This is a genomic window from Bradyrhizobium sp. Tv2a-2 (assembly GCF_000472425.1).
In the GTDB taxonomy this organism is placed as follows: domain Bacteria; phylum Pseudomonadota; class Alphaproteobacteria; order Rhizobiales; family Xanthobacteraceae; genus Bradyrhizobium.
In genome coordinates this window covers 1-56,922 of sequence record NZ_AXAI01000004.1, presented here as the reverse complement: position 1 = coordinate 56,922, position 56,922 = coordinate 1, and the positions used below count along the sequence as shown (strand labels likewise).

Here is a 56,922-nt window from a genome sequence, read left to right as displayed (position 1 = left end):
CGCGCCAGCGTGGCACGCTGCATGAAAAACATGCAGGGAGAGATTGCTTTGCGCTGCCGTGTCACCTTTCTGAGCTCCGTCGCAATCATCGTGCTTGGCTCCACAACCGCCGCGTTCGCAGCTGAGTCGCCGCGATGCCAGGAAGTGGGACGAAAGTTTCGCACCGAGCGAGCTGAGATCACGGCTATCGAGGTGTCGTCGACACTGTTTTCCGCGGCAGACGCGAACTGCACAGACCTCGCGACGGAATTGCTGGACTATGGCGCGTCGGTTGACGCGCGCGACCGGCTCGGCACTCGGCCGCTCGGGCATGCCGCCAAATCCGGCCATTTAGAGATGGTCGATCTCCTGCTTGCCCATGGTGCGCCAATCGATGCCCGCAATCTCGCAGGCGCCACCGCGCTTTACGCTGCCGCCGAATCTGGCCGTGTCGATGTGGCGCTGCGGCTCATGGACCATGGCGCCGATGTCAAGCTGACCGGGCGTAGCGGAATTTCCCCTGTCGCCGCCGCGGCCTATGCCGGGAGCGATGCGATCGTCGAAGCGCTGCTTACCCACGGAGCCGACGAGCGTCTCCCCGACGATACCGGCAAGCCGCCGATTGTTTATGCGGCGGCCCGCGCCCACCTCGATATCGTGAAGCGGCTGTTGGCGCGTAACATCGATATCAACGCCCGCTATCCGAATGATCTCACGCTGTTGATGTGGGCATCGGGGCCGGATGAAAAGGTCGCCGAAGCAGACGCGATCAAGGTCGTTGCCTATCTGCTGGATGCAGGCGCGCACATCGATGACCGGGACGACCGCGGTCGCACGGCACTGATGATTGCCGCGGAAGGCGGTCATGCCGAGATGGCCGCTCTGTTGCTCGCACGCGGCGCTGATCCAGCGCTCAAGGACAAGGCCGGCAAGCGCGCGGCGGATCTCACCGCCTTGACGTCGCTGCGGGAACGGCTTGCGGTGCCCTGAGTGGTCTAGAGGCCGGCCAGATATTGCGCGAGCGCCGTGATGTCGTCGGGCGGTGTGGCGAGCATCAGATCGGTCATGCCGGGATTGTTGCCGCGCGCACGAGTCCGGAAGTCGTTCATCGTCTTGGTCAGGTACTCGTGGCTCTGGCCCGCCAATCGCGGCACTGTGCTGTCGCCCTGAAAGTGATCGAGATGGCAACCGGTGCAGCCGACCGAGTGCTCGGCGCTGAGCGCCCGCTCCGCGACATCCTTCGGGGATCGTGGCTGGCCGAGATCGGGCCACGGCTTCTGTGAGAAATATTGCGCGATCGCGAGCATGTCGTCCTTCTCGAAGCCTGATGCGATCCGCTGCATGATCTCGTTCTTGCGGTCGCCGCGTTTGAAATCGCGAAGCTGGATGTAGATGTATCCGGCCTGCTGCCCCCAGATGACCGGAATCGACTTATCGGTCGGCTTGCCGACCTGGCCGTGGCAGCGTGTGCAGACCTCGACCTTGTCTGCAATGCTATCGGCCAACGCAGCATGTGGGCCGGCGCCCAGCAGCAACACGAAGACAACTCCGCTAGAAATGAACCGCCCCAATTCGCCACCCCTGTATTCATTCCGCATCCGCTCAACGGAAGCGGGGCCGTCACCGGCCCCGCTCTAGTCGTCACGTTACATGCGCCTGCTCAATCGAGCGTGAAGGCGATGATGTTGTTGCCGCGGTGGAAGTTGACCTGGACGTTACCGCCAGCGCCAACCACAATGTATTGCTTGCCTCCCACCGTGTAGCTGGAGGGCGGTGCATTGACGCCGGCGCCGGCGCGGAAGCTCCACAATTCCTTGCCGTTGGAGGAGTTGTAGGCCGCAAACTTGCCATTGCCTTCACCGGTGAAAACAAGACCTCCGGCGGTCGCGAGGATGCCGCCGATCATCGGTTCGGGCGTCTTCACCTGCCATTTGATCTTGCCGGTGTCGTAGTTGACGGCGGTGATGTTGCCCGATTGCTTTTCGCCGGGAATGGCGGTGAATGCGCCGCCAAGCCACAGCTTGCCGTTCGGATAGGGCGAGCTTTCGACCCGGTAAGTCATCGGCTGATGCAGGTTGATGGCGTAGGCCAGCTGCTGCCCGGGGTCGGTGGCGATCGGCGACCATTCGACGCCGCCATTGGCGCCCGGAAGCATGCGCGCGCCTTCCTTGGTCGGCAGTACCCACATGTTCTCCTGCGGGACCATCGCCTCGGAGAAGCGGATCAGGCTGCAGTCCTTGCGGTCATGAACATAGATGTGACCGGTCTTGCCGGCATGGATCACGCCGGGAATGGTCTTGCCGCTCTTGTCCTTGACGTCCACCAGCACCGGCGGGCTGACCGCATCCAGGTCCCAGACGTCATGGGCGATGTACTGGAAGTGGCAAACATATTTGCCGGTATCCAGGTCAAGCGCGACCAGCGAGTCCGTGTAGAGATTGTCGCCGGGGCGCAGCGATCCGTCGAGGTCGGGGGAGGGGTTGCCAACCACGAAATAGATCCGGTTGGTCGCGAGATCGACGGCCGGATTTTGCCAAACGCCGCCGCCCAGCTTCTTGTAGGGATCGCCGTTCTTGGCGAGCTGGTCTTTCTCGGCCTGGATATCGCGGTGCATGTCGCGACCGGTGGCGTCCTTGGCTGCCCAGACGCCTACGGAATTCTCCGGCACGGTGTCGAAATTCCAGACCAGCTTGCCGGTCTTGGCGTCGTAGGCTCTGAGGAAGCCGCGGATGCCGTACTCACCGCCATTGGTGCCGATCAGGACCTTGTCCTTCACCACGGTCGGCGCCATCGTCTCGCTATAGCCGAGCTCGGGATCGGCAATGTCGGTCTTCCAGACGACGTCGCCGGTCTTGGCATTCAGCGCTACGAGCTTCGAATCGAGCGTAGCGAGATAGACCATGTCGCCCAGCACCTGGACGCCGCGATTATTGGGACCGCAGCAATAGGTCGTGATGGGCCCCATCTTGTGATTGTAGTGCCAGAGCTGCTCGCCGGTCTTGGCATCGAGCGCATAGACGTGGCTGTAGGACGTCGTCACATACATGACCCCGTCGACGATGATCGGCGATGTCTCCAGCGATTCCTTGACGTCGGTCTGGAAGATCCAGGCGACATGCAGGTTCTTCACGTTGTCGCGGTTGATCAGCTTGGCCGGGTGAAAGCGCGTCTGGGCATAGTTGCCGTTGGTCAGGAGAAAGTTGGTGGAGTTCTTGTCGGCCGCGTTGAGCTGAGACTGCGTGACCGGAGAAATCTTGGCTTCGCGGGAGGGCGCCCAGGGATCCTGCTTCACCTCCTGCTGCGCATTGGCTGCACCTCCGAGCAAACAGCCCAAGCCGAACAACGTGGCGTATGCAATAGAATATCTGTTCATGATTTCCGCCCCAGATTATTTGAACCGGCCATTGTGGATGCCGGTGTGGGAGAAATCTGGTCTGACCGTGCGCTTTTGACAAGCGAAAAGCCGCAAGTCGATCAGTTCTTCTGAGGTACATGCGGCGCTGTTCGCGGGCGCGAGATCAAAGTGCGCTGCAACGTCGAGGGCTGCATGTGCCGAGTCCATCGGTGACCAGCTCGGCGGTGGCCGCCTCGACATTTGCGCCTGCTGATCGGTCCGCTATGCCACGCTCCTCGCGCGGTAGCTCTTCGCAAATTCCTGGTACCAGTCCAGGCAGCCCGGGTTGGCCATGGCGTCCCTGTTGATGACTTTCTCGACGGCGTGGCCGAGCAGGAGCTTCTTGATCGGTAACTCCTGCTTCTTTCCGGAAAGCGTCCGCGGAATTTCGGCGACGGCAATGATTTCGTTGGGCAGGAAGCGGCGCGACAGGCCGGCTTCGATCGCCTTGTTGATCTTGCTTTCCATCGCCGCGTCAAGCGCTGTCCCCTCGCGGAGCACCACGAACAGGGGCATATAGCTGTCGCGCCCGAGATATTCGAGGTCGACCACCATGGAGTCCAGGACTTCCGGAAGGGCCTCGATCGCGGAATAGAGCTCGCTGGTCCCCATGCGCAAGCCGTGCCGGTTGATGGTCGCGTCGCTCCGGCCATAGATCACGCAGGACCCGTCCGGCTCGACCTTTAACCAGTCGCCATGCCGCCAGACCGCGCCGCGTCCGGTGCCGTCGAAATTGTCGGGGTAGGTCTCGAAATAGCTCGCGCGATAGCGCTGGTCGCCCGCATCGTTCCAGAATCGTAACGGCATCGACGGCAAGGGCTCCGTGCAGACGAGTTCGCCGACTTCGCCCGTGACGGCGCGCCCCTGGTCGTCGAAGGCTTCGACCGCGCAGCCGAGCAGGCGGCACTGCATCGCGCCAGGCGTCTGCGGCAGCTCGCGGTTGCCGCCGATGAAGGCACCGGCAAAGTCAGTGCCGCCCGATATGTTCGCCCACCAGATGTCCGCCTGCGCCTTGCTGCCGATGAGCCTGGCGAGCGCAGCAAAACGGGCGCTGAACCAGGCCTGCGTGTCGGCGCTGAGCGGCGAGCCGGTCGATCCGAGCGCACGCAATCGCGAGAGGTCGCCGATGGATGTCAGGTCGATGTCGGCCTTCGCGCAGCTTGCAAAGAATGCCGCGCCCGCACCGAAGAACGTGGATTCGCTATCGGCAACGAAGCGCCACAGTGTCGTCCAGTCGGGCTTGTCCCTCGATCCCGCAGGGCTACCGTCGAACAGGCAACAGGTCGTTCCGTTGAGCAGGCCGTTGGCCTGGCAGTTCCACATGATCCAACCGGTCGAGCTGTACCAATGGAAGCGCTCGCCAAACGAGTTGGGCTGGTAGCTGCTGCCGATGTCGTTGTGCAGCCCAAGCAGCGCCAAAGCGACGATCACGACGCCGCCATGGCTGTGGACGATCGGCTTTGGCAGGCCGGTCGTTCCGCTGGAATAGACGATCCAGAGCGGGTGGTCGAATGGCAGCCAGGTCGGCTCGAAGGCGTCGACTGCAGCGTCCCTGCGTGCGAGGATCGTCGAGAACAGGGCGTCAGATGTCGCGGCGGGTGCCTCCGCCTCGCTCTGGAGCACAAAATGTTCGACGGTCGGCAGCGATCGCCTGAGCTCGTCGACGACAGGCCGACGATCGTGACGCCGGCCGGCATAGGTGACGGCGTCGCAGGCGATCAGCACCTTTGGCTCGATCTGCTTGAAGCGGTCGATCACCGCAGGCGCCGCCATATCAGGCGCGCAGACGCTCCAGATCGCGCCGATGCTGGCCGCGGCGAGGAGCGCGATGATGGTCTCCGGAATGTTCGGCAGATAAGCCGCGACGCGATCGCCGGGGCCGACGCCCTGGTCCCTCAGATGCAGCGCAAGTGCTGCAGCCTTTCGGCGCAGCTCGGGCCAACTCGTTTCCTTCAGCGCGCCGTCTTCGCCGCTGCTCACGATTGCCGGCAGGTGCGCTGCTTCGGCTGGTTTCACGTGCCGAAACACCTGGTGGGCATAGTTCACCGAGGCACCTGGAAACCAGACCGCGCCGGGCATCTTCCGTTCGGTCAGCACCGCGGCAAACGGCGTCGGCGACTTCAGGTCGAAATAGTCCCAGATGCTGCGCCAGAAGGCGTCGACGTCGCTGACCGACCATCGCCACATGTCTTCGTAAGTGGCGAAGCCCAAGCCGCGATTCTCCTGGAGCCAGCGGCGGTAGAGCGTGATCTGGGGAACGTAAGGTGCTGTCATGGCCGTCAACTTGTGTCGTGGAGCCGGCATTCGGCCGAGGTCGCACTATAGCAGAACTGGCAGCTAGGCGGGCGCGTCAACTTCAGCCTGCTCTTCCAGCTTTGCCCGTAACACTTTGACGACGCGGTCGACCGTTGTGATGTCCCTGACCGACAGCCCATCAGCAAGACGGTTGATCCAGGGCGCCTGCAACTCCATCGCTTCGTCGAAGGCGCGCTTTCCCTTCTCGGTCAGCATGACAAGTTGCGCCCGTCGGTGATGCGGATTGGTCTCGAATGCGACCAGTCCCTCCCGGTGCAGGTCGTTGATGATCCGCTGCACGTTCTGGCGGTTGGCGCCGAGATCGCGCGCGAGCCACGCTACCGGCTGCGGCCGCTCGGCGGCGACGATCGCGCCCAGGACCTGCCAGCGCGCGCTGGTCAGCCCGAGCCGGGCGACGAGCCGGTCGCCGGAGGTCTGAACCAGGCTGTTCAGGCGGAAAAAGTCGAGCATCACGCCGCTGAGGGCGTCGCCTGCCGGCGTTCGCCTGGTCTTTTTCATGCGTCGTCACCATAAACCGTAATTGACATTATGATGTCAAAGCGAGTATGATGCATTGTACCAGGCTGGCAATATCAATCCAAATTGACGGAATATGTCATGCCCCAACTGCGCCCTCTGGATGCCGCCTTTCCGATCGACCGCCAGATCATGATCGACGCCAGTCCCGTCGTTCTGGTGAACGTGTTCACGCTGGACGCGGCCGACGAACAGACCTTTCTTAGGGTCCGGGAAGACGATGCCGCCTTCATGAAGCGCCAGCCGGGCTTCATATCCACGCAGCTTCACCGCGCCATCGGGCAGAGCTGAATTGATATGTTCAACCTGAGTTCTTCCGAGTCTGACCCTGAGGCTGCGTAAAAATATGTGGTGTTGTCCACGCTGGGGGCCGTCCTCGCTCTGCTGGGATTTTTGATCCTCTATTGGGGATCCCGCGCGCGGGGTTGGCGCCGTTCACCTGGGTTGGGCTGGTTGACACAGCTTCAAGAGAGTGGCTGCGTGTCCGGAAATATATCAACGATCTTATTGGTCATGCCGTTCACGATCAGCACCTGGTCCTTCATTTTCACGTACATGTAGTCACGCAGTTCCGGCAATTGCGAGAGAACTGCCGTTGGCAGCGATTGGGCCTTAACTCCCTTCGGAATCGTCGCGCCAACAACAGGGTTAAAATCTTTGGCGGCCTTGGTTGCCTTTAGCCGGAATTCGACCTCGTTGTGTTCGGTTAGCACGGCCTTGCGAATGCTTTCGCGCTGCATGTTTGTGAGGTTGAGTGTCGGTAGCGATGAATTCTGCGGCACTTTGGTGCCGTTGCTCAGTTCAACCGCGCCCTGCGCATTCGATTGAGCCGAAGAGGTTACGCTGCTTGTGAGTATGATCGCGACTGCGGCAACTAAGGTGGAGGCCCTCATGGCCGTTCATCCTTTTCTGGAGACTCCGCCCATAGGAAAACAACGAAAACATTGCTTGCGCGTTCCGCGCCGGAGTACAAAGGGTTCCAAGTCAGGGACCTGAGGACCCCCAGCGCAAGAATCCTGGGAGCTGTGCGGCGGCTCAGACGCCCACGACGCGCTTCGCACTATCAGATTGCTGCAGGAGCTTTGTCGGAGTTCAGCCGAACAAGAGATTTCCCATGAAGCTTTTGATCATTGTTTCCTTCATTGCCGCTGTCGGTTTGCTTGCAGCTGCGACCGGCATCTCGCGACCGCACGCTATCTCGACGGTCGGACGTGCCGGAGCAGGTGGCGCGTTGACGTTGCAAGACATGCAAAGTAGCCGAAGCGCAGCAGAGCTTCCTGCCGACGACTTTGACGATCGGTCACTGGTCTTTCCGCGGGAATCGAAGCGTTAAGAAGCTTGAAGGAGGTCGAAAGAAAAGCCTGGTCGAGCGGCAGAGGCTCAAGGGCTCAAGAAAGCGGCCGGAATCGAGTAGTTGTGTCCCGAAAGGCCAAGTGATTCCAATTCGTCCCGATGAGCGTCGATTTCCAGAGCTGCCAAGAGAAACGCCAGCACGACCACGGCATAGATGAGGGACGGCGAGGCTTCAGCACGCACATCTCCCTGGTGTGGCGGGATCGAATCACGAAAGGAACGCCACAGCGAGATGAAATGCAGATACGCCTTAGGTCGTATTTGCATGACGCCGTCCTCGACGCGCTAAAACAACTATAGGATCTGGCTATATTGGATTCAAGCCGGACCTATTTCGGCATTAAGTGGTGGGTCGTCCGTTCGTGCGGCGCAATATGGAAACTGGATGACGGCTCCGGTCGTTGACCTCGTCAAGCGTGAGCAGATATCCGGCTTGAACCGTGCATGACGACCGGCCTGACCAGAAAACGACCGATGAATTGGGTCCCAAATCTGAGTACCAGCCTCTGCATCGTCGCGGCGTTGCTGACGATTCATTCGACGTCGGCGCACGCGCAATTGACGGGTCACGGTGGACCCGTGCGAGCCATTGCAATTTCCAGCGATGGCAACAGCGTGCTGTCCGGCAGCTTCGACACCGCCGCCATCCGATGGTCGCTCAAGACCGAGTCCGCGGAGCAGGTCCTTCGGTTTCACTCTGATGCAGTGAACGCTGTCGCCTTCCTGAAGGACGGGCGTATGGCGACTGCCGGAGCGGACGCGCGGATAGCGATCTGGACGCAAGGTCGCCAACAGCCGGATCAGGTGTTCGAGGGCCATCGCGGGCCAATCGTTTCGATTGCCGTGTCGCCCGATGGCGCGAGGCTCGCGTCTGCGTCCTGGGACCACACGGTTCGCATAAGGTCGCTCGGCGACGGCCGGCAGCAGGTGCTGGAAGGACATGCGCAGAACGTCAACGGCGTCGCGTTCACGCCCGATGGACGATCGTTGGTCAGCGTCGGCTACGATCGTGAGCTGAGGATCTGGCCATTGGCGGGCGGCACCTCGAATGTCATCACGCTGGCGTCACCCCTTAACGCCGTGGCGGTCGCACCCGATGGCGAGATCGTTACGGGCGGCGCCGATGGCGAGCTACGCTTTCTGATACCGGAGAGCCAGGAAAGCGGCGGGGTGAAAGCCGGAACGACGCCGATCATCGCGCTGGCGATGTCGCCAGATGGCACGTTGATCGCTGCTGCAGGAACGAGCGGTATTGTGACCGTCATCGATCGGAAGGCGCGGAGCATCGTGCGAACGTTCGGCGATCCCGGTTCGCCGGTGTGGTCAGTCGCGTTCCTGCCGGACAACGCGAACCTGTTGACGGGGGGCTCCGACGGCAAAATCCGACGCTGGAGTGCGCTGACTGGTGAATCTATCGGCTCATCGTTGCAAGCGACGCCGCGCGATCCGCTTGGCGCTTATGCGGGAGATCATGGCGCCGAGGTATTCAGGGCATGCGTTGCCTGCCACACCTTGTCGGAAAAAGAGACGCAGCGTGCTGGCCCCACGCTAGCCGGCTTGTACGGCCGCAGGATCGCGTCGCTTCCCGGCTACCGGTTCTCCGACGCGCTCAAAGGCATGGACATCGTGTGGACTCCGGAGACGGTGTCAAGATTGTTCGAGCTTGGCCCGACTATCTATACGCCAGGAACCAAAATGCCAGAGCAACGCATTGGATCAGCGGAAGACCGCAAGGCGCTCACCGATTTTCTCGCGCGGGCAACACCGAAATAAACTGTCATCGGTGACCCGTGGATCAACGAAGGCTTCGGGTGTCCTGCTCGTGTCTTGGTTCGTCCGTCTAGAAGCCGGGCCAGTGCTCGACTGGAAGTTTCCTCAAATCCGGATGGGCTTTGAGCATCGTCGTGACGTCTATATTGGGATGGTCCTTCATGGCCTGCGTGACGCAGTTGTTGACGTATTTGCGGCGCGAGAGCCATTTGATCTTCCTGCCTTTCGCCTCCGCCTTACAGGCCACAATCGCCCGCTTGAGGGCCGCCCTGTCGGCCTGGGATGGCCTCGCTGCCTCGGCGGGCCAAGGCGTCACTGCAGCGACGCCAACGAATAGAACAGCAATGAAAGACATAACTTTTGTGACTTGAGACATAACGTGCTTCCCCCGGTTGGCTTATCGTTGGTCTGCGCGCGGCCGCTCGTTTGCGCCCTAATCCTTGTTTTCGCGGTCGCGCAAATAATCGTCCGTCGTACGCGGGGGCGCCCGCGCCGAAATGTCCTTAAATGGATCGAACTGCTGTTCACTCATGGCGATGACGCGGCAGTCCGCGCACATTCTGACCGCGCCCAGCCGCTTGTCGCCCGCAGGATACATCCAGTGCCGGCCCTCGAGTTTCGCCGCGATCTTCTCGATCGTGCTCTTCACGCCAAAGGGCCGGTTGCAACGGATGCAAAGTGCCGGCTCTTCTTCCTTGATAATCTGGGCTGGCGCCCTTGCCGCACGGAAATCGATCTGCGGCTTCAGCGTAATGACCTTCTCTGGGCACGTGCTCTGGCATAGCCCGCACTGCACACAGGCATCTTCGACGAATTTCAGCACGGGACGTTCGGGATCGTCGCGGAGAGCGCCGGTGGGGCAGGCTGAGACACAGGACAGGCACAAGGTGCATCCACCCACGTTGACGCTGATCGCACCAAGTGGTGCGCCTTCGGGCAGGGTGATCACGTCGACCGGCGTTGGTGCGACGCGGTGCAGTTCATGAAGCGCGAAGCGAAGAAGCTCGCGCCGCCTGCCAACTGTTTTGAAGGTTGCGGGACATTGCACGGCTGGCGCGGGTTCGATTGCCCGCAGCACTTGCCCCAGCACATCAGGGTCGTCTGTTTCGATCGTCGCGATCCGCTTTCCAGAAAAACCGAGCCCGGACACAATGGCATCAGCCATCGCGAGGGTCTGGGAAAGACCGGAAAGGTCGTGTAGCGGTTTCGCCCGTAGAAGAAACCGGAGTCCCGCCGCGCCGTAGGCAAAGGAAGCTGCAACTGCCTCGAGTCCAACCTGCGTCACCTCGTTGACGGCGAACGGCAGCACATTGGCCGGAAGGCCGTCGCCGTGGCGGGCTAGCGCATCGATTAGCGTGCTTCCATGCCGGGTGTCGTGGAACAGAACAATGGCATTGGAGCCGCCGGCTTCACGGTAGGTCAAGAGCATGGCGCGCAACTTGTGCAGCAGCGCATCCGCAGGCGGCAGGGCATAGGCTGCTGCGCCCGTCGGACAGGTTGCGGTGCATTGGCCGCACCCGGCGCAGACCTCCGCGTTGATTTTGACGTGATCGCCATCTGGCGTGATCGCTGTGGTCGGGCAGAGGTCGAGGCAGCGATGGCAGCCGGTAAGCTTTGAGCGCGAATGGACGCAGATTTCTGGGGTGAATTTAACAAATTTGGGCTTGTCGAAATTGCCGACAAGGTCGCGCGCCTTGAGCACCGCACGCAGCATCGCGGACGGGGCGCGCGGATCGGCGCGGAGATAGCCGTCGCGCAAGTCGTGAGCGGGGAAAAGCGGCGTTCTACCGGAAAGATCAAGGATGATGTCGCACCGCGAAGTCAGGCCGCTGCGAGGAGCCTCGAAGACCAGTGCATCGCGCGAGGAAGGGCGCGGCGCAGCGTAGTCGTCAACCGTCAACTCGAAGGCCCCCAAATGGCCCTTGGCATTGCGGATTGTTCCCTTGACGATGGGGAACGTTGTCGTCGCCGGCGGCGTAATCTGCGTCGGCTTTGTGATCATGACCGTCACATCGAGGTGATCGGCAAGCAGCTGGCCTGCTTCGGCCGCAACCTCGTCGCAACCGTAGATCAGGGCCACGCCCCCGCTTTTCAAGGCAACGAACGGATAGGCGGGCGAAGGCTCGGACGCCGCGGCGAGCAGCGCGGCCATTTTCGGCCCCGCCTGCGCGCCCTCCGTGGACCAACCCGCCGTCTCGCGCAGGTTGACGAAGTCCATCTTCCAGGAACGTCCTTCCGCCTCATCGTCAAACAGCGGTGTCTCCTGAGTGCAGCCGACGATGAGCGGGCCTTCCGTCCTCGCTGCGTTGTGAAAATGATCAAGCTCGGCCCGGCAGAGCTGACGGAATTCCGCGATTTCGGTGTTGCGGCATCCTCGCCTAACGGCGGCCGTATCGAGGCGCATCGTGTCTTCACACGAGCAAATCAGGATCTTTTTCGGCGGATCCGGCATGCGCAGCTGTCTACCTTCCAAGGAGGTCCGGAAGCGACAGCGAGTAAACTCGCGTCGACCGTTCTGCTCGATTAAGCTATTCTCACAAGCGAAGAAAAGGAAGCTGGAGGTCCGACTGACACCGACAGCCCCGTCGCGCTCATCGGTCTCGGAGCCGATCACTCTGCCTCCGCCATTTACGCTGGTGAGGCTGCGCGAAAGTCGTGACGCCTTCGCCCACGCCATGGATATAGCCGAAGAGAGCGGGGCAGGTACGCTGACCTATGTTGGCCGGTTTGACCTTGCCGAGTTCGCGGTCGTGCTTGAACCCGGCGAGCCCCTGCGCGCCGCGCGCCGCGCGTTCTACGCGGGAATGGTGGCACTCACGGACGCCTTGCGTGCCTATGCGCCGCCGAACAAGGAGATCGCGATCGACTGGCCGGACGCGATCCGTGTCGACGGGGGGCTGGTTGGCGGCGGGCGGCTTGGCTGGCCCTCGTCCGCGAAGGAAGATGAACCGCCGCGGTGGCTGGTGTTCGGCGCCATGATCCGGACAGTTGCGATGAACGACAGGGAAGCTGCTGTTTATCCGCTCGCCTCCGCGCTGGATCAGGAGGGCTTCGGTGAGACAGGCGCGGTTCAGGTGACCGAGAGCTTTACACGGCATCTGATGCGCGCTCTGGATACCTGGCAAGCCGACGAATTCGACAGGATCGCAAGCCAATTCCTGAACCGGCTGGTGCGCGAACGGAATACCTCGCATGTGATCGCGAACAACGGCGATCTCCTGGTGCACCGCATCGGGACAGACAGAACCGATCGGCGTGATTTGAGCAAAGGCCTGCTGTTGCCCTCCTGGCTCGATCCGAAGCTCGGAGGGCCGCGCCTGTGAAGCTCCTGCGCACCATCGCGCTCGATTCTTCCGATACTTTCGTTTTCGACGGGGCGGCCGCGTCCGGCGATTGGGCGGTATCTGGCGCATTCCGCTTTTGCGATCGCGATCCGACGAAGCTGAGCGGCAAGGATCGTTCGGCGTTCCGCAGCGGGTTTCTCGGCGTGCAGTCCTGGGGCTGGTCGACGCTGGTGCAAATTGTCCACGCGACCGAGGACGATCGCCGGACGTTGGTGGAGCTTCTTGCGAGGCAGCTGGTCGAACGGTTCGGTGCACCGGATCTTGCAACCGCCCACTTCGCCGCAGAAGAGGAAGTCGCCTTTGCGCAATCGCTCTGCGCGCATCCCGTCAGCGCGCTGATTGCGGTTCATCGCTCGGCGAGCGATGGCGAGGTCCGCGAGTCATTCCGCAGATTGCAATTGCGTGAGGGGCAGCCTCACGGCAAGGCGTTCTCGTTCATGCAAGTAGAGGATGACACCGCGCCCGAGGGCAATCTCAATCTTGCGAATATGAGCGAGGAGCCGCAGCGCCGATGAAGGATTTCTGGATCGCCTGCGGCTATCACTTGCTCGATCGCAATGCGAACGGCGCGCTTGTGGTCACGGATGAGTTTCTGAAGGCCTATTTCGCGCGTCCCGAACTGAAGCCGCCGGACGATGCATGCGCAGTGGAGCGGAGGCTGCGCCAGGAACTGCTGGCTTATCCGCGTCGGATAGTTGGGGCAGAGGAGGTTGTTGCGATCGCCGACCCAGACGCACGGGAGAATTGGCAATTCGTGCTGGCATTTCGGAAGATCTTGCTGCGCGAGCCTACGGTGGAAGCGGCATATCTTGCATTAATTCGTTCAGGATGTATCGAGTTGCCTCCGCTGTTTTTGAAGCAGCTCGCTCACGTGATCCTGCGAAACGCGCTCGACGGATGCGAAGATCCGTTCGTGGTGCGCGCGGCTGAACTGTTTTTCCGGCCGCAGCGTATCGTGACGCACGAAAATTCGCTGCTCTTGGGCGACGAGGAAGTCGTTGGCGGGCCAAACCCGGCGCCTGTGCTGCCGCTGATGTCCATGTTGGTGGCGGTGACTGACGCCGAGGTCGAGGTTCTCAGCGAGGAGAATGCCGAAAGCTACTGGCAGCGCAGCGATCGGTTCGATCTCGCGCTCGATTTCACCGGCGGAACACGCGGTCCGGCTGCGCTGGCGGACGCGATGCGGCGCTGGATTTCCCATTTGCTCGGAGTTGACGTTACGATCGAGCCGCTCACCGCCCTGCGCGACGCCACGCTCACCTGGTATGTTGGGCTCGATGCTGAAGCCAGCGGGATAGGCGACCGGCTTTGGCATGGAGAAGCGCTGGATGACCGCACGGCAAGCCGTGTGCTGGCGCTTTTTCGGCTCACCTTTCCCGATGTCGGCTTAGTCATTGATGCCGTCGGGCACGAGCCGGTCTATTTGATCCTTGCAATGAGCTCCGAGCGGCTTTTGCGCATGAAACCGCAGAATCTGTTGACGGGGCTGCCGATCAAACACCTGGAGGCTGCAACGTGAACCCGGGCGTCCTGCCGTTGTTGCGCATTCCGGTCGGCATCGTAGTCGAGCGGCGAAGAGCGGATTCGCCGTGGATCGAATTTGTCTGGCGCGGCATCGGGGTGTTGCCGGACGGGCCGGAAATGACGCCGTGGACTATCATACGGGAGCAGGAGGGAACGACGCTCTTCTATGCCGGCAGCGCGACGGTCGATCTCTATCGGTCGGAAACGGCGCGCTACCGTGACAATCTTGCCACCGGTGCTCCCAGTGTCTGGATCGTCTTGGCTCCTTCCGAAGGCGCCTGGCCCTACGTTGTTTTGGCCGTCACCGCGGACCCCGCGGAAGGGGAGGCATTCACGGAAGCCGGTGCCAATCTGGTCGAAGCGGTACCGATGCCTGAGGTGCTGTGTCAGGCGATTGAAAATTTCGTCGCCGAGCACCATGTCGAGACTGAGTTCGTCAAGCGCGAGCGGCGCCGCGCCGATCCAGAGGCGCTCGCGCGACGTCACCACGACGGTGGGCACGAATGAGCGACGAGCAATTCCTGGCGCGCTGGTCGCGCCGCAAGCAAGAGGCGAAGGCCGATCACGCTGAGCCAGTACCTGACGAAGCTGCCGAGGCAGTTAGGCCGGCGCCCTTCGATCGTGGCGAGGCAGAGCCAGGTCCCCCGGAGACCGATCTTTCGAACTTGCCGCCCATTGAAGCGATTGACGCTGTCACCGACGTCACGGCTTTCCTCGGCAAAGGTATTCCGCTGGAGTTGAGCCGCGCCGCGCTTCGTCGCGCCTGGAGGACCGACCCCGCCATCCGCGATTTCGTGGGGTTGGCAGAGAACGCCTGGGACTTTAATGACCCGAATGCCATGCCTGGCTTCGGTCCGCTGGACTACTCGGTCGAGCAGGTTGACGCACTCGTCCGCCGCTTCGTCGGAGATGTGGTGGAGATCGCCGAGAGCCACCCCAAGCCGCTCGCAGCGGCCGCCGAGGAAAGTGGGCGATCCGCAGATGCGGAGGCTGGTTCCGCGCAATCATCAAATCCGGTGAAGACGACGGAACCTCGGCCACTCGACGAGTCCGCAGACGCGGAATTGTCGGCAGTTTCTGCTGCACTGCAATCCCCGGCTGCGAATGAAGGAGCTCCGCTTCCGCACCGCACTCACGGCGGCGCGTTGCCTCGGTAGACTGCGACAAAATACATAGCTTTAGGCTATGCTAGTTGATTGACCGCTCCGCGACATGCGCCGTAGTCTTCTGGCGCGCAGAAGCAATCAAGCGCTTGGCCCCTGGGATGGGAGGTCGGCGTGCGCGATGCAGGCCTTGAACGTGCCATTGATGCGGCGGGCGGCGTTGCCCGGCTTGCCCGGAAAATGGGTATTGCCCAGCCCTCAGTGTCGAACTGGAACAGGGTGCCCGCTCAGCGCGTGATAGCGGTCGAAAGCGCAACTGGCGTGTCGCGCCGGGTGCTTCGTCCCGATCTCTATAGCGAGCCTGCCGTGACGGACGACGCGATTGATCCGATCGATGCCGGACGCGCGCAGGAATACGCGCTGCTTGCGACCTTGCTCTCCTCCGCGCCGTCAGCCGCATTGCTTCAGCAGATCGCACAGCTAAACATCGATGCAACGCCACTTGGCCGCGCCCATGCAACGCTTGCAGAGGCTGCGTCGGTAGCGGTCGCAACCAAGGTCGAGCGCGAGTACTTCGATCTGTTCATCGGTCTCGGCCGCGGCGAGTTGCTGCCTTACGCATCCTATTACCTGACGGGTTTTCTCAACGAACGCCCGTTGTCGCGCCTGCGCGACGATCTTGCCACGCTCGGCATCGAGCGGGTGGAGGGTAATCTTGAGTCCGAGGATCATGCGGCGACGCTATGCGAGATCATGGCGGACCTTGCGGCGGCGCGCTTCCCGGCGACACCGGAGGCACAACGAGCCTTTTTCGAGAAGCACGTGTCCCGCTGGATGGGACGTTTGTTCGCCGACATGGAGAGGGCGGAAAACGCCAAATTCTACCGGTCGGTCGGAACACTTGGACGAGTTTTTCTGGAAGTAGAGACCGAGGCTTTCACATTCGCCAACTGACCGCACTGCTGGATCAGGAGAGATGCGATGAGGGACGAGAAGAAATCGACAGTCGGCCGCCGCGACTTCCTTCGCAAGGTCGGCTTCGGCACGGTCGGCGCCGGAGCGACGTTGGCAACACCCCTGATGGCCCCGGCGCAGGCAGACAGCGAGACCGACCAAGAGAAACGCAAGGCGCGCTACAAGGAAACTGAGCACGTCAAAACCTATTACCGAGTCAATCGATATCCTTCCTGAAGGAGACGGCTGTGCTGATCAAGAGAACACAACAGCGCTCTGAAACCGCTTCACGCGGATCAATCGCTGCAGCCCTGGTCGGTCAAGGCAACAGCCTCGACCGCCGCACCTTCCTGCGCCGATCCGGTCTTGCCGGTGGCGCTCTGGCCGCTCTGGGCACGCTGTCCGTCGGCAGCGTCCGCAAGGCCGAAGCTGCCGCGGCCGGACCGTTGACCTCGGGTGCCGCCACTCGCAAGAGTATCTGCACGCATTGCTCGGTTGGATGCACCGTGACCGCGGAGGTGTTGAACGGGGTATGGATCGGTCAGGAGCCGAGCTGGGATTCTCCGATCAATCGCGGATCGCATTGCGCCAAGGGCGCTTCGGTGCGCGAGCTCGTGCATAGCGAGCGGCGATTGCGCTATCCCATGAAGCTCGTTGGCGGCCAATGGACGCGCGTCTCTTGGGACACGGCTATCAACGAGATCGGCGACAAGATACTGCAAGTGCGCGAGAAGTCGGGTCCCGACTCCGTCTATTGGCTCGGCTCGGCTAAGATGACTAACGAAGGTTCCTATCTGTTCCGCAAGCTCGGCGCGTTCTGGGGCACAAACAATACCGACCATCAGGCGCGCATCTGCCATTCAACGACAGTCACGGGCGTAGCCAACACCTGGGGCTACGGCGCGATGACCAACAGCTTCAACGACATCCGCAATGCCAAAACTCAGATCATCATGGGCGGCAATCCGGCCGAGGCGCATCCGGTATCGTTGCAGCATTTGCTTGAAGGCAAGGAGCTTCAAAATGCCAACTTCGTCGTCATCGATCCACGCCTGACGCGCACCGCCGCCCATGCGACTGAATATGTGCGCATGCGGCCGGGCACCGACATCCCTGTGCTCTACGGCATGATGTGGCACATCCTCCAGAATGGCTGGGAGGACAAGGAGTTCATCAGGCAGCGCGTCTACGGTTTCGATGATCTGCGAAAAGAAGCGGAGAAGTGGAATCCGGAAGAAGTCGAACGCGTCAGCGGCGTTCCTGGCGAGCAGCTCAAGCGCGTCGCCAAGCTGCTTGCCACTGAGAAGCCGGCAACGCTGATATGGGCCATGGGCCAGACCCAGAAGACCGTCGGGACTGCTAACGTACGGGCGAGCTGCATCGCACTGTTGATGACCGGCAATGTCGGCGCTCCCGGCACTGGTGCGAATATCTTCCGCGGCCATGACAATGTACAGGGAGCGACCGACGTCGGGCTCGATATCGTCACGCTTCCGTTCTATTACGGCCTGGCCGAGGGCGCTTGGAAGCATTGGTCTCGGGTATGGGAAGTCGACTACGACTTTCTGAAGTCGCGCTTCGACTCCAAGCAGATCATGGAAACGCCCGGCATCCCGCTCACCCGCTGGTTTGAGGCGGTGATACTGCCGAAAGATCAGGTTGCGCAAAAAGACAATGTACGGGCGGTGTTCGTACAGGGACACGCCAGCAACAGCATCACGCGCGTTCCTGAATCCCTCAAGGGTCTGAAGGCGCTCGAGCTGCTGGTTGTTGCCGACCCTCATCCGACCACATGGGCTTCGCTGGCGGTAGAGGCAGGGCGCACGGATAACCTCTACCTCCTTCCGGTTGCTACGCAATTCGAGTGCAAGGGGTCGCGCGTTGCCTCGAACCGCTCGTTGCAGTGGGGCGAGCAGATTGTGAAACCCGTATTCGAATCGAAGGATGACCTAGAGGTCACGTACCTAATGGCGAAGAAGCTCGGCTTTGCCGACAAGATGTTCAAGAACATCAAGGTCGAGAACAACCTTCCCGAGGCTGAGGATATCCTGCGCGAGATGAATCGCGGCAGCTGGTTGACCGGTTACTGCGGCCAGTCACCCGAGCGTCTCAAGGCGCATATGAAGAACCAGGCCAAGTTCGACTTTCTGACCATGCGCGCGCCCAAGGACGATCCGGAAGTCGGCGGCGACTATTACGGCCTGCCTTGGCCATGCTGGGGCTCGCCGGAAGTCAAGCATCCCGGCACTCCGCTGCTCTACAATACCAACCTTCATGTGATGGATGGCGGTGGCACGTTCCGGCCCCGCTTCGGCCTTGAGCGCGAGGAGAAGCTGCCCGATGGCACGACGCGGAAGGTCAGTCTGCTGGCGGATGGATCTTATTCCAAGGGCTCGGCGATCCAGGATGGCTATCCGGAGTTCACGCTGGCGATCCTGAAGAAGCTCGGCTGGGATAAAGATCTGACCGCGGGCGAAATGGCCACCATCAACACGGTCAATCCGGCCAACCCTGATGCGGTGTCATGGGCGCTTGACCTGTCGGGCGGCATTCAGCGCGTTGCGCTGATGCACGGCTGTGTGCCTTACGGGAACGGGAAGGCACGCATGAACGCGTTCGGCCTGCCGGATCCCATTCCGGTCCACCGCGAACCGATTTATACGCCGCGCGTGGATCTGGTTGCGAAATATCCGACGATGCCTGACGCAAAACAGTTCCGAATGCCCAATATCGGCTTCTCTGTGCAGAAGGCGGCGGTGGAGAAAGGGATCGCCAAGCAATTCCCACTCATCCTCTCCTCCGGTCGGCTCGTCGAGTACGAGGGCGGCGGGGAGGAGACGCGCACCAATCCTTGGCTCGCCGAGCTCCAGCAGGACATGTTCATCGAGATCAGCCCGGCTGATGCCGCCGATCGCGGCATCAAGGACGGCGGCTGGGTCTGGGTCACCGGCGCAGAAAACAATTCGCGCGCCAGGATGAAGGCGCTCGTTACCGAGCGTGTCGGCAAGGGTGTTGCCTGGATGCCCTTCCACTTTGGCGGCTGGTTCGCAGGCAAGGATCTTCGTGGCAATTATCCGAAGGGCACTGATCCGATCGTGCTCGGCGAAAGCGCCAACACGATCACCACCTACGGATACGATCCGGCGACCGGCATGCAGGAGCCCAAAGTCACTCTCTGCCAAATCGCGGCAGCATAAGGAGCAACGACTATGGCACGTATGAAATTCCTCTGCGACGCCGACCGTTGCATCGAGTGCAATGCCTGCGTCACTGCCTGCAAGAACGAGCACGAGGTGCCCTGGGGTATCAACCGGCGTCGCGTTGTTACCATCGATGACGGCAAACCCGGCGAACGGTCGGTCTCGATGGCCTGCATGCATTGCACCGATGCGCCCTGCGCCGCGGTTTGTCCGGTGAACTGCATCTACACGACGGCTGACGGCGTCGTGCTTCACTCCAAGGACCTCTGCATTGGGTGCGGCTATTGCTTCTACGCTTGCCCGTTCGGCGCGCCGCAATATCCACAGGTCGGCAACTTCGGCTCGCGCGGCAAGATGGATAAGTGCACATTTTGCGCCGGCGGGCCCGAGGCCGACGGCAGCAGGGAGGAATACGAGAAATATGGAGCGAACCGTCTCGCAGAGGGCAAATTGCCGCTGTGCGCCGAGATGTGTTCAACCAAGTCGTTGCTCGCCGGCGATGGCGAAATAATCGCCCAGATTTACAAGGAGCGCGTCATGAAGCGTGGCTACGGCTCCGGCGCCTGGGGCTGGAAAACCGCCTATCGCGAGACCATCGAGTCCTGAGGGCGATGGGACTTTCGAGGCGTGCAACTATCAGGAGGAAGCTCATGGCGTCTTTTGCTCGATCGATTCGCCTGATTGCCGGCGCGTGGGCATTGCTGTTGATATTGACGGCGTCAGCGCCATCCATCGCCCAACAAAGCCAGATCAACCCGACGGCGAGTTCAGTGAGAGAGCGGCAGCTCCTGCAAGAGTTCGACCGAATCCAGGGGCGTGTCAGCATTCCCGATCAGCGCTCAAGTGTTCTCATCCAACCCGCTGGCCGCGAGTGGCGTGAATTCCGAACCGTGGCTTTGCGCTGGGTCGGCGGAATCGCGATCCTCGGCATGCTCGCGGTGCTCGTGATCTTCTATCTCCGTCGTGGCATGGTTCGGCTCGAGGCCGGGCGTTCGGGCCGGACTATCGTGCGTTTCACGACCTTTGAGCGCTTCGTGCACTGGATGACGGCAACCTGCTTCATCGTTTTGGCGATTTCCGGATTGAACATCACCTTTGGCCGTCCGTTGCTGCTACCGTTGATCGGTCACGAGGCGTTTTCCGAATGGTCGCAGTGGGCGAAGTATGCGCATAACTATCTGAGCTTCCCGTTCACCATCGGAGTCGTGCTGATCTTCTTGATGTGGATTGCGGGGAATATCCCCAACAAGGTAGATGTCGATTGGGTCAAGCGCGGTGGTGGTATCGTGGGTCGCGATCATCCGCCGGCCTACCGCTTTAATGCCGGTCAGAAGGCGATCTATTGGATCGTGGTCATCGGCGGAGGCCTGGTGGCGGCCACCGGATATGAGCTGATGTTCCCCTTCTATCTGTCGGGCATCGAAGGGATGCAGTTCGCACAAATGGTCCACGCAACCGTGGCGTTGCTGTTCATGGCGGTGATGCTCGCGCACATCTATATCGGCACGATCGGCATGGAAGGTGCGTTCGAAGCGATGGGGAGCGGCACCGTCGACGTCAATTGGGCCAGGGAGCACCATAGTCTCTGGCTCGAAGAGGAGAATGCCCGTGCTGAAGCCAATGCGCGGCCTCGGCCGGCGGTCACTGCGGCGGAGTAGGAATCACGCGATCCATAACGTGCATGGGCTTTGGTCAGAGCCGCACACCCGTCGTCGCAAACGCTTGTTGGACGGGCTCCTGGACCTGGTTAAGGACGACAAAGCCTGCGACTGCAATTATGATTGCGGCTGTGCAGGCGAGCACGAAAGCTTTCATGGCGAGACTCCGCAGGAGATCGGCGGGCAGTTTATATGAGAGAGCGAACTGCGGACAACTGAATCAGCGCGCGCCAAAATTCACTTCGTTGGACAATCGTCGCGTTGTCCTGCGGTTGGAGGCGAGCGGTTCTGTACCTGTCGGAAACCTGATCCGGCTGGTACGCGAGAGCAGTGTGTACCGAAAACTTAAACCTGGGCGTAGCGGCGATGGAGTCCGCCGAGGATGGGGAACGATTTGATGCTCCCGGTCCGCTGAACCGGGGCGGGGACCGGCGGTGTGTGCCGAAAACGTCATCCGTATTGATGCCGTGATGGAATCGCCTAAGCTGGCGGAATGATCGGGCTGTTCTGTTTCGTGCTGGCCGTCCTGGCCTCACCATTCAAGTCGAGGTTGCGGCTCGAAGCCGAGAACGCGGCGCTTCGACATCAGCTGATCATCTTGAAGCGCAGGCTGCATGGTCGCGTCCGGCTCACGAATCATGATCGCTGGTTCTTTATCCAGCTGTATCGCTGGTTTCCATCAATCCTGCAGGTTCTCACAATTATCCGGCCCGAGACGCTTGTGCGCTGGCATCGGGCCGGCTTTCGGCGCTACTGGCATTGGAAATCGCGTCGACGGGGAGGGCGGCCGCCAGTCGAAACGGAACTATGTGCGCTGATCCGGCGGATGAGCGTCGAAAACCCGCTCTGGGGCGCGCCGCGCAATCCACAGCGAACTGCTCAAGCTGGGGTCTGAGGTCGCGCAGTCGAGCGTCGCCAAGTACATGGTCAAACGGCGAGGGTCACCCAGCCAGGGATGGCGGACCTTCTTGCGCAACCACGCGCCGGAGGTTGCCGCCATGGACTTCTGCATCGTCCCGACGATCGGTTTCTGACCTGCTCTAAGCCTTCATCGTCGTCCGGCTAGACCGCAGAGACCTCATCTGGATCAACATCACGAAAAATCCGACGGCGGAATGGGTTGCGCGTCAGATCACGGAGGCATTTCCCTGGGATGAGGCTCCCGGCTACATGATCCGAGACCGCGATCGCATTTATGGCGGCAACGTCACTCGTCGATTGCGTGCCATGGGCATTCGGGACACGCCTACCGCGCCAGCATCACCTTGGCAAAATGGCTTTGCCGAACGGTTGATCGGATCGATCCGGCGGGAATGTGTGGACCACCTCATTGTATTGGACGAGGCACATCTAAGCGGGATTCTGCGATCCTATGCCCGCTATTACAACAATATCAGAGCGCATCGGTCGTTGGATGAGGATGCGCCGGTCTCTCGTCCGGTTCGACGAATAGGAAGCATCAAATCACGCGCCATCCTTGGCGGACTTCACCACCACTACCTCCGTGTTTAAGTTTTCGGCACACACAACTCCGCGAAGGCGGCTTCTTCATTTGGAAACGGCTGTCAACCTATTGATAACATTGCAGAGCATTTTTCACCTTTTTTCCAAATGCGGGTTGAAATCGTTCAATAATCAAACTGATTTTGATTCCGCCATTCGGAGGTTCGATCCCTCCCGCCCCAGCCAACGGTGCATCGCAATATGTCGCCGTGTGCCTCGTCGGCTGTGGGTCATTGCGTCGGTTTGACTGCACGGTGGCCATGTCCGGTTTACCCGCTGAATGCGGACATGGGCACATAGGTCGAATTTTGTCGGTGTGGGCCATTTCCGGACTCATGCATTGCAGCTAAGTCATTCGATCAGCTGGTCGGCGCGCGCGAGGAAGGACTCTGAGATCGTCAGGTCGATCGCCTTGGCGGTCTTGAGGTTGATCACCAGCGAGAATTTGGTCGGCTGCTGGATGGCAAGATCTGTAGGCTTAGCACCCTTCAAAATGCTATCGACGTAGTTCGCGGCACGCCTCTGGAGATCAGGGTAATTTGCGTCATAGGCCATCAGGCCACCGGCATCAGTGACTTGGATTGAAAAAGGATGCATTGACGGCAGTCTATGGCGGATCGCGAGCTCGTTCACTCGTTCGCGCTGTGCAACGAATATGCTCTCGGCCGTCGTGAGGAGGCCGTCAGCGTGCGCCGCGGCTCCTGCGTCGAACGCGGCCGGAAGATCATCCGCAGTCCTAATGTCCTGGATTTGCAGCGTCACGCCCAGTGAAGGGGCCGCCTTGTTCAAAGCTTTCACCTGGAGCGGCGCGATCGGGTCGACGAGGTACGTCAGCACAAGCACCCGCGAGATGCTGGGAACGCCCTCCTTCAGCAGTTCAAGGCGCTTGACCGCAAGCTCAGGGACCATCAAGGACATGCCGGTGACATTTCCCCCAGGTCGCGCAAGGCTATCTACGAGCCCCGTTCCCACGGGGTCGCCGAGTGCAATCATGACGATCGGGATCGTGCGGGTTGCATTCTTCGCGGCCTGAGCGGCCGGGGTGGTGCTTAAGGCAATGATATCCGCCTTCAGGCGCAGACATTCTTCGGCGAGGGCTGAAAATCTCTCGCCCTGGCCGCCTGCGGAAAGGTAGTCGATAGTAATTGTCTCTCCGTTCACGTAACCGAGGTCACGCAGAGCCTGGAAGAAGGCATCAAATCTCGTCGACTGCAACGTACCAGGATCAAACGTAAGAAAGCAAAGCCGCGGGGTATTCTTGGACTGCTGCGCGTGTGCCGCGAGTGGCCATACAGCCATGCCGCCAACCATCGCTATAAATTCTCGGCGTCTCATAGGCCGTTTCCCCGATGCCGATGATGTGACAATTACCACATAAAACCCGAGCCGTCGTGCATGACAGCGGGATCGAGTGACTTCCGTTTAGGGTCAGACGCGGAAGAACTCAAGTAGAGCATATAAAGTCCGCTTCACCCCCAAAAGCGGACATCTAGCGGACATGCCGGGTCAGCCGCTTGGGGCCAGACGTGGACTTCGTCTTACGACTGAAGCGGCGGCTACGCTGGCGAATGATATGGTCCGCCCGACCAACTGCCGGTGCTAGTCCGTCGGCTCAAGCAAGTCGTCCAGATTGTCGACCACAGCCCGAATCACATCGGCGCGGCTGACCATGCCAACCATCACGCCGTCACGCAGGATAAGGACGCGCTTGATCCCATGTTTCAGCATCAGATCAGCCAACTCCGCAAGCGAGGCTTCCTCATCAGCGGAGACGATGGCCGTGCTCATAATTTCCCGGACGTGTCGCTGGTTGAGGCGGATTTCGGCGAGGAACTCCGGGGCGAGTTTCTCACCTTCCGCCAGCATACGTAGCCATTGCGCTCGCTTACTTTGAAACTGCGCGCCGAAATGGCGCATCACGTCGCCTTCGCTGACCAATCCAAGTGGCCGGTTATCGGGGGCAACTACCGGGACGGCGCTGACGTGATGGATCAACATGCGGCGGGCGGTCTCGGCTACGGTGGTCTCAGGCGGCACGGTAACTATATCCGTTGTCATCACCGACTTAGCGGGGATCGTCATGTGTACGGCTCCAACTGGAAGAGCATGCACGATAGCGGACCGCCCGCTGTGCTTATTGATGTGCCGCAATGCAATGCGAATTGACCAGTAATCTGATGGGCCTCACGAACTCGGAGGCGCGCCGCTGATTGCGCTCGATATGCCGTCCGCTAGAGCGCTGTCGTGACCGTCAAAGATTGATGAAGCGTCTTGTAGTGATCGATAAGTTCGATCTCGCGATCCAGCTCCTGGCCGATCTCCATCGTCGGCAGATTTCGCTCTCGCTCATCGATGTCTGCCTTCAGACCCGCGACGTCGAATTCCTCGATCCGATCGGCGGCGTTCGCTAGAACCGTGAGTTCCTCGTTTGAATACTCTGCGACGCCCCCCATGACGACGAACTTCTCGTCCTGGCCATCGGAAATAACTCTGACGATTCCGGGACGCAAGATCGTCACAATTGGCGCGTGTCCGGCAAGCACGCCCATGTCGCCTTCGGCGCCGGGGAGGTCGACCTGCTCGACCTCGCCGACAAAGACAAGAGCGTCAGGACGAACCAACGATAGCAGAAAGCGCGGCATCGATACCTTTTCTCTTTTTAGCTTGGAGACCGATCTAGGCCCCCCTTGGCGCTGGCCTTCTCGCTGGAGCCGTCAACGCGCAGAGTGGTAAACGTCACGTAGGACGTTCGTCTCAAGCTCCAGATCCTCCAGTCGATGCTTGACTACATCGCCGATGCTGACGATACCGACCAGCTTGTCGCCGCGTAATACCGGCATGTGGCGCACGCGATGGTGCGTCATCAGGTTCATCACGCGATTGACACTCTCGTCCGGGGACACGGTATAAACACCGCGCTGCATGATTTCCTTCACAAGCAACGACCCGGTTGCCTCGCCATGGCGAGAAAGTGCATCAACGATTTCACGTTCGGAAATGAGACCAAGAACTGCGTTCCCACTCGTCACCACGAGGGCGCCAATATTCTTCGCGCGGAGCCAGTCTGCCGCCGTCTTGACGCTGGCCTCGGGAGCTATTGTTGTGACGTCGATCCCCTTCCGCCTCAGAATGCTTTCGATGGTCATAGCCTCCTCCCATCCTGTGGCCTAACCGCCTCTCGCGGAGCGACCAGTCTCGTATATAGCCGAAAACTTTACCGCTTCTCCCGATGGACGGAAGGAGTGAAGGCCCTGAGCGCCAGTCAATTGTGCGTCACCGGCGGCCAATTTCTGACTTACTTAAGGCACCCGGCCTCCGCAGCTCCTCTATCGCAGCGGCCTCCTGTCCCGCGGTTATCCACTGGCTCACCGCTGCGAGACAGCTTTACCGGCGTTGAATTTGCCATCTTCACCCCCGCTTTGGCACCGGTGGCCATGACTATCTCGCGCGCCGGTAACGCCGCTAAATGAATAGGCCCACGGTCGGGCTACATTGCTCTTGATTTGCATCAAGCTTCATCGATTGGCGCCCAATGTCCGCCTCGGGTCATCAGCGTCGGTTGCGCCGCTTTACCGGCATTTCCGCTCTACCCCCTCAAAGCTGACATTCGGATGATCGCCGGAGTTCGTTGGTGTGTAGGCGGACATCGAGCCGTACGGTTCGGCGCACCAACGCCGTCGCGTGCACGCATCACGCCCGCAATCTCTGCGCAGTTCAGTCGGGCAATCCCGCGAGGCGTAATGGCGTTATGAACGCGTCGAGGTCTTTCTGGTGGCGGTAATACAATCCCTGCGCCCAACGGCTTGCGCTCAAGTTGGGGTGGTGCCAGCATCTTCCCGACAGTCGCGCGTGCCTCGTCCTCACCGCCAAGGTTCCAGAGTGGCGCCCAACCAGTTTTACGACCGCGAGCACATGATGTTCAGCCCGTGGAATTGCTTGCCCGAGCATCGCCCCCTCGGTAGCATCAGTCGAATGCGGCTTGCCGTATATCTCGCTTCGTTGCAGGTGCGACGGAAGCTGAACATGGTCGGGGCGTGAGCGGGGATACAAAACCGGGGCAGTTCGATGGTCCTCGGCTTGCGGGGTCCTCGCCCGATGCCGACATGGCAAGCCTGGATGCCGAACGGCGACAGCTTACCGTGGTCTTTGTCGATCTTGTCGGATCGACGCCGCTGAGCGAACGGATCGATCCCGAAGAGTTTTTTGCGGTGATCCGAGGCTATCGGGATATCTGCGACGAGAAGATTCGCCAATATGGCGGCCACATCGCCAGGATGATCGGGGACGGGCTGCTGGCCTATTTCGGCGTACCACAGGCGCACGAGAACGATCCCGAGCGCGCGGTGCGCGCCTCACTGGCCATTGCCGCCGCCGTCAGGCAGCGGAAATTCCACCTCTCCGACGGCAGCTTCGTCCGGCTCAAGGTGCGAGTCGGTGTGAACACCGGGCTCGTCGTCGTCGGAAGCGTGCCCGGTGAGCCGGCTGACCGTCGTGAAGTCTTCGGCAGTTCGGCACATATCGCGGCCCGTTTGCAGGGCATCGCGGGCGACAACTGCGTTGTCATCGGCTCTGCGACCTACGAGCTGATCCGCGGAATGTTCAGTTGTTCCCCGCTCGGCCGGCGCCGGTTGAAGGGCGTCGAAGATCCGGTCGAGGCGTGGCGCGTTGACGCCGTTGCGCCGGGCGGAAGCAGGTTCGATAGAACGCGCACCTCGCCGCTCCCGGCGATGATCAATCGAGCCAGCGACTTGAAGATATTGTCCGAGCTGTGGCGGCAAAGTATCGCGAGGTCGGGACGTGTCGGCGCCATCTCCGGCGAACCCGGCATCGGCAAGTCCCGACTCATTCGTGAATTCCGCAGTTCTCTCGATAAGTCCACGATCAACGTTCTCTCCCTCCAGTGCTCACCATTCCACGTCAACACGCCGCTTGCTCCTGAAATCGAGCGGCTGAGGCGCGCAACGGGCATTCAGGAAGCCGACGATCCGACGCTTTCGATCGCGAAACTGCGATCGCTGCTGGCGAGAGCCATCATGGATGACGACCATACGCTTCGCTACTACGGGGCGCTTCTGTCCATACCGGCCCATCCGGGATACGATCCTGCAGATCTCGGTTCACCCTCCGAGCGCGAGCGTGCCTTCCAGGTGTTGACCGACGCCCTCGTCGCCGCCTCGCGCAAGAAGCCAATCCTGATGATCATCGAGGACGTCCAGTGGATCGATCCGACGAGCATCGAGCTGTTTTTTCGTATCGTCGCGCGCTGCGCCCGCGAGCGAGTTCTGATCCTCGTCACGCACCGCGATGATTACCGGGCGAACTGGCTGTCGGGACCGACAGTGCTGCACATGTCGCTACAAAAGCTGGCAGGAGCCGAATGCGAGCAGATGGTCGCTGCCGTCGCTGGCGCCGGATTCGTGCCGCGACGGGTCACGAGCCAGATCATCGAAAGGACCGATGGTGTGCCACTGTTCATCGAGGAAGTCACGCGGGCCGTAATGGATTCCGGGGCGGTCTCGGGCGCCGCCGACGGCAAGGTGTCGAAGGACGAATTGCCCGCCCCCCAGGTCCCGGTAACCATCCAGGATTCGCTCATGGAGCGACTGGACCGTCTCGGTGCTGCCAAGCGCGTGGCCCAGGTCGCCTCTGTGTTTGGTCGGCAGTTCGAGTATCGGGGCGTCGCCAGCGTGCTTTCCGAAAATGCCGAGTCACTGAAGCGCGCGCTTGAAGCTTTGGAGCGAGCCGGGATCGTCTATCGCATCAACAAATTCCAGCGCACACTCTTCGCGTTCAAGCACGCGATGATACAGGAAGCCGCCTATGGCTCCTTGCTCAAGGAGGAACGGCGCGAGCTCCATGCGCGAGCGGCCGCGTGGCTGGTTCAGCAGACCACTGTCGCGAGCAGCCAGCCTGCCGTGCTGGGCTATCATTACGCGCGCGCAGGCGATATTCCGCAAGCTGTCGACGCATGGCTGCAGGCCGGCAAGTCCGCGCTACGCCGATCGGCCACCAAGGAAGCGGTCGCTCATCTGCGCGAGGGCATTTCGCTGTTGCCAAAGCTGCCGCCTTCGCCACGGCGGTACGATGCCGAAATCGCCCTGCAGGCCAACCTCGCGATGGCCTACACGGCGAACGCGGGATGGTCGCATCCGAACGTTTATGGACCTTATCGCCGGGCACTCAAGCTCTGTCCGAACTACGGCACCATTCGCGAAAAGACCACGGTTCTCTGGGGCATCTCGATCGCCAAGATCGTGAATTGCGAACTCAGCAGGGCGCTCGAGCATGCGCAGAAGTTCGTGCAGCGAGCCCAGGAATGGCGCGATGAGGAGGCTACACTCATGGCGTATACCTCGGCCATGCTTGCCAATTTCTTTGTCGGCCGTCTGCGACAGGCAAGCGAATTCGCCGGCTTGATCCGGGCGCGGTACAATCCAAAAGAGCACGGCAAGCTGGTCCAGACATATCAACACGATCCGCTGGTCCTGGCGCTCATCTATTCCGGCCGCACCGAATGGCTGCTGGGGAGGCCAAACGAAACCAGAGAGTACAGCGAGGCTGCACGTCGGCTTGCCGGCGAGATCGGACACCCGTTCATGGTCGCCTTTGCCCACATCCTTGGCGTCAGCGATTACTGGTATGAAGGCGACTTTGCGTCCAACCTGGCCTCCGTCGAGCTGGGGATGAAGGTGGCCGCCGACTATGGCTATCCGATGTATCAGGTTCTCGGACCGCTATGGGCTGCCTCGGCACTGGCGGCGCGCGGCCCCGCGCCGGTCGTGCTCGAGACACTGTGCGGCCTTATTGCGAAACTGCCGCCGGAGAATCGATGCATTCAAATGCCGCTCTACAAGAGCGTGCTGGCGCAGGAATTCAACCGGATCGGGCAGAAGGACAGGGCGCTGGCGCTCGCCACTTCTGCCGAGGCCCTGGTCAGGCAAACCGGCGAACGGTGGCTGACACCGGAGATTTATCGGATTCACGGCGCCCTTCTCTGCAGCGGACCGGATCGCGACGACGACGCGGCCATCCACCTGTTCAGGCGCTCGCTCGCATCAGCAAGGAAGCTGGAGGCAGTCGGTTGGGAACTGCGGACCGCGATCAGCCTCGCTCGCCTGCTCATGGGCACAACCGGAAGCCGCCACAGATGGACCGAGGCACGAAACCTGCTCGCGCCGGTGCGAGCGCGATTTCCCGCCGGCGAAACCTCAGCAGATCTGCGCGAGGCCGATGAGCTGCTGCAACGGTTGAACTAGCGCGTGATCCGGAAAAGTGTGCAGCTGTTTTCTCTGACGACAACGCGTAACGTTTGCGCGGAGATCATGCGCAAAACAAGAATCTAAAGCGCGGCGCTGCATCGCGCAGGCGCGTTTGGTGTCCGCTGTGGCCTCCATGGCGGCGAAAAAGCAGACATCGCGGCTCGTCGCAGACATCTTGATCAGCAATGTGTCACTCAGGCATCTCCGATCTGGGCGGATTGTCTTCAACTCAGCGCCGGTTTTCATGCTGAAATGGGTCTTTTGTTTTGAAGATTGAGAATTTCGCGTGTGAAGCAGGGTGCCCGGTCGACGGCGATCAACCTTCAGACTTTTAGCGGCCCACTATCTCCTCGTCCGACTAATCAATTGGCTCGGTAGCCGGACCTAGCAAGTGGGCGTCATTCGATAGCCCGTCTTGCTTTACGCCGAACAGCGGACTTCTGCACCACACCGTCCATGTCGCCTATGGGCCACAGGAGACTCATGCACGGCAACAAACAGCGCCTCTATCTGCTACACCGGGACTTATGTAGCGACTATAGTTCGGTCAGATCTACGCGCGGTCGGACGGAACTTCAGGATCATATAAGGCTTGGCCAGTTCGGCGGCGGAGTCATTCTTGGCGATAAAGATCAGCTCCCAAACGATCGCTCGCTATCGTGGAGACATCCGAACTGCTACGATTGTGTTCGTTCTCTCACGATGAGAGAGGGTCGAGAAAATATTTGGACAGGAGAGCAATATGACGATCTACATTTCGCAAGGGCGTTATACTGCCGCAGCGGTTCGCGCTATGACCACAAAGCCGGAAGATCGCTCCGCAGCGATTGCCGAGTTGCTCGCCGCCGTCGGCGGTCGTCTAATCGGTTGGTATCTTACGTTAGGACGGTACGATTGGCTGATAATAGCCGAAGCGCCCGACGAGCGTACCTTGGTTTCGACGGTGCTTGCCGCGGCAGCTGGCGGAAGCCTGTCAGACATAACCACGACCGTTGCGCTCTCGGCCCATGATACAGTGAAGGCTTTCGGCCAGGCGGGTGAGCTTGCGAAGAAGTTCAGATCGGCCGGAGCCGACTACTACGGGGTGCCGGTCGAGTCGGTTGGCGAAATTACAGCCGAACCAAAGTAGAGAGTCTATCATCACTTCCTAGAGGTTCTCCTTTACGACATTTCGCGTCAGCAAGATCATGCGCTCAACCGGCGAGCATCGGGAACAGCTTGGGATCGAGCGCTGCAAATTTGAAGGTGGCGAGATCCCCACCAAGGACGTGTATCTCAAGCCGGTCGTACGCTGACGATGCGCGAACATATGCGCCCGTCCACGTCATGATGACTAGGCTTAGATGCCATCGTCAGCTTGAGTTGCGCTTGCGGTTGGATGTCACTTGTGGGTCACGAGCGTCGATTTCGGTCTGCTCGCCAGATGTCCGCTTACCTCCTATGGGCCAGCTTTTTTGCTGAAGCCCGTCATGTGTCAAATGTAGCCAAATTCCAGCCCCCAGAAATTCCATTGTAACTCATGCTGTCCAAGTTCCGGAGCGCATAAACCTACTCGCCATTGCCGGGACGAATAGCTGCAGCAACACGGTGACGATTGCTAGTCCGCCAGTTGTCCTTTGTTCAAAGGAATGGATGGCCAACATGAAGCACTTGAGAACCGCGACTGTCAGCGGCGACGCCGAAGTCAATCGGGCAATTGGCACTCTGGTTTCGGCCTTTGAAATCGACCCGGTTGCGCGCTGGATGTATCACGCCCTGGATCAGTATCTTTTGCACATCCCTCGACTGTTCCGCGCGCTTGGAGCGAGTTCGTTTGAAGTAGGCGCGGCCCATCGCTCACCCGACGGAGCCGGGGTTGCTATTTGGCTTCCTCCGGGTGCGCGCGGCGATGGTGCACCCATCGTAGCGGTCATTTCAGACAGCCTACCTGGAGATATGCAAAGGGATGTCAGTGCGGTGTTCGAGATGACAGAACATTATCGGCCGACAGAGCCGCACTGGTATTTGTCGCTGATCGGTGTCGAAGGGTCGCATCGAAACAAGGGATATGGAGCGGCTCTCCTTAGGCACGGTCTTCAGCAGTGCGATAGAGAACACCGGGCAGCGTATCTTTGGTCTTCAAACAAGCAAAATACCTCTCTTTACGAAAGACATGGCTTTGAAGTCGTAGCCACAATCCAGATTGGCTCGTCGCCCCCCATCTTTCCGATGCTACGCCGCCCACGTTGATCGTGCTGACACCATGGTGGCAGCAGGGGGTGGCTAGTGTGCGAGCCTAGTGGAGAGGACTTGACGTTCGATATCAGCATTAGTTTTGGGAGCTAAAAATGTCCATGCACTCGCACCAAATGATGGCAAATCATCATGGTCTGGGAATTTGGACCCACCTAGGCGAGACCCTGCACATCTGGCGGCAGCGTTACCAGGACCGTCAGGAGCTCGCCCGATGGACCGACAGGGACCTGCACGACGTTGGCCTCTCATGGAGCGACATCGCCGACGAAGTCGACAAACCCTTCTGGCGGGCTTGATCAGGCAGCCGCGCGCCGGCATGGTCGCGACCATGCAACTCAACGGCTTTGAAACGATGATCTGCAGAATGCGACTTCACGTCCGCTGTGGGTCAAAAGCGCCGTTTTGGCTGTCGGGCGATTACTTCCGCTCTACCCCAATGAGCAGACATTTCTAGTGTCCGACGGCATGTCGCAAACGGGCCATAGGCGACCTCCACGTCCTCATCGGCGCGACCTACCAACAGGAATTTCGCCGGAGCGTTGAGCGCTATTCGACCTTTTGGAAATCGAGCGTGGCTACGGTCTGGCCGTGGATTACGGTCGACGTATACGGCGGTGTTTTTAGCGTGAGTTTTCTTTGTCGTTTATCTCAAAAAATCGGGTTTGCTCCACCTCTCTCAGCTTGAAAACCGCCGATCGGCACGGAGATGCGGTGTGCGAAAAAAAAGCGGAAGGGCGCGGGTGTGCGTGGCCAAAAAAGCCGCTCCGGTGTTACCCGGAGCGTTCCATGACATCATTCGCCCCTCAAGCGAAGCTTGTTGTCCCGTGAAACATTATTTTGAAGTCAACCGATACTCGAACTGCTGTGTGCAGGCGACCTGACCTTTGTCATTCAGGAACTTGCACTGGAACGGTGCCTGACCTTGGATGCCACTGAACTTGCCGGTTCCACCGGTAATCTTGTTCATGCCTTCCAGCGAACCCGATGGCGAGATGCTGCCTGAATAACTTGTAAATATCTTGTCCCCGTCGACGTCGCCCCAAGCGCATGTGCCCTGGGCCGTTCCGGCGCCCTTAACGGTGTCGAGGGTGTACGGGCAGACCACGGCTCCATTGTGCAAGGCGCCGGTGCCCCCATCATTGTAAGTCACCCCCCAGAAGTTTCCAGAGCCAACGACGTGGTCCTCCGCAACCTGTATCGTTTCTCCGAGGCTCTTCCAACCACTATGAAGCTTGAAGGTCCCCGAGCTTGGAACTTCGGTTTTCTGCTGAGCAATAACGGGGATCGCGGACCCGACACAGAGCACACCGATTATGCCGGTCACGAGTAGAGACTTAGCGAACATGCTTCCTCCCCCCCTGATGTACGGTTAACTACGCGCAGGTTGAATTTGTGCGGCTAGCAAACCAAAGATTACTCTTCATCAATTGCTAGATCAATCAGTCACCGCATGCGTGAGCAGGTGCAGTCGCGCGGTATCCAGGCCCGGCCTTTCTTCGCCATCGTCTCGCTGTCACCTTCCTGCCGCTGGCCCCTGCGGGCCGCCGGGCGCACCTTCCTGCGCCCGCCTAGCGGCCCCGCTGAAGCGAAAGGGATGCTACATATTGACCCGACGGGCGCCAACCTTTTGGGGCGTACGGCAGCAATGGGTCATCAGCCTCGGTTGCGCAGCCTTACCGGCATTTCCGTCTACCCCCAAACAGCGGACTTCTGCACCACACCGTCGATAGTCGCCTACGGGCCATAACCGGACTCATGCGCCGCAGCAAACCGCTTCTATTCAATCACCTCGTCGGCGCGAACCAAGCAACGAGGGGGGCACGGGTTTGCCGATCGCTTTAGCCGTCTTAACGTCGATAACCAGCTCGAATCTTGTCGGTTGCTCTACCACCAGATCGGAAGGCTTGATCCCTTTGAGGATCGATCTTGCGCAGTTCGCCGTTGCTTCCCTCAGTGTGCCCGAAACCAAACCAACCGCTTTGCCTAACGCTTTGCGGCTAGTCACCATGCGGTAGCCGTCAGGAGATTCAACGAGGCAACGTTCATGTTTCCTCGCGCGAGAACCCGGCACAGCTAGCCCTTGCGGTCTTGTCGGTCCCATCGGTAGATGCACGGGAAGTCCTGCATTTACTTCACGCCCTCCAAGCTCTAGGGTCGCCGCCTATCTCGGCCAAATGATGGGGGATTTTCTGAGAAAGCCCCCCGGCAACGCGGATGCGGTCGCCGCGCCCATTCGCCTGGACCGAAGCCTACGCCTGCCTGCGAGGAACCGCTAGGGCGCGACGCGCGTTGAGAACGTTCACGGCAGGAAAATCGTAACCGGAGGTGGGTGGTGAATACGATCCCCTCTGCACTTTCAAAGAAGGTGCGACAGCGTTGGGCCGCCCGATATCAGTGGCCATAGGAACTGACTGCGCCAAGGATTTTTCGGATTTTGCAAAATGGTCAGGCTCACGGGCTATTTCGGAAAAAATTAATCAGGCGCGGATGCGTGTGAGACAAGCGGTTGTGGTTGGAGGTTGTATTGTGATTTAATTTTTAATGTGTGCAGGTAGTCGGATGTTTTCATGGATGCTGACGTCGCAATTGTAGGTGCTGGGCCTTATGGGTTGGCGCTCGCCGCATGTTTGCGAGCCGCAGGGGTCGATCATCAAATTTTTGGCCGCCCTATGGATATGTGGCAGCGTCACATGCCGGAGGGTATGCTATTGAAGTCCGACGCCTTTGCCTCCAGCCTTTACGATCCCGGAAATGATTTGCCACTGTCGCGCTTCTGCAAGGAGCGTTCAATCGAATATCACGACGATCTAATCCCGGTTCGCCTGCAGACGTTCGTCGAGTACGGCCTGACGTTTAAAGACCGCTTCGCCCCACATCTCGAAGAAACGATTGTCGACTCACTTCGTCAGGAGGGCGCGGGCTTTGCATTCAACCTGGCGAACGGGACCCGCGTCCTGGCTCGTCGTGTGGTCGCTGCAACCGGCATTGGACACTTCCGCTATGTGCCGCCGCCGCTCAACAGGCTTCCGGCGGAATTTGCTTCGCACAGTTACGATCATCACGATCTCAGTCCGTTTGAAGGCCGTCGCGTCGCGGTGATTGGTGGCGGAGCGTCCGCGATCGACCTGGCGGGCCTGCTGCAGCAGCGAGGTTGCGACGTTCAATTGATCTGCAGGCGCGAGAAGCTCAGGTTCGCGAGCCCGCCGCAGATCAGGCGATCGTTGTGGCAACGTATCAGGTATCCGCGCTCCGGCATCGGGCCAGGCTTGAGGTCGCGGCTCTATACGGATGCGCCCCTGCTTTTCCACCTCATGCCTGAGGCTCTCCGCCAGCACATAGTTAGCCGTCACCTCGGACCCGCGGCGGGATGGCCGATGAGAGACAAGGTCGTCGGGCGCGTCGCTGTGACAAATGGGTGCGAATTGCAGGCGGCGTCGATCACCGATGGATGCGTGGGCTTAGAACTGCGCAACAGGACCGGCGAGGCAATCAGCGTGCGCGCGGACCATCTGATTGCCGCCACGGGTTATCGTGTCGACATTCGGCGACTTTCTTATCTCGATAAATCGCTACTCTTGCGCTTAGCGCACGCGACTCACGCTCCCGTTCTGTCGAGACACTTTGAATCCTCGGTCAAAGGGCTTTTCTTCACCGGACCGATCGCCGCCAATAGCTTTGGGCCCATGATGCGTTTTGCATTTGGCGCTAGCTTTGCCTCCCGTTGTCTCTTGCCAATCTTAAGTCGATCTGTCGCGTACCGTAGTTCCGGCGCAATGGCTGCGGTCGATGGACAGGCGGGGAAATGACACCACGTGTCCTGCTTGCACATGGTATGTCCTGGTCCAACATCGGCCGGTTGGCGATAGCGTTCCGAAAGGCAGGCTTTACAGTAGACGCCGTCGCGCCAGCGCGTCATCCGGTCCATCGGATGCGGTCGCCAAGTCGCACATTCAAATATCGGCCGACCGCGGCGTATGATTCTATCAGGAACGCGGTCGACGCGTCCCAGCCTGATCTCATTGTACCTTGCGACGATCGCGTCGTTGGTCATCTGCATAGGCTGCACAAAGACACATCAGTGGCGCGCGACCGCAGCGACATGCGTAGGATAGCTTCGCTCATTGAGACGTCGTTGGGATCACCATCGTCCTATGAAATCGTCACTCGACGTTCGTCTCTTGCCGAACTCGCACCATTACCCGACGTGCACATTCCACAAACCGCGCATGTTGATAGCGTTGGACACCTGTTGGACTGGATTCAACAGTATGGGCTCCCCGCCGTGCTGAAGCTGGATGGCAGTTCCGGAGGCTGGGATGTGGTTATGATCCGGACGACGCGCGAAGTTGTGCCCAGCCTTCTGAAAGTGCGACTTCACAAAATTGCGATGCGTCGCATGAAATCGCTGCTGTTTGGCGGCGACGTCGAGCCTTTTTTTGTAGCCAGCAGCTTTTCAAGCGGGGGAGTGTGTGTGCAGTCGTATGTTTCTGGTCGCTTGGCCAACTGTGCTGTCGCGTGCTGGCAGGGCGACGTTCTAGCCTCGACGGCGGTGGAGGTCCTACAACGTAGCAGCGACTTTGGGGTGGCAACCGTGGTCCGTCGCGTTAAAGGAGAGCCGATGATCGCTGCCGCCCGTTCTATCACGAAACATCTGCAGCTCTCCGGGTTCTTTGGTTTTGACTTCGTATTGGATCAGTGCAAGCCGCAGGCGAACCTAATAGAGATTAATCCGCGGGCTACTCAGATCAATCATTTCCCAAGTTACGACAGCCCAGATTTGCCATCGGCATTGTTCGGTGCAATTTGCAACAAGGAAGTTCTCAGTTCTTCGGATCGATGGTCAACCGATGAAGTAGCCTTATTCCCCAACGAATGGAACCGGGATCCTGCCAGCGAATGGCTCTCGAAGGCCATTCACGATGTGCCGTTTGAGGAGCCGGAGTTGGTGCGTTATTTCGCACATAGTAGGAGTATCTCCCAGATTATCTCCTCCAAAATCTCGGCGTTCAGATGACACCTCCTTCGAGATCGTTAAGGTATACCGTAACTAGTCATCTGGAACGCAAGTTCGTCGCTTTATATGATAGCTCGAATCTCTGTAGAGGAGAGCGCTTGTGGCGAATGCAGGTGGCGCCCCAGTGCACAGCCTTCGTCCCGATAACGGACGCAACGGTTCGCCAGGCGCGCCTGGGGGACCGGCCATCGAAGAAAAGCATCAAGCGCATGGTGGAGACCATTCATGCGTTGACGGCCCGAACCGGGACAGGGGCAAGGCACCGCAGAGTTGGTGGCGAAGTTGAACCGCACGCTGCGCGGATGGGCGAACTACTTCAATGTAGGCACCGTCACCAAGACGTATCGGGCGACCGACAACTACACCGCTGTGCGGTTGCGCCGTTGGTTGCGCATCAAGCACAGGACGGATCTCGGTCCTCGGTGCGGCCGCTGGCCCGATCGAAGGGGCCTTGGTCAGCCAGACGGGGTATCGCAGCATCGAATGCTGACGGTCAGGGTCGTAATTGCCCACCAGCAGAATGCGAGAGGAAGCGTATCAGGAACAGGGACCTTTTCTGCCAAATCGAGGCCCTTTCTTAAGCCAGTTCGACGTGGGACCGGGGTGATATTGGGCGTAAGCTACTGGTGAATCATATTAACGCAAAAACTGCCCGGATTCCCGATGATGCGGGATCAAGGGTAAATAGAGACTATGTGAGGCAGGTTTTCGGAAGTTCCAGAAGACAAATGAACGTGGTGTCTTCAGCCAGGACGATCGCTAACCATGGGCAAAACCAAGCCTAGCCTGGTCCGGCGCCTTGCGATCGGCCTTGTCGGGCAAGGGCTGTGGCGCGTTGCGGTCGCTCTCAATGCTGTCTTGCTGGTGCCGACGCTGATTGCCCATTGGGGGGTCCAAGGATACGGCCAATGGATGACGATCAGCGCCATCGTCTCGTGCCTTGGTTATGCGACCCTGGGGCTCGTGTCGACAGTCATCAACGACATCATCATGGCTGTGGCCTCGCAAAATCAGGCGCGCGCGCAGCGCAGCTTCCAGATGTCCTGCAATCTGGCGCTGGGACCTTTTCCCATTCTGCTTGCTGCATTGGTTGCAGCGCTGAGCATCCTACCTTTGTCGGTCTGGTTCAACCTGACGGACTTCTCGCGGCTTGATCTAGCGCTGATCCTGGGCTTTGGCGCGCTGCAGCTCAATTTTGAAACCTTGCGCGGCATCATGGCCTCCATTCTGTACAGCCGGGGCAACTATGGGCTGTCATACAACAGCGCCGCTGGCGCCAAGCTGCTGGAACTTGTTTCGGCGATCTCTGCAGTTGCGCTTCTGAACGCGCGCCCCGTCTACCTAGCTGCCCTGATGGCTGGTTTTTCCTGTCTCGACCTCTTCATCGTGACTCTGATGGCGCGTGCCGCCGCTCCCTGGGCCAGGTTAAATCCTCGCCTGATGGACGCGGAATGGCTTCTCCGTCAATTGAAGCCGGGCTTGGGCTTCAATTGCTATAATTTCGCTACGCAGGGCGTGCTCGTGCAAGGACCGCGTCTGGTGCTGGGCATGCTTCTCGGCGGCTCTGCGGTCGCGGTCTATGCGGTCTACGCAACGGCCATGCGGCTGGTCGATCAGCTCTTCATTGCGCTGATTGCACCGGCCGGCGTCGAAATCAGCCACGCTGCGGGACGCGGCGAAGGCGAACAGCTTGTCCGCCTGATCGCCATCGTTGCCCAGCTGTCCGTCCTGGCTTTCCTCGGCGTCAGCGTGTTCCTGATGGCGCTTGGACCAATCATCTTCGAATGGTGGACGCATGACCGTATCGCCTTCCATCATGGGTTCATGGCACTGTATCTGGCGATGTCGGCGGCCTACCTGCCGGGCCGCGTCGCGGCGCAGGTCCTTATCAGCCTCAATGCGATGCGCAGCGCGGCCCTCGGTGGGCTCGCCATCGCGTGCCTTTCGCTTGTCGTCGGCGCCGCCTTCGTACCGATGCTTGGACTGCCGGCGGTGTTGTTCGCCGGCATTTTCGGAGAGATCGCAAGCTCGGCCCTGATGCTGAGCTATCTCAAACGCAGACTTGATTTGCCGCTCGATCACCTCGCGCGCCAGGTTGCCAATGTTTCCGGATCCGCGGCTGTGGTCTGGACCCATGCGCGAGCGATGCTGAGGCGGTAAAATGAGGGAAAACCCGGAGGGCCGAACATTGATGAATTTAGCCGAAAGGTAAGAACGAGACATGCCTTTAAGGAAGTCCCCCGGCCGCCCACATCAACGACTGGCTAAACTCACCGGGCTTGCGGCTACCGGAGTTAAGGTCGTCTCCCAGAAGGTCGCGGTATCCGGCATCTGTGTCGCATGAGGGCTCGCAACACTGGCTCGCCTGTCGCGGCGATGTAATTCGCATGAAGCAACGAAACGCTGGCCTCGACCGCCAAGTTCCCGACGATGGCCGCGATGACGAGCCATCGGATTCTCCATTTATTTCACCTGTAACGCCGAGGCGTTTCAAATTTAGAAATATTCAAGCCACACGCTGTCGTTGATTGCGGAATACCACGGCGCGGCGCTTGTTGTCCGCCGCATGGGCTCGCGACGAACCGTCGTCGGTCCGGTTAGTTCGATTCTAAATTGTGCCGGGGGAATAGTGTGGTGAGGCCGCAAACAACGTGGCCGGGTGGCAAGCACCCGGGCAGTCATTTCGTCATGTCTCGTTGCGTCGGAATTGTCTGCGTCGCCTTGCCGGCATTCGCGGTCAGTTCTGCGCGTGCGCAGACCAGTCCGACGCAGTTGCCCCCGGTGCAGGTCGAGGCGCCGCAGCAACGCGCAAAACCACGGCAAACCGCGAATGCGAACACGAATGGGCCGGCGAGGCGCCGAACGACGCGTGCCAACAATCGGCCGAAGCCCGCGGGGCAGACCGCCATTGCCGCTGACGATGGCAACGGTCCGAACAACAACAATTCGGGCCCCCCGTTGCAGCAAGTGCCGGGTGTCGGCAAGACCGGAACCAAGCTTGGGGACCTGCCCATGAGCGTGCAGATCATCCCGCGGGAAGTCCTGACCGAGCAGGGCGCTATCGCGCTCAGGGATGCTGTTGTCAACGCCAGCGGCATCAATACCGGCGGCCAGGATTCGCTCGGCTATTTCGATCATTTCCTAGTTCGTGGCCTGAATGCGCAGGTCTACACCGACGGCTTCTCCGATGGCGATCAGCTTGGCGGCCTCACGCATTCGCTGAACGGCGTGCGACGTATCGAAATCCTGGAAGGACCGGGCTCCGCGCTGTTTGGAAGTGGGCCGCCCGGCGGCACCGTCAACGTCGTTCACTATGATCCGTCGCCGGTCTTTCACTGGGGATCGAGTCTGCAATTCGGGTCGTTCAGCACCATCGTCAATAGCAATTATGTGACGGGGCCGACGACAATCGACGGGCTCAATTATCGCGTCGATGCGACCTTTGGCGGCGCGCAGGGGTTTCGCGATCTGGGTTACCGCGACTACGAGATTCGCCCTGAATTCTCCTGGCATGTGCAGGACCACACCCTCACTTTCGCGCTTGACGCCCGCCATATCGAGCAGACGCCGGATGCCTACGGCCTGATCTATCTCAATGGCTCGCCCATCAACGGCGTCTCGACCGGTGCGAAATATTCGACGCCATTCTCTTTCGCGAACCAGGACTACATCCGCCCAACGTTGACCGACGCATGGAACGTTTCCGACTATCTGACCATCAATAACCGCTTTTCCTACACGCATCGCGACATCGACGTGATGCGCAACAATGACAGCATGAGTGCGACCGGCACCCACATCGTCGGCAACCAACTGGTCGGCCGTCAGCTCCGCTCGCAGGACGATTCAGATGCGTTTTATGACTATCAGTTCGAGCCGGTCTGGAAGTTCTACACCGGCTCGGTCCATCACACGCTGCTGACCGGGTTCGAGTACCAGCACCAGTTGATGGACACCAACCGCGTGACCGCCGATCTGCCGAACATCACCAACATCTTTGCGCCGACCCCGCCGGAGCTGTCGCCAAATAGCCTGACGTTCCAGTGCGACGCTAAGCATTCCTGCGATCAGAACCATCTTGTCGCGAATTACTACGGCCTCTATGCGACAGACCAGATCGACCTAACTGAAAAATGGAAGCTGCGCGTCGGCGCCCGCCAGGACTGGTACAACACTGAGCTCAATCCGCTGATCACCGTGCCGACCTCGCCCACCAATCCCGCCCCGAGCCTGTTCACCAGCACGGGCGTTCCGATCGTAGCCGGCGTTCCCCTGTTTCGCGACGACAAGCCGGTGAGTTGGAACGTCGGCACGCTCTATCACGTGACGCCGTGGATGGCGCCCTACATCGGCGCCTCCAGAAGCTATCTGACGAACTTCAACTCGGAAAACACCCAGAACGGCATCGGCGCGCCGGAATCGGCGCTGCAATACGAGGCCGGGATTCGCTTCTCCTTCCTGAACGAGCGGGTCGTGCTGAGCACCGCGGCCTTCAACATCTCGCGGGACAACGTTGCAGCGCTCCTGGTCCTCAACGGGGTGGAGACGGTTGTATTTGACAGCCAGCTCACCAACGGCGTGGAAGCTTCGCTGGACGCCAAGATCACCGATCAATGGCATCTGCTTGCCAATGCCACCGCACTGCAGGCGGTGGTGACGTCGGCGCCGCAGGCCGTGACGACTATCGGCAATCACCCGCAGGGCGTGCCGCCGTATATGGCCAACCTCTGGAGCACTTATAAATTCGCGATCGCAGGCATCCCCGGATTCCAGATCGGAATCGGCGCCAACTACCGCGACAAGACCTATAGCGACACGACCAATGTGAACTCCGTGCCCGCCTACGTAATCGGCAACGCGATGGTTGGCTGGGAGAACGCCAATTGGGGCGTCGCGCTCAACGTGAAGAACTTTACCAACGAGCGCTATTTCGTCGCCGCCAACGGTGCCGGCGGCTTCGTCGGCGAGGGATTGGGCGCCCTCCTGACCGTTCGCTATCACGAATAGAGCCAAGTCAGCCGATCGCGACGCACGCGATCGAGGGGTCAGCGGGGAGACGCCAGCGTTACGAGCAAAACGTTGGCGTCGCCTGCCTGGACATCGGCCGATGCCGGTTTCGGGTCCGTTCGGGCAGTCTCTTCGTCTTTTGACACAGGCTCGGTGTGAAACGCGACCGCAGCCTGCACAAGAGCGAGAAGCTCGGGAAGAAGGCCGTCGCCGCGAGCGGCGGCAGCGGCGTGGAAGCTCAGAAAGGATGTCATGGTTCGTCATCTCCTCGGGGCTGCATGGAGCCCGCCCTGAGGCCAATCCCTGCCATGCACGCGATGACGGAGCACTCCGCTTCTTCCTCTCAAATCGGAAGCCGCGCCTCAAATCTCGGCACGTTCGGCAGTGTCGATGCCTCTGTCGTTAGATGGACGAGGAATCGCAGGACGATCGTTCGCGGTCCAATAACTTGCGCTTGCGTTCGGCGCCCCAGGCATATCCCGAAAGCTCTCCGTTATTGCGGACAACGCGATGGCAGGGAATGGCGACCGCCAGATTGTTTGCTGCGCACGCACCGGCAACCGCACGCGCGGCGTTCGGAGAACCGATACGGCGGGCGATCTCGGCATAGGAAACTGTTTCTCCGACGGGGATCTCCTTGAGGGCCTGCCACACACGTCGCTCGAAGGCCGTGCAGCGAACGTCGAGAGGCAAATCGAGGCCGATGGCTGGTACTTCAACGAAGCCGACGACCCGCGCGACCAAGGCCTCATAGTTGCGGTCTGCCCCGATGAGATGGGCTTTTGGAAAGCTGTCCTGAAGATTGCGGACGAGCTCGTCAGGGTCGTCTCCCATGAGAATCGATGCGACTCCCTTCTTGCTCGATGCAACGAGGATGGCGCCCAGAGACGTCTGCCCGACAGCGAATCTGAGCTCCTCATCCACGCCACCAGCGCGATAGTGGGATGGAGTCATGCCCAGCATCTCCGGTGCCTTCTCATAGAATCGGCCGCTGGAATTGAAACCGGCTTCATAGATCGTCTCGGTGACGGTGTTACCGCAGGCCAATCCTTGCCGGACCCTCTTCGCGCGGTGTGCTGCGGCATAGTCCTTGGGTGTCAGGCCGGTCGCGGTCTTGAATATGCGGTGGAAGTAGCGCGGACTGCGACCGATGGCATCTGCAAGTTCAGCCAGCGACGACGCCTCTTCGCTCTCCTCGATGATCCGGCACGCCTTTGCAACCAGGGCCGCATTCTCAGATTCGACCGAAGGGCCGTCCGGCTTGCAGCGCCTGCAAGGCCGGAAGCCGGTTGCCTTGGCCTTTTCCAGGGTGTCGTGAAGTTGAACATTCCTCGGGTTGGCGGCGCGCGACGGACACGACGGTCGACAATAAACGCCAGTTGTCGAAACCGAATACCAGAAATGGCCGTCGGCAGTCCGGTCGCGCGTTACAATTCGTGCCCATCGGGGATCATTTGCCACTGGCGGCGCGGAGAGCGGGGTCATAGTGGGCGCTGTGGTCATATTGCATGGCTTCATGGTGCCGGATCGTGGCTGAGCGTCGGCGTGAGCTGATGATGCTGAATTGTCGGTCCGGCTGCCCGGCATTGCCACCCGATTTCCGTCGCGCTGCGGTCGAACGGAATGGTCGAAAAGCAAAATGAGGTCCGCACCGTGTCTGCGGACCTCATTGCACTGTCGTTGATCGCCGCCGGCGGCTCGGCCTGGATCAAGCCGCCTTGAGGAGCCCGAGTTGGGTCAGCGCAGTTACGCCGTCATCGAGGCCGATCTCCTGGACGATCTTGCCGTTGATGACCTTCAGCACCGTCGTGCCGGTGAAGTGCATCTTGCGGCCGGTCGCGGCCGGAAGCCTGCCGATCAGGAAGTCGCTGAACGCCGAACCCGTGTGGGTGCCGCCGCCTTCCCATTGTCCGACGACGTAGTCGCCCTCGGCGAGGAGATCCGCCGTTCCCCAGAAATTGAGATCGGGGAACGCTGCCCGGAAATCGGTCATGAAGGACTTGATATCGTCGCGACCTCGGCGGGGCTCGTGCAACGAATATTTGAGCAGCATGTCGGGTGCTGCGATTTCGTCAATGACCCCGAGATTGACGTTCTTGCCCCAGAATTCAGTAAACCATCGTCCGACGATGGCCTTGTTATCTTGTTCCGTGCTCATGGCATATCTCCTCGTGATCTGTCTCGTGAGGATCATCGAAGCCGATCGACGACCTGGGCGACTGATTACGCTGGAGGCGGTCGCGTTGAACTCCGGTTCTTGCTTTGAAATCGAAAGGCGAGGCTGCTGTGACCTGTTTCGGCGCAGCTTTCCCGCCGTGGTGCTCGACTTCGCATGCGCGGCGTGATTAATTGGCCTCGCTCTGGGGTAATCGAGATGCGGGCGCGACTACAGAAGTATTTTCCGATCTTCCTCATCGCTTTATTGGTGCAAGTGCTTGCTCCAATCGGCGCATGCTGGGCGGCTGCCGTCGCGGCCTCCGATCCGTTGAGCATCGCTGAAATCTGTCACGCTGGCGGTGCGGAACAGCCGACCGATCAGGGTGGTCAACAGAGCGAGCATGGCAGCGGATGCTCGATCTGTTGCCTTGCAGGTGCCAGCGCCTCCATCGATACACCCATCTTGGTGGCTTTTGCGGCTCCCTATCGCGAGATGGCGGCCGTCGCGTGGCAAGAGCAGACGCCGGACCTGTCGGCTCTTCGTGTCAGGGCCAACGCACGAGCGCGGGCCCCACCTTTTTCCTCCTGAGCAAGCTTCGAGTCTGCCGAGGCGGCCGAAAAGAGCCGTCAGATTTGAGTTTTGCGGCCGGCGCCCAGCGTAGCCGCCAGGAAGGTCCTTTTAGAAAATGTCTCGCGTTCATGCCCTCAGCGGCGTGAGTGCTGTTGCCGTTGGGCTTGCGCTTGTGGCGCCGGCACCGATGGTCAGTGCTCAAAACGCAGGTCAGTCCCTGCCGCCGGTGACGGTGGATGCGCCAGCACCTGCTCGTACCAAGCCAGCCAGGCCAAAGGCCCATACGGCTTCGGCGGCGCGGCAAGCGAAACCGACAAGAGCGACGGCGGCCGCACCGGCAACCAACCAGGCTACGGCGGCCGCAAACGCCGCGCCCAGCGCGGCACGCGCCAATCTCAATCAGGCGCCGACCGGCCAGACCACGACCACGATCGACCGGAGTCGGTTCGACACCAAACCAGCCTTCTCGGTCGCTGACATATTGAGCGACAGCCCCGGCATATCGATGAAGCAGGGCAATGGGCCCCGCGACATCGGGATTTCGATCCGCGGCTCCAATGCCCGCAATGGCTTCGGCATTCGCAATATTGTGATCTTTGACGACGGCTTCCCTGTCACCCAGCCTGACGGCCTGTCGCGAACCGACCTGATCGACCCGCATGCTTACGGCGCCATCGACGTGATCCGGGGACCCTCGTCCGCGCTGTACGGCAACTACGCCACAGGTGGCGCGCTGAACTTCCGGATGCGGCCGGGCGGCACCATAAGCGGGGTCGAATACGGGACCGAGGGCGGAAGCTTCGGCTATCTCAACAACTACGTGACCGCCGGCCGGAAGGTCGGCAATTTCGAGGCCTCGCTGTTCGCGAGCGATGCACGTGGCGACGGCTTCATCCAGAATAGCTGGTTCAATACCCAGACGGTGAATTTCCTCGCGACTTTGCAGGCAACACCGGATGACCGCTTCACCTTCAAGCTGATCAACAATGATCTTTACACCCGTCTGCCCCTGCGGTTGTCGCTCAACCAGTTCTACCAGAACCCGTTCCAGGCGGGGTGCGAGGTCACGACCACGCTCGGCTGCGGGACGGTGTCACTTTTCAACAACGGCTTCAACGGCACCAAGTTGACAACGACGGCCGTAGAGGCAGGCCTCGGTCGCGACGACCGTCGCTCCATCGTCGGTGGTCGATGGGAACATGATTTTGACAACACGACCACTTGGCGCAACCAGTTCGTGTTCGACGACCGCGACATCAGTCAGCCGACCGGTTCGACGACCGCCATCGGCGATTATCCGTCCTATAATTTTATGAGCGACGTCACGAAGCGTGGCGAATTGTTTGGAATGGAGTCGACCTCGTTCTTCGGCGGTTGGTACAACACGCTGACCTCGGCGGGCGAGACGCGCAATGTCATGCCGGGAGGCAATGCTGCGCTCGGGTTGGTCCAGAGCAGCCTGCTCAGCACAACGACTAACTACGGCTTGCGGGCCCGTGAAGAGCTCAAGCTCAATCCGACGATCACTGCGATTGCAGGCATCGGCTGGGAGACGACGAGCCTGAACGGCGTCAATACCGCCTATGCTTATCCAACCGTGAACAATCCGGCGGCTGTCGTCCCGACCTTCACGACGGCAGCGCCACAATACCAGAATACGGCGCCCGAGCTGGCGCTGGTCTACAAGCCCAACAACGAATGGCAATGGCACGCGCGCGTCGCCACGGGTTACGGAACGCCGCAGGTGAGCAACCTGTTTGTCCTTCCCAGCGGCGCCTCTGGCAACAACACGTCGCTCAAGACGCAAACCAACCTTGGTTACGACGTTGGCTCGGACTGGACGCCCAACAAGGCCGTGAAGCTGAGCGCCACCGCCTTCTATGAATTCTTCAACAATGAACTGGTCTCGCAAGCGACGCCAGTCGCCGGCATCAGCTACACCTTCAATGCACCACGTTCGGAACATCGCGGCATCGAACTCGCGGCCCAATGGGGCTTTTCGGAAGGATGGCAGCTTACGGCGGCCTATACCTATCTGAACGAAATCTACACCGACTACATCGAGAGCATCAGTGGGTTCAGCTTCAACCGGGTCGGCAACAGGATTCCGGGAATTTCGCCGAACGAGCTCACGGCGCGGTTGGGTTATGACGAGCCTCACGGAGCGTTGAGGGGCCTCGGCGGCTTCGTCGAGGTAATCTGGAAGGACTCCTTCTACATGGACAACGCCAATTTCCTGAAGGCGCCGGGATATGACCTCGTCAACCTCAACCTGCACTACAAGACGGATCTTACGTCCGACTATTTCCGGCAGCTCACTTTGTTCTTCGAGGTGCGAAACGTCTTCGACAAGACCTATGTCGCTTCCGCGAACAATATCGCCGATACCGTGACGGCCGCCGGACTCCAGAACCCCGGCAGCGTGCTTGCGGCGACCCAGACCGGATCGATCTATGCGGGATCACCGCGGGCCTTCGTCGCGGGAATGAGGATCGCCTTCCGGTAAGCTTCCATCGAGGAACAGACCATGATGCATCGAACATTCGTTCTCGCGCTCGCATTGGCGATCACCCAGGGCAGCGCCTGGGCCGAGATGAACCACAATCATGTTTCGGAGGCCGCTTGTGAGGCGACGGAACTTCGTTGCGCCTCGAAGGTGACGCCCACTTTCAGCCAGGACGGTACGTTGTGGCTGGCATGGATGGCGGGCGGACAGGTGTTGGTCGCGAGCTCGAAGGATGGAGGGCGCACGCTCTCCACTCCGGTTCAGGTGACGCAAGGCAAGCTTGATCTCGATTGGGGCCCCGACGCGCGACCGAAGATTGCGCTCGATCGCAAAGGCGACATCGCGGTGGCTTTTTCTACTTTCCGCGACAAGGCTTTCAACGGAGAAGTCTTTTACAGCCGGTCGAGCGATGGCGGGAAGACATTCGCTAATCCGCGGCCGATCACAGACAATACCGAGAGCCAGCGCTTCGAAGCGCTGGCCTTCGATACCAACGGCACCTTGTTTGCGGCGTGGCTCGACAAGCGCAATCGCGTCCCGGTTCAGCAGGCGGGCAAGAAATACGAAGGTGCTGCCCTGTTTTTCGCGACGTCGAAGGACGGCGGTGTCACGTATTCCGAAGCCAAGATGGCGGTCGACAACACTTGTGAATGCTGCCGGCTCGGCCTTGCGTTCGACCCGTCGGGTCATCCCGTGGTCGTGTTCAGGAATATCTTTGAGGGTGGCATCCGGGACCACGCGATCATGACTTTCACCGATGGGGGAACGCCGGGCGCCGTTCATCGGGTCAGTGAGGATGACTGGCAGATCGCGGCATGCCCTCATCAGGGACCGAGCCTGTCGATCGCGTCGAACGGAACGTACCATGTCGTGTGGTACACGAACGGCAAGGTTCGCAAAGGTCTGTTCTATGCGCAGTCCCGCGACAGCGGTAGGACGTTTTCCGATCCGATGCCGATTGGTCAGCCGGGTCGGGCGCCGTCGCGGCCTTACGTCATCACCGGGCCGCAAGGAACGGCAATCGTGTGGAAGGAGTTCGACGGCGAGAAGACGTCGGTCAACCTCATGACCTCGGGTGATGACGGCAAAACATGGTCGCAGCCGCGGATCATCGCCACTACGTCAGACTCGTCCGACCATCCGTTGTTGGTCTCGGATCGGCGGCGATACTATCTATCCTGGATGACCAAGGCCGACGGCTACCGCCTGCAGCCGATCGAGGGCGAGCCATGAAGCGCATGATATTCGCCAGCATAGCATTGCTGGCAGGTCTGCCCGCACTGTCGGCGTCGGATGGATCGAAGCTCAGGCTGTTCGAACGCGGAAGCTGGCAGCAACTTTTGCATTCGCACGCGGGGCGTCCGACACTGGTGCATTTTTGGGGCGTGACGTGCGGGCCGTGCAAGGTCGAACTGCCTCAGCTCGGCGAGTTCATGAAACAACATCCAGCCGTGGACATCGTGACGGTCGACGCGGACCTGGTTCCGAATTCGGACAGCGCGGCCTTGTCGATGTTGCGGGAAGCCGGCCTTTCCGCCGCTGAGAATTGGATGTTCAGCGACGGCTTCGCCGAGCGACTTCGATACGAAATCGATCCCGTCTGGCAGGGCGACATCCCCCGCACGATCCTGATTTCCGGCAACGGAGACGTTACGACGATCGAGGGAGCTGCTGAGCCGTCTGCACTCCAGAAATGGTCCGATGAACAGGTGGCGACAACGAAATAATTTGCGACGGCGGCCCGGCGTGATCCCGTCGGGTCAAGGCCTTGGCGGCGGATGCGGTGGCTGGCGCTCCCATCAATGCCTCAGCGCCGGCACGACCAGGAACGGAATCATTCCGAGTACGACGGCAATCAGCGCAAAGGCGAGCAGCGGATTGTAGCTGTGCGTGAGATCGTGGATCAGGCCGCCGCTCCATGAGCCGATCGCAGACCCGAGCCCGCTGCCGATGGAAATGCTGCCATAGATGGTGCCGATGCGATTGCCCCGGAACAGCTTCATCGCGGTCGCCGACAGGAGCGGGCCACGCGAGCCGATCATGCTGCCGAAGCAGACGACAAAGCCGGTCAGCAGCCAGAAGTTCGGGTACCATTGCAGGGCCCACAGCATGACGATGCCGATGATGGAGAGCGCATAAGAGAACAGCACCGAAGGCCTTCGTCCGATCAGCCCGTCGAGCGAGGAGACGCCGAGCATGCCGAACAACAGCACGACGCCGGAGAAGCCCCAGGCGGTCGCGGCCTGCAATGGCGGGAAGCCAGCCTCGATCAGATAGGCGACGACCTGCGGGGAGATTGCGTACATGCCGATGGCGGTGAAGAAGAAGGTCGCAAACAGCGCCCAGAAGGCGTGGTGGCGCATCGCGCTCGCCAAGGTCCAGCCTTCGCCCTCGAAACTCTCGGCGGCTTTTTTCACCACATGCGGTGAGCCGCCCGCAAACAGCCGCCACGGCAGCAGCAACAGCGGAACGAGCAGCACCAGCGCTAGCGTGCCGAAGGATTGATAGGCACCGCGCCAGCCGATGCGGTCGATCAGGATTTGCGACAGCGGCAATAGGATCAGGACGCCCGCGCCGGTCGCTGAATAGACCACGGCCATGGCGGTGGGCAGCTTCGGGCCGAACCAGCGGCCGAGCAGGATCGAATTCGGCACATTGCCGATGAAGGCGATGCCGACGCCGACGGCGAGGCCGATACTGAGCTGGAATTGCCAGAGATGGTGGGCAAGGCTGGCGAACAGGAACGAACCGCCGAGCAGGAGCAGCCCGAGGGTATAGACCGAGCGTGGCCCGGAGATGTCGAACAGACGTCCGATCAGGGGCGCGGACAAGCCGCCGGCCAGCGCGCAGAGCGAATAAACCGATACGACTTCGGCGCGGTCCCAGCCAAAGTTTTCCGAAATGGGTTTGAGGAACACCGTAAAGCTTTCGCCGAGCCCGCGCCCCAGCACCGAGAGCGCAAAGCATAGGGCGAGCACGACCAGCGCCACGCGCGCCGGCCTGGCCGGCGCCGTCACAAGTTCCTCCTGCGGCGTGTTCTGATCCATCGCCGACAGGGAGCCCGCTTCGCGTGCGCCGAGCAAGGGGCGAAAACGAATAGGCCTATGCAGGCTTGAGCAGGACGTGACGCTTCTTGCCCATCGACAGCTTGATCACACCCTCGGGCGTGAGATTCGCTTCCGTCAGCGCCATGCGCTCGTCGGTGACAGGCATGTCGTTGACTCGCAGGCCGCCGCCCTTGATCTGCCGCCGCGCCTCGCCGTTGGAGGCGACCAGGCCCGCTTTCACAAACGCTCCCAGCACGCCGTAACCAGCCTGCAACTCGTTCTGCGGAATTTCCACGGTCGGAAGGTTCTCCGCGATCGCGCCTTCCTCGAATGTCTGCCGCGCGGTCTCCGCAGCCTGGCGCGCGGCGTGCGCGCCGTGGAGCAGGGTGGTTGCGGCATCCGCGAGCGCTTTCTTGGCCTCGTTGATCTCCGCGCCCTGCAATTTCGCAAGCCTGCCGATCTCCTCCATCGGCAGCGTCGTGAACAGTTTGAGGAAGCGCACGACGTCGGCGTCCTCGACGTTGCGCCAGTACTGCCAGAAATCGTAGGGGCTGAACTGGTCGGCGTTGAGCCACACCGCGCCTTGCGCGGTCTTGCCCATCTTGGCACCAGAGGCGGTGGTGAGCAGCGGCGTGGTCAGCGCGTACAGTTGCGGCGTGCCCATGCGGCGGCCGAGATCGACGCCCATGATGATGTTGCCCCACTGGTCGGAGCCGCCCATCTGCAGCCGGCAGCCGACGCGCTCGGAGAGCTGCACGAAGTCATAGGCCTGGCAGACCATGTAGTTGAACTCGATGAAGCTCATCTCGTGCTCGCGTTCCAGACGTAGGCGCACGGAGTCCATGGTCAGCATGCGGTTGACCGAGAAGTGCCGGCCGACGTCGCGCAGCATCTCGATCCAGTTCAGCTTGGTCAGCCATTCCGCATTGTCGAGCATGAGCGCATCGGTCGCGCCGGAACCATAATGCAGCACCTTGGCAAACACGCCGCGGATGCTGGCCTTGTTGGCTTCGATCTCGGCCACGGTGCGGATTGCCCGGGTCTCATCCTTGCCCGAGGGGTCGCCGACCATTGTGGTACCGCCGCCCATCAGGGTGATCGGCTTGTTGCCGGTCTGCTGCAGCCAGTGCAGCATCATCATGGTCAGGTAATTGCCGATATGCAGCGACGGGGCCGTGCAATCATAGCCGACATAGGCCGTGGCCTCGCCCTTGGCGGCCAGCGCATCCAGGCCCTCGGAGTCGGAGCATTGATGAATGAAGCCGCGCTCTTGCAGCACATTCAGAAAATCAGATTTAAAGGCACTCATCTGTCTGGGAGCCTGATCATTCTTGTTTTACGGTATTTGCAGCAAATTCGCGGGAACCCGGTTACGTGGGCTGCCGCGGCTGCGGGCGCTGTGGCATTATAAGATGTGCTGCTCTGGCACAAGCAGGGCGGCACAGGCAGGGCGTCCGGGGTAGGACTCGTAAGGCTCGCTGCGCGATGATGTTGACGGCAATTGGCTTGATGAGCGGCACCTCGCTGGACGGGGTGGACGTCGCCTTGATCGAAACCGATGGCAGGCGGGTCCAGTCGCTCGGGCCCTCCGGCTACCGGCCCTATAGCGAGCCCGAACGGCGTCTGTTGCGCGAGGCGCTGGCCGCGGCGGTCAATTTGCCGCAGCGGGATGCCAGGCCGGGCGTGCTGGCAGAGGCCGAGCGGGTTGTGACGCAGGCGCATGCGGAGGCGGTCAAGGCCTTCACCGCCCAGAACCATCTCACCAGCGAGGACATCGATATTGTCGGTTTCCACGGCCAGACCGTGCTGCACCGCCCCGAGCGGAAGCTGACGGTGCAGATCGGGGACGCGGCCGCGCTAGCCAAGACCATCCATATCCCGGTGATGCATGATTTCCGCGCCGCCGACGTCGCCGCCGGCGGGCAGGGCGCGCCCTTCGTGCCGGTCTACCACCGTGCCCTGGCTCAGTCCCTGGAGCGCGAGGGGCCGATCGTTGTGGTTAATATCGGCGGCGTCTCCAACATCACCTATATCGATGGCAACGACACGCTGATTGCCTGCGACACCGGTCCCGGTAATGCGCTGCTGGACGACCATGTTTACCGCACCATCGGCCAGCCGTTCGATTGCGATGGCCGCTTTGCCGCGCAGGGCCGGGTGAACGTCGCCCGGGTCGTGCGCACGCTGACCCATCCCTTCTTCTTGAAGCCGCCGCCCAAATCGCTCGACCGTAACGATTTCGCCCATGTCGATCTGGGCGACATGACGCCCGCCGATGGTGCTGCGACGCTGACGGCGCTCACCGCCGCTGCGATCGCCAAGATCGTGCCACTGTTGCCGAAGGTGCCGAAGAGCTGGATCGTTTCCGGCGGCGGCGCCCGCAACCTCACCATGATGCGGATGCTCCGGGAGAAGCTTTCGCCGGCAACCGTGGAAGCGGCTGACGCGTTCGGCTGGTCGGCCGACGCCATCGAGGCCCAGGCCTTCGGTTTCCTCGCGGCGCGCGGCCTGAAGGGCCTGCCGCTGAGCTATCCTGCGACGACCGGCGTGCCGATGCCGATGACGGGCGGGGTGATTGCGCGGCCTTGACAGATTCATGCAGTTGCATTTAACTTGATGCAATTGCATGGACGTGCGAGGTTGACCGATGTCCGGGCTCAAGCTGATCAGCCACAGGCTCTGTCCTTATGTGCAACGCGCGGTGATCGCGCTCACCGAGAAGGGCGTCGCGTTCGAGCGGATCGACATCGATCTCGCCGACAAGCCGGACTGGTTTCTCAAGATATCGCCGCTGGGCAAGACGCCGGTACTCCTGGTCGGGGAGCACGCAATCTTCGAATCCGCTGTGATCCTCGAATATCTGGAGGAGACCCAGGCGAATGCGCTGCATCCGGCCGATCCGCTTGTGCGTGCCGAGCATCGCGCCTGGATCGAGTTCGGCTCGGCTGTGCTCAGCGACATTGCGGGGTTCTATACCGCGCCGGACGAGGCCGCCTTCAAGGCGAAGGCGTCGCAGCTCGGGCGGAAATTCGCGCGGCTGGAAGCGCGTGTATCCGCGGCGCCCTGGTTCGATGGAGAACAATTCTCGCTCGTCGACGCCGCGTTCGGCCCGGTGTTCCGCTACTTCGATGTGTTCGATGCCATCAGCGATTTCGGCATTCTCGCCGACAAGCCGAAGCTCTCGCGCTGGCGCGCCTCGCTCGCGGCGCGGCCCTCGGTGAGGTCGGCCGTCAGCCCCGACTATCCGGCACTGCTCCACGATTTTCTGATCCGGCGCAACTCTTTCCTTTCGCGGCTCGTGATGCGGGCGACGGCCTAGCTGCCGTTATCGGCTGCCATTTCCGCGAGCGTTGCCACGGTGTTCATGTTGCGTGCGGTGCCCAATTTGGCCGCCGCAATGGCGAGCTTGGATTTCCCAATACCTGAGGGGTAGTGCACATAGATCTCGCGCCGCCCAAGCCTGATCTCCTCGTCCAGCCTGGCGCGGACACCTGCAAGTGTGTCGGCCGGCGGCGCGCGGTCGAGGAAGATGGCGACGGTGAAATTCGGCTTTGCCTTGGGAAAAGGATTCCTCGCCGCGACTTCCGCCATCTCGGCCGCACTGCGTATGATGACGCCGACCGGCTTGCCGGCATGGGCCTCGAGCCGCTTCTCGAGCGCGGCCTTGATCGCCGCCTCCGACTTGCGGCTATCGAACACCACGTTGCCGCTGGCGATGTAGGTGCGCACGGCCGAGAAGCCGAGTTCCTCGCAGATCACCTTGAGCTCGCTCATCGGCAGCTTGCCCGTGCCGCCGACATTGACGGCACGCAGCAGAGCGACGAACGCACCCACCGCGGATTCGCTCGGCTAGCGCACGTTGGCGAGCCGCATGTCGAGATAGGCGGTGATGGTCTCCATCAGCGGCTCGAGCTTGCCGTCGAAGAAATGGTTGGCGCCGGTGATGACCTGCTGGTCGATCACGATGCCCTTCTGCGTCTTCAGCTTCTCGACCAGCGTGTTGACGTCCTTCGGCGGCACCACCGCGTCCTTTTCGCCATGCACGATCAATCCGGAGGACGGGCAGGGCGCAAGGAAGGAAAAATCATAGAGGTTGGCGGGCGGCGCGATCGAGATGAAACCCTCGACCTCGGGCCGTCGCATCAGGAGCTGCATGCCGATCCAGGCGCCGAAGGAGAAGCCGGCGACCCAGCAGGCGCGCGCCTCGGGATTGATGGTCTGCGCCCAATCCAGCGCAGAAGCCGCGTCCGACAGCTCGCCGGTGCCATGGTCGAACGAGCCCTGGCTGCGCCCGACGCCGCGGAAATTGAAGCGCAGCACCGAGAAGCCGCGATGCGCAAAGGCGTAGTAGCACTGATAGACGATCTGGTGATTCATCGTGCCATGAAACTGCGGATGCGGATGCAGGATCATCGCGATCGGCGCGTTCTTCTGTTTGGCCGGATGGTAACGGCCCTCGAGGCGGCCCGCCGGACCGTTGAATATGACTTCAGGCATCAGTGAACCCTTAAAGGTACCCTTTGGTGAGAGATCAGCCGACTTCGTGCTTGCTTCATCTGGGCCTCCGCAGATGAAACCCCGCAGTAAAAGTGGTGATCGGGCGCCGCTACAGCGAGTGCGCGAACGACGCTTTTGCGAACCGGAGGCGTGCCTTCTAACATGGAGCGAGGGGCAAAAAGCAAGCATCTTGAGCATCCCTCAATGCATTCGAGACGCTGGCGTTTTGCTGGTTGCTGCAGAAGAGATAGATCACCAATTGCATCTCGTCCCCGCGAACTGGCAGAAGTTCCACAGCGTGTCCGCGATCAATTTTGAGGTATGATACAACCGCATGACTGCCCGCGTCTATCTCGATTGGAACGCAACGACTCCGCTGCGCCCCGAAGCCCGGGCGGCAATGGCGGCGGCGTGGGACTTGGCTGGCAACCCATCCTCGGTCCACGCCGAGGGCCGGGAGGCGCGCCGGTTGGTCGAGGCCGCACGGGCCGCCACCGCGGCGGCGGTGGGCGCGTTGCCGCGGAATGTCGTGTTCACCTCCAGCGGAACCGAGGCCAATGCCCTTGCGCTGGCGCCCGGCCTGCGCAACGGCGCCCGGGGGCCTGTCGGGCGGCTTCTGATCTCGGCGATCGAGCACGCCTCGGTGCTTGCGGGGGGACGGTTTGCACCCGGGGCGGTCAGCAAGATCACCGTAACGAAGTCCGGGGTGATCGATCTCGACGATCTGCGCCGCCACCTTGTCTCCGGCCCTCCGGCACTGGTCTCGATCATGGCGGCCAATAATGAGACCGGCGCCCTTCAACCGGTTCGCGAGGCCGCCGGGATCGTCCATGAAGCGGGCGGCCTGCTGCACGTCGATGCGATTCAGGCGTTTGGAAAAATACCATTTAATATCAGTGCAATAGGCGCTGATCTTGCGACACTGTCGGCACACAAGATCGGCGGTCCCAAGGGCGTCGGTGCCTTGGTCGTGGCGGAAGGGCTGGGCGCTCTCGTTCCGCTCTTGCGTGGCGGCGGCCAGGAACTGGGCCGGCGAGCGGGGACCGAGAATGTGGCGGGCATTGCGGGCTTTGGGGCTGCCGTCGAGGCGGCAATTGTGGCCAGGGATGCGGAAGCTGCGCGCATAGGCCTGTTACGGAGCCGGCTTGAACGGGGCCTTCGCCAAAGCGAGGGTTTAACCTTGTTCTCGGAAGAGGTTGCCCGGCTCCCCAACACCACGCTATTCACCGCGCCGGGGCTGAAAGCCGAAACGGCTGTCATTGGCTTCGATCTGGAGGGCATCGCCGTGTCCTCAGGCTCTGCCTGCTCTTCAGGCAAGGTGCAGCCTTCGCACGTGCTCCAAGCCATGGGATTTGCTGCTCAAATGGCCCAGGGCGCAGTGCGCCTCAGTCTGGGCTGGTCCACGTCCGAGGCAGACATTGATTGCTGCCTTGAGGCTTGGCGAAAGCTCTCAGGTGCCTTACTTAGAGGTGAGCGACGAAACACTGCTTGAACGGTTCTAAGCAGGTGATTTCCTCGCCAAAGCATCGTAATAGTTCCGCGAGAGGGACTATCCACCGCGGTCCTTGAAACCGCGAGCGGAGGATGGAATGCCAGCCGTACAAGAGACGGTCGACCGGGTGCGCCGGATCGACGTTGACCAATATCGATATGGATTCGAGACGATTATTGAATCCGAGAAGGCCCCGAAGGGTCTTTCGGAGGACATCGTCCGTTTTATCTCGGCCAAGAAGAACGAGCCGGAATGGATGCTGCAGTGGCGGCTGGAGGCGTATCGCCGCTGGCTGACTATGACCGAACCCACCTGGGCGCGTGTCGACTATCCCAAAATCGACTACCAGGACCTCTATTATTACGCGGCGCCGAAGCCGAAGAAGCAGGTCAACTCGCTCGACGAGATCGATCCGGAGATCCTCAAGACCTATGAGAAGCTCGGCATTCCCTTGCGGGAAGTCGCGATGCTCGAAGGCGTCGAGCCGAAGGTCGGCGAGACCGACGAGGTCAAGCACAAGATC

50 protein-coding genes and 3 pseudogenes are annotated in these 56,922 nt (G+C 60.7%); 33 read left to right on the top strand and 20 right to left on the bottom strand.

All coding sequences use genetic code 11. The annotated features are described in order from the left end of the window. The first annotated feature begins 144 nt into the window (after nucleotides 1–144). Entirely contained in the window at nucleotides 145–969 is an 825-nt protein-coding gene (locus tag A3AI_RS42420) for an ankyrin repeat domain-containing protein (protein WP_198030080.1), read from the top strand. A gap of 5 nt (nucleotides 970–974) precedes the next feature. Here the strand turns inward: A3AI_RS42420 and A3AI_RS0108865 are convergent, their stop codons facing one another. From A3AI_RS0108865 to A3AI_RS0108850, 4 genes are all read right to left on the bottom strand, one after another. Next, entirely contained in the window at nucleotides 975–1,517 is a 543-nt protein-coding gene (locus A3AI_RS0108865; RefSeq protein WP_051382329.1) for a c-type cytochrome, read from the bottom strand. A gap of 122 nt (nucleotides 1,518–1,639) precedes the next feature. Then, nucleotides 1,640–3,352, bottom strand: coding sequence for a pyrroloquinoline quinone-dependent dehydrogenase (locus tag A3AI_RS0108860; RefSeq protein ID WP_051382328.1), 1,713 nt, complete (start codon nucleotides 3,350–3,352; stop codon nucleotides 1,640–1,642). 243 nt (nucleotides 3,353–3,595) lie between these two features. Next, nucleotides 3,596–5,647 carry an acetoacetate--CoA ligase gene (locus A3AI_RS0108855; RefSeq protein ID WP_024515246.1) on the bottom strand — a complete coding sequence of 684 codons (2,052 nt, stop codon included), beginning with the start codon at nucleotides 5,645–5,647 and terminating at the stop codon, nucleotides 3,596–3,598. A gap of 63 nt (nucleotides 5,648–5,710) precedes the next feature. Beyond that, nucleotides 5,711–6,187, bottom strand: a complete 477-nt coding sequence (locus tag A3AI_RS0108850; RefSeq protein WP_024515245.1) for a MarR family winged helix-turn-helix transcriptional regulator — start codon at nucleotides 6,185–6,187, stop codon at nucleotides 5,711–5,713. Nucleotides 6,188–6,286: 99 nt separating this feature from the next. Between A3AI_RS0108850 and A3AI_RS42415 the strand changes: the two are divergent. Continuing rightward, a pseudogene (locus A3AI_RS42415) lies at nucleotides 6,287–6,493 on the top strand (antibiotic biosynthesis monooxygenase); the annotation flags it as partial. 176 nt (nucleotides 6,494–6,669) lie between these two features. Here the strand turns inward: A3AI_RS42415 and A3AI_RS0108840 are convergent. Beyond that, entirely contained in the window at nucleotides 6,670–7,098 is a 429-nt protein-coding gene (locus tag A3AI_RS0108840) for a DUF1236 domain-containing protein (protein WP_024515244.1), read from the bottom strand. A gap of 221 nt (nucleotides 7,099–7,319) precedes the next feature. Between A3AI_RS0108840 and A3AI_RS0108835 the strand changes: the two genes are divergently transcribed. Beyond that, nucleotides 7,320–7,538, top strand: a complete 219-nt coding sequence (locus A3AI_RS0108835) for a hypothetical protein (RefSeq protein WP_024515243.1) — start codon at nucleotides 7,320–7,322, stop codon at nucleotides 7,536–7,538. A 47-nt stretch (nucleotides 7,539–7,585) separates the two neighbouring features. Here the strand turns inward: A3AI_RS0108835 and A3AI_RS46100 are convergent, their stop codons facing one another. Continuing rightward, nucleotides 7,586–7,825 carry a hypothetical protein gene (locus A3AI_RS46100; RefSeq protein ID WP_084800864.1) on the bottom strand — a complete coding sequence of 80 codons (240 nt, stop codon included), beginning with the start codon at nucleotides 7,823–7,825 and terminating at the stop codon, nucleotides 7,586–7,588. Between the two features lie 207 nt (nucleotides 7,826–8,032). Here A3AI_RS46100 and A3AI_RS0108825 point away from each other — a divergent pair, with 207 nt between their 5' ends. Beyond that, on the top strand, nucleotides 8,033–9,331 hold the full coding sequence (locus tag A3AI_RS0108825) for a c-type cytochrome (protein ID WP_024515241.1): 1,299 nt from the start codon (nucleotides 8,033–8,035) through the stop codon (nucleotides 9,329–9,331). A 67-nt stretch (nucleotides 9,332–9,398) separates the two neighbouring features. Here A3AI_RS0108825 and A3AI_RS0108820 read toward each other — a convergent pair whose 3' ends face one another. Next, nucleotides 9,399–9,644, bottom strand: coding sequence for a hypothetical protein (locus tag A3AI_RS0108820; protein ID WP_245286860.1), 246 nt, complete (start codon nucleotides 9,642–9,644; stop codon nucleotides 9,399–9,401). A 117-nt stretch (nucleotides 9,645–9,761) separates the two neighbouring features. Then, a complete protein-coding gene (locus A3AI_RS0108815) occupies nucleotides 9,762–11,732 on the bottom strand; it encodes a 4Fe-4S binding protein (RefSeq protein WP_024515239.1) in 1,971 nt (656 codons plus the stop codon). 211 nt (nucleotides 11,733–11,943) lie between these two features. Here A3AI_RS0108815 and A3AI_RS0108810 point away from each other — a divergent pair, with 211 nt between their 5' ends. The 12 genes from A3AI_RS0108810 to A3AI_RS50195 all read left to right on the top strand — a co-directional run bounded on the left by A3AI_RS0108810 (nucleotide 11,944) and on the right by A3AI_RS50195 (nucleotide 22,623). Next, nucleotides 11,944–12,651 carry a biotin/lipoate--protein ligase family protein gene (locus A3AI_RS0108810; protein WP_051382360.1) on the top strand — a complete coding sequence of 236 codons (708 nt, stop codon included), beginning with the start codon at nucleotides 11,944–11,946 and terminating at the stop codon, nucleotides 12,649–12,651. After that, on the top strand, nucleotides 12,648–13,187 hold the full coding sequence (locus tag A3AI_RS0108805; protein WP_024515237.1) for a DUF6505 family protein: 540 nt from the start codon (nucleotides 12,648–12,650) through the stop codon (nucleotides 13,185–13,187). The genes A3AI_RS0108810 and A3AI_RS0108805 overlap by 4 nt, the downstream gene beginning before the upstream one ends. Then, the gene (locus A3AI_RS0108800) at nucleotides 13,184–14,191 is read left to right on the top strand and encodes a DUF6352 family protein (RefSeq protein ID WP_024515236.1); all 1,008 of its coding nucleotides are present in this window, start codon (nucleotides 13,184–13,186) and stop codon (nucleotides 14,189–14,191) included. The genes A3AI_RS0108805 and A3AI_RS0108800 overlap by 4 nt, the downstream gene beginning before the upstream one ends. Continuing rightward, on the top strand, nucleotides 14,188–14,703 hold the full coding sequence (locus tag A3AI_RS0108795; protein ID WP_024515235.1) for a DUF3305 domain-containing protein: 516 nt from the start codon (nucleotides 14,188–14,190) through the stop codon (nucleotides 14,701–14,703). The genes A3AI_RS0108800 and A3AI_RS0108795 overlap by 4 nt, the downstream gene beginning before the upstream one ends. Then, nucleotides 14,700–15,353 (top strand): DUF3306 domain-containing protein, encoded by a 654-nt coding sequence (locus A3AI_RS0108790; RefSeq protein WP_024515234.1) that lies wholly within the window; start codon nucleotides 14,700–14,702, stop codon nucleotides 15,351–15,353. The genes A3AI_RS0108795 and A3AI_RS0108790 overlap by 4 nt, the downstream gene beginning before the upstream one ends. A gap of 120 nt (nucleotides 15,354–15,473) precedes the next feature. Continuing rightward, complete coding sequence (locus A3AI_RS0108785) at nucleotides 15,474–16,253, top strand: molecular chaperone TorD family protein (protein WP_024515233.1); 780 nt, start codon at nucleotides 15,474–15,476, stop codon at nucleotides 16,251–16,253. 27 nt (nucleotides 16,254–16,280) lie between these two features. After that, a complete protein-coding gene (locus A3AI_RS0108780) occupies nucleotides 16,281–16,490 on the top strand; it encodes a twin-arginine translocation signal domain-containing protein (RefSeq protein ID WP_024515232.1) in 210 nt (69 codons plus the stop codon). 11 nt (nucleotides 16,491–16,501) lie between these two features. Continuing rightward, complete coding sequence (locus A3AI_RS0108775; RefSeq protein ID WP_024515231.1) at nucleotides 16,502–19,450, top strand: formate dehydrogenase subunit alpha; 2,949 nt, start codon at nucleotides 16,502–16,504, stop codon at nucleotides 19,448–19,450. Nucleotides 19,451–19,462: 12 nt separating this feature from the next. Further along, nucleotides 19,463–20,059 carry a formate dehydrogenase FDH3 subunit beta gene (fdh3B, locus tag A3AI_RS0108770; protein WP_024515230.1) on the top strand — a complete coding sequence of 199 codons (597 nt, stop codon included), beginning with the start codon at nucleotides 19,463–19,465 and terminating at the stop codon, nucleotides 20,057–20,059. 44 nt (nucleotides 20,060–20,103) lie between these two features. After that, nucleotides 20,104–21,111 (top strand): formate dehydrogenase subunit gamma, encoded by a 1,008-nt coding sequence (locus A3AI_RS0108765; protein WP_024515229.1) that lies wholly within the window; start codon nucleotides 20,104–20,106, stop codon nucleotides 21,109–21,111. Nucleotides 21,112–21,604: 493 nt separating this feature from the next. Continuing rightward, on the top strand, nucleotides 21,605–22,006 hold the full coding sequence (locus A3AI_RS46095) for a hypothetical protein (RefSeq protein WP_051382327.1): 402 nt from the start codon (nucleotides 21,605–21,607) through the stop codon (nucleotides 22,004–22,006). 275 nt (nucleotides 22,007–22,281) lie between these two features. Then, a complete protein-coding gene (locus A3AI_RS50195; RefSeq protein ID WP_198030079.1) occupies nucleotides 22,282–22,623 on the top strand; it encodes an integrase core domain-containing protein in 342 nt (113 codons plus the stop codon). Nucleotides 22,624–22,965: 342 nt separating this feature from the next. Here A3AI_RS50195 and A3AI_RS0108750 read toward each other — a convergent pair whose 3' ends face one another. From A3AI_RS0108750 to A3AI_RS0108735, 4 genes are all read right to left on the bottom strand, one after another. Continuing rightward, nucleotides 22,966–23,925 carry an ABC transporter substrate-binding protein gene (locus tag A3AI_RS0108750; protein ID WP_198030078.1) on the bottom strand — a complete coding sequence of 320 codons (960 nt, stop codon included), beginning with the start codon at nucleotides 23,923–23,925 and terminating at the stop codon, nucleotides 22,966–22,968. A 288-nt stretch (nucleotides 23,926–24,213) separates the two neighbouring features. Continuing rightward, a complete protein-coding gene (locus A3AI_RS0108745; RefSeq protein ID WP_024515227.1) occupies nucleotides 24,214–24,696 on the bottom strand; it encodes a CBS domain-containing protein in 483 nt (160 codons plus the stop codon). Nucleotides 24,697–24,845: 149 nt separating this feature from the next. Further along, entirely contained in the window at nucleotides 24,846–25,256 is a 411-nt protein-coding gene (locus A3AI_RS0108740) for a F0F1 ATP synthase subunit epsilon (protein ID WP_024515226.1), read from the bottom strand. Nucleotides 25,257–25,328: 72 nt separating this feature from the next. Further along, nucleotides 25,329–25,760 carry a CBS domain-containing protein gene (locus A3AI_RS0108735; protein WP_024515225.1) on the bottom strand — a complete coding sequence of 144 codons (432 nt, stop codon included), beginning with the start codon at nucleotides 25,758–25,760 and terminating at the stop codon, nucleotides 25,329–25,331. A gap of 957 nt (nucleotides 25,761–26,717) precedes the next feature. Between A3AI_RS0108735 and A3AI_RS0108730 the strand changes: the two genes are divergently transcribed. The 4 genes from A3AI_RS0108730 to A3AI_RS0108705 all read left to right on the top strand — a co-directional run bounded on the left by A3AI_RS0108730 (nucleotide 26,718) and on the right by A3AI_RS0108705 (nucleotide 32,404). Then, nucleotides 26,718–29,870 (top strand): AAA family ATPase, encoded by a 3,153-nt coding sequence (locus A3AI_RS0108730; RefSeq protein WP_156927693.1) that lies wholly within the window; start codon nucleotides 26,718–26,720, stop codon nucleotides 29,868–29,870. Nucleotides 29,871–30,615: 745 nt separating this feature from the next. Continuing rightward, on the top strand, nucleotides 30,616–31,002 hold the full coding sequence (locus A3AI_RS0108720) for a GYD domain-containing protein (RefSeq protein WP_024515223.1): 387 nt from the start codon (nucleotides 30,616–30,618) through the stop codon (nucleotides 31,000–31,002). A gap of 503 nt (nucleotides 31,003–31,505) precedes the next feature. Continuing rightward, nucleotides 31,506–32,102 carry a GNAT family N-acetyltransferase gene (locus A3AI_RS46085; protein WP_084800863.1) on the top strand — a complete coding sequence of 199 codons (597 nt, stop codon included), beginning with the start codon at nucleotides 31,506–31,508 and terminating at the stop codon, nucleotides 32,100–32,102. A 98-nt stretch (nucleotides 32,103–32,200) separates the two neighbouring features. Next, a complete protein-coding gene (locus A3AI_RS0108705) occupies nucleotides 32,201–32,404 on the top strand; it encodes a DUF1127 domain-containing protein (RefSeq protein ID WP_024515221.1) in 204 nt (67 codons plus the stop codon). A gap of 536 nt (nucleotides 32,405–32,940) precedes the next feature. On the opposite strand, the gene A3AI_RS0108700 is transcribed toward A3AI_RS0108705, so the two are convergent. Then, the gene (locus tag A3AI_RS0108700; RefSeq protein WP_024515220.1) at nucleotides 32,941–33,453 is read right to left on the bottom strand and encodes a hypothetical protein; all 513 of its coding nucleotides are present in this window, start codon (nucleotides 33,451–33,453) and stop codon (nucleotides 32,941–32,943) included. Nucleotides 33,454–34,675: 1,222 nt separating this feature from the next. Here A3AI_RS0108700 and A3AI_RS0108690 point away from each other — a divergent pair. From A3AI_RS0108690 to A3AI_RS0108675, 5 genes and pseudogenes are all read left to right on the top strand, one after another. Beyond that, a complete protein-coding gene (locus A3AI_RS0108690; RefSeq protein WP_024515218.1) occupies nucleotides 34,676–35,914 on the top strand; it encodes an NAD(P)-binding domain-containing protein in 1,239 nt (412 codons plus the stop codon). Nucleotides 35,915–36,186: 272 nt separating this feature from the next. Further along, nucleotides 36,187–37,122, top strand: coding sequence for an ATP-grasp domain-containing protein (locus A3AI_RS42405; RefSeq protein ID WP_198030077.1), 936 nt, complete (start codon nucleotides 36,187–36,189; stop codon nucleotides 37,120–37,122). Between the two features lie 261 nt (nucleotides 37,123–37,383). Then, nucleotides 37,384–37,752: pseudogene (locus A3AI_RS50190) on the top strand (group II intron maturase-specific domain-containing protein); the annotation flags it as partial. A gap of 135 nt (nucleotides 37,753–37,887) precedes the next feature. Next, entirely contained in the window at nucleotides 37,888–39,282 is a 1,395-nt protein-coding gene (locus tag A3AI_RS0108680; RefSeq protein ID WP_024515216.1) for a lipopolysaccharide biosynthesis protein, read from the top strand. Nucleotides 39,283–39,810: 528 nt separating this feature from the next. Beyond that, the gene (locus tag A3AI_RS0108675; protein ID WP_024515215.1) at nucleotides 39,811–42,129 is read left to right on the top strand and encodes a TonB-dependent receptor; all 2,319 of its coding nucleotides are present in this window, start codon (nucleotides 39,811–39,813) and stop codon (nucleotides 42,127–42,129) included. Nucleotides 42,130–42,167: 38 nt separating this feature from the next. On the opposite strand, the gene A3AI_RS0108670 is transcribed toward A3AI_RS0108675, so the two are convergent. The 3 genes from A3AI_RS0108670 to A3AI_RS0108655 form a co-directional block, all read right to left on the bottom strand. After that, nucleotides 42,168–42,383: a hypothetical protein gene (locus tag A3AI_RS0108670; protein WP_024515214.1), complete on the bottom strand. Its 216-nt coding sequence runs from the start codon at nucleotides 42,381–42,383 to the stop codon at nucleotides 42,168–42,170. 148 nt (nucleotides 42,384–42,531) lie between these two features. Next, complete coding sequence (ada, locus tag A3AI_RS0108665; protein ID WP_036047761.1) at nucleotides 42,532–43,614, bottom strand: bifunctional DNA-binding transcriptional regulator/O6-methylguanine-DNA methyltransferase Ada; 1,083 nt, start codon at nucleotides 43,612–43,614, stop codon at nucleotides 42,532–42,534. Between the two features lie 223 nt (nucleotides 43,615–43,837). Further along, nucleotides 43,838–44,287 carry an ester cyclase gene (locus A3AI_RS0108655; RefSeq protein WP_024515212.1) on the bottom strand — a complete coding sequence of 150 codons (450 nt, stop codon included), beginning with the start codon at nucleotides 44,285–44,287 and terminating at the stop codon, nucleotides 43,838–43,840. A 174-nt stretch (nucleotides 44,288–44,461) separates the two neighbouring features. Between A3AI_RS0108655 and A3AI_RS0108645 the strand changes: the two genes are divergently transcribed. From A3AI_RS0108645 to A3AI_RS0108630, 4 genes are all read left to right on the top strand, one after another. Then, the gene (locus A3AI_RS0108645) at nucleotides 44,462–44,875 is read left to right on the top strand and encodes a DUF2946 family protein (RefSeq protein WP_245286859.1); all 414 of its coding nucleotides are present in this window, start codon (nucleotides 44,462–44,464) and stop codon (nucleotides 44,873–44,875) included. Nucleotides 44,876–44,972: 97 nt separating this feature from the next. Continuing rightward, nucleotides 44,973–47,363 carry a TonB-dependent receptor family protein gene (locus A3AI_RS0108640; RefSeq protein ID WP_024515209.1) on the top strand — a complete coding sequence of 797 codons (2,391 nt, stop codon included), beginning with the start codon at nucleotides 44,973–44,975 and terminating at the stop codon, nucleotides 47,361–47,363. A gap of 24 nt (nucleotides 47,364–47,387) precedes the next feature. After that, complete coding sequence (locus A3AI_RS0108635) at nucleotides 47,388–48,596, top strand: sialidase family protein (protein ID WP_502685741.1); 1,209 nt, start codon at nucleotides 47,388–47,390, stop codon at nucleotides 48,594–48,596. Further along, complete coding sequence (locus tag A3AI_RS0108630) at nucleotides 48,593–49,090, top strand: TlpA family protein disulfide reductase (RefSeq protein WP_024515207.1); 498 nt, start codon at nucleotides 48,593–48,595, stop codon at nucleotides 49,088–49,090. The genes A3AI_RS0108635 and A3AI_RS0108630 overlap by 4 nt, the downstream gene beginning before the upstream one ends. Before the next feature lie 72 nt (nucleotides 49,091–49,162). Here the strand turns inward: A3AI_RS0108630 and A3AI_RS0108625 are convergent, their stop codons facing one another. Next, nucleotides 49,163–50,410 carry an MFS transporter gene (locus A3AI_RS0108625; protein WP_024515206.1) on the bottom strand — a complete coding sequence of 416 codons (1,248 nt, stop codon included), beginning with the start codon at nucleotides 50,408–50,410 and terminating at the stop codon, nucleotides 49,163–49,165. A 55-nt stretch (nucleotides 50,411–50,465) separates the two neighbouring features. Next, entirely contained in the window at nucleotides 50,466–51,719 is a 1,254-nt protein-coding gene (tyrS, locus tag A3AI_RS0108620) for a tyrosine--tRNA ligase (protein WP_024515205.1), read from the bottom strand. Between the two features lie 176 nt (nucleotides 51,720–51,895). Here tyrS and A3AI_RS0108615 point away from each other — a divergent pair, with 176 nt between their 5' ends. After that, the gene (locus A3AI_RS0108615) at nucleotides 51,896–52,999 is read left to right on the top strand and encodes an anhydro-N-acetylmuramic acid kinase (RefSeq protein ID WP_024515204.1); all 1,104 of its coding nucleotides are present in this window, start codon (nucleotides 51,896–51,898) and stop codon (nucleotides 52,997–52,999) included. Between the two features lie 58 nt (nucleotides 53,000–53,057). Beyond that, nucleotides 53,058–53,729, top strand: a complete 672-nt coding sequence (locus tag A3AI_RS0108610) for a glutathione S-transferase family protein (RefSeq protein WP_024515203.1) — start codon at nucleotides 53,058–53,060, stop codon at nucleotides 53,727–53,729. Here A3AI_RS0108610 and A3AI_RS0108605 read toward each other — a convergent pair. Then, nucleotides 53,726–54,244 carry a DUF1697 domain-containing protein gene (locus A3AI_RS0108605; RefSeq protein WP_024515202.1) on the bottom strand — a complete coding sequence of 173 codons (519 nt, stop codon included), beginning with the start codon at nucleotides 54,242–54,244 and terminating at the stop codon, nucleotides 53,726–53,728. The two genes, A3AI_RS0108610 and A3AI_RS0108605, sit on opposite strands and share 4 nt — an antisense overlap. 15 nt (nucleotides 54,245–54,259) lie before the next feature. Further along, the gene (locus A3AI_RS0108600) at nucleotides 54,260–54,907 is read right to left on the bottom strand and encodes an alpha/beta hydrolase (protein ID WP_024515201.1); all 648 of its coding nucleotides are present in this window, start codon (nucleotides 54,905–54,907) and stop codon (nucleotides 54,260–54,262) included. 334 nt (nucleotides 54,908–55,241) lie between these two features. Between A3AI_RS0108600 and A3AI_RS0108595 the strand changes: the two genes are divergently transcribed. Both A3AI_RS0108595 and A3AI_RS42400 read left to right on the top strand, forming a co-directional pair. Continuing rightward, entirely contained in the window at nucleotides 55,242–56,399 is a 1,158-nt protein-coding gene (locus tag A3AI_RS0108595) for a cysteine desulfurase family protein (protein WP_024515200.1), read from the top strand. Nucleotides 56,400–56,496: 97 nt separating this feature from the next. Beyond that, nucleotides 56,497–56,922 (top strand): annotated as a pseudogene (locus A3AI_RS42400) (Fe-S cluster assembly protein SufB); the annotation flags it as partial.

Bases quoted from the DNA above. Each gene is read 5' to 3' on its own strand.
- A3AI_RS0108860 (WP_051382328.1), bottom strand. From the start codon at position 3,352: ATGAACAGATATTCTATTGCATACGCCACGTTGTTCGGCTTGGGCTGT.
- A3AI_RS0108855 (WP_024515246.1), bottom strand. From the start codon at position 5,647: ATGACAGCACCTTACGTTCCCCAGATCACGCTCTACCGCCGCTGGCTC.
- A3AI_RS0108850 (WP_024515245.1), bottom strand. From the start codon at position 6,187: ATGAAAAAGACCAGGCGAACGCCGGCAGGCGACGCCCTCAGCGGCGTG.
- A3AI_RS0108840 (WP_024515244.1), bottom strand. From the start codon at position 7,098: ATGAGGGCCTCCACCTTAGTTGCCGCAGTCGCGATCATACTCACAAGC.
- A3AI_RS0108835 (WP_024515243.1), top strand. From the start codon at position 7,320: ATGAAGCTTTTGATCATTGTTTCCTTCATTGCCGCTGTCGGTTTGCTT.
- A3AI_RS46100 (WP_084800864.1), bottom strand. From the start codon at position 7,825: ATGCAAATACGACCTAAGGCGTATCTGCATTTCATCTCGCTGTGGCGT.
- A3AI_RS0108825 (WP_024515241.1), top strand. From the start codon at position 8,033: ATGAATTGGGTCCCAAATCTGAGTACCAGCCTCTGCATCGTCGCGGCG.
- A3AI_RS0108815 (WP_024515239.1), bottom strand. From the start codon at position 11,732: ATGCGCCTCGATACGGCCGCCGTTAGGCGAGGATGCCGCAACACCGAA.
- A3AI_RS0108800 (WP_024515236.1), top strand. From the start codon at position 13,184: ATGAAGGATTTCTGGATCGCCTGCGGCTATCACTTGCTCGATCGCAAT.
- A3AI_RS0108790 (WP_024515234.1), top strand. From the start codon at position 14,700: ATGAGCGACGAGCAATTCCTGGCGCGCTGGTCGCGCCGCAAGCAAGAG.
- A3AI_RS0108780 (WP_024515232.1), top strand. From the start codon at position 16,281: ATGAGGGACGAGAAGAAATCGACAGTCGGCCGCCGCGACTTCCTTCGC.
- fdh3B (WP_024515230.1), top strand. From the start codon at position 19,463: ATGGCACGTATGAAATTCCTCTGCGACGCCGACCGTTGCATCGAGTGC.
- A3AI_RS0108765 (WP_024515229.1), top strand. From the start codon at position 20,104: ATGGCGTCTTTTGCTCGATCGATTCGCCTGATTGCCGGCGCGTGGGCA.
- A3AI_RS46095 (WP_051382327.1), top strand. From the start codon at position 21,605: ATGATCGGGCTGTTCTGTTTCGTGCTGGCCGTCCTGGCCTCACCATTC.
- A3AI_RS50195 (WP_198030079.1), top strand. From the start codon at position 22,282: ATGATCCGAGACCGCGATCGCATTTATGGCGGCAACGTCACTCGTCGA.
- A3AI_RS0108750 (WP_198030078.1), bottom strand. From the start codon at position 23,925: ATGGTTGGCGGCATGGCTGTATGGCCACTCGCGGCACACGCGCAGCAG.
- A3AI_RS0108745 (WP_024515227.1), bottom strand. From the start codon at position 24,696: ATGACGATCCCCGCTAAGTCGGTGATGACAACGGATATAGTTACCGTG.
- A3AI_RS0108740 (WP_024515226.1), bottom strand. From the start codon at position 25,256: ATGCCGCGCTTTCTGCTATCGTTGGTTCGTCCTGACGCTCTTGTCTTT.
- A3AI_RS0108735 (WP_024515225.1), bottom strand. From the start codon at position 25,760: ATGACCATCGAAAGCATTCTGAGGCGGAAGGGGATCGACGTCACAACA.
- A3AI_RS0108730 (WP_156927693.1), top strand. From the start codon at position 26,718: ATGGCAAGCCTGGATGCCGAACGGCGACAGCTTACCGTGGTCTTTGTC.
- A3AI_RS0108720 (WP_024515223.1), top strand. From the start codon at position 30,616: ATGACGATCTACATTTCGCAAGGGCGTTATACTGCCGCAGCGGTTCGC.
- A3AI_RS46085 (WP_084800863.1), top strand. From the start codon at position 31,506: ATGGCCAACATGAAGCACTTGAGAACCGCGACTGTCAGCGGCGACGCC.
- A3AI_RS0108705 (WP_024515221.1), top strand. From the start codon at position 32,201: ATGTCCATGCACTCGCACCAAATGATGGCAAATCATCATGGTCTGGGA.
- A3AI_RS0108700 (WP_024515220.1), bottom strand. From the start codon at position 33,453: ATGTTCGCTAAGTCTCTACTCGTGACCGGCATAATCGGTGTGCTCTGT.
- A3AI_RS0108690 (WP_024515218.1), top strand. From the start codon at position 34,676: ATGGATGCTGACGTCGCAATTGTAGGTGCTGGGCCTTATGGGTTGGCG.
- A3AI_RS0108680 (WP_024515216.1), top strand. From the start codon at position 37,888: ATGGGCAAAACCAAGCCTAGCCTGGTCCGGCGCCTTGCGATCGGCCTT.
- A3AI_RS0108675 (WP_024515215.1), top strand. From the start codon at position 39,811: ATGTCTCGTTGCGTCGGAATTGTCTGCGTCGCCTTGCCGGCATTCGCG.
- A3AI_RS0108670 (WP_024515214.1), bottom strand. From the start codon at position 42,383: ATGACATCCTTTCTGAGCTTCCACGCCGCTGCCGCCGCTCGCGGCGAC.
- ada (WP_036047761.1), bottom strand. From the start codon at position 43,614: ATGACCCCGCTCTCCGCGCCGCCAGTGGCAAATGATCCCCGATGGGCA.
- A3AI_RS0108655 (WP_024515212.1), bottom strand. From the start codon at position 44,287: ATGAGCACGGAACAAGATAACAAGGCCATCGTCGGACGATGGTTTACT.
- A3AI_RS0108645 (WP_245286859.1), top strand. From the start codon at position 44,462: ATGCGCGGCGTGATTAATTGGCCTCGCTCTGGGGTAATCGAGATGCGG.
- A3AI_RS0108640 (WP_024515209.1), top strand. From the start codon at position 44,973: ATGTCTCGCGTTCATGCCCTCAGCGGCGTGAGTGCTGTTGCCGTTGGG.
- A3AI_RS0108635 (WP_502685741.1), top strand. From the start codon at position 47,388: ATGCATCGAACATTCGTTCTCGCGCTCGCATTGGCGATCACCCAGGGC.
- A3AI_RS0108630 (WP_024515207.1), top strand. From the start codon at position 48,593: ATGAAGCGCATGATATTCGCCAGCATAGCATTGCTGGCAGGTCTGCCC.
- A3AI_RS0108625 (WP_024515206.1), bottom strand. From the start codon at position 50,410: ATGGATCAGAACACGCCGCAGGAGGAACTTGTGACGGCGCCGGCCAGG.
- tyrS (WP_024515205.1), bottom strand. From the start codon at position 51,719: ATGAGTGCCTTTAAATCTGATTTTCTGAATGTGCTGCAAGAGCGCGGC.
- A3AI_RS0108615 (WP_024515204.1), top strand. From the start codon at position 51,896: ATGATGTTGACGGCAATTGGCTTGATGAGCGGCACCTCGCTGGACGGG.
- A3AI_RS0108610 (WP_024515203.1), top strand. From the start codon at position 53,058: ATGTCCGGGCTCAAGCTGATCAGCCACAGGCTCTGTCCTTATGTGCAA.
- A3AI_RS0108600 (WP_024515201.1), bottom strand. From the start codon at position 54,907: ATGCCTGAAGTCATATTCAACGGTCCGGCGGGCCGCCTCGAGGGCCGT.
- A3AI_RS0108595 (WP_024515200.1), top strand. From the start codon at position 55,242: ATGACTGCCCGCGTCTATCTCGATTGGAACGCAACGACTCCGCTGCGC.